The organism is Novosphingobium sediminis, from assembly GCF_007991615.1.
Classification (GTDB): Bacteria; Pseudomonadota; Alphaproteobacteria; order Sphingomonadales; family Sphingomonadaceae; genus Novosphingobium; species Novosphingobium sediminis.
In genome coordinates this window covers 1-57,671 of the sequence record NZ_BJYR01000024.1, presented here as the reverse complement: position 1 = coordinate 57,671, position 57,671 = coordinate 1, and the positions used below count along the sequence as shown (strand labels likewise).

Below are 57,671 nucleotides of genomic sequence, written 5' to 3'. Positions count from 1 at the left end.
GGTCGGTGCCCTCACCGGCCAGTTCGGTCACCACGTCGCCCACGTTGTCGACGACGTAGCTGTCATCCCCCAGCCCGCCGATCATCGTGTCCGCGCCCGCACCGCCGTTCAGCGTATCGTTGCCGCCGTTCCCCGTCAGCACGTTGGCTGCGCTGTTGCCGGTGATCACGTTGGCGTCGTTGTTGCCGGTGCCGTTGATCGCCGCCGATCCGGAAAGGGTCAGGTTCTCGACGTTGGCTGCCAGCGTCCAGGTGAGCGAGGAAGAGACACTGTCGGTCCCCTCGCCAGCCGCCTCGGTAGTCACGTCCCCAACGTTGTCGACAACGTAGCTGTCGTTGCCCAGCCCGCCGATCATCGTATCCGCGCCCGCACCGCCGTTCAGCGTGTCGTTGCCGCCATTCCCCGTCAGCACGTTGGCTGCGCTGTTGCCGGTGATCACGTTGGCATCGTTGTTGCCTGTGCCGTTGATCGCCGCGCTGCCCGAAAGCGTCAGGTTTTCGACATTGGCCGCCAGTGTCCAGTTGATCGAAGAAGAGACCGTGTCCGTCCCTTCACCCGCGGCTTCGATCGTCGTGTCGCCCGCGTTGTCGACGTAATAGGTATCGTTGCCCAGCCCGCCGACCATGCGATCAGCGCCTGCGCCGCCGTTGAGCACATCGGCCCCGCCGCCCCCTGTGAGCACGTTGTTCAGCGCATTGCCGGTGCCCGAGTGTGCCGCATTGTCAGTGAAGGTCAGGTTCTCGACGTTGTTGCCCAGCGTGTAGCTGGCCAGCGTCGTCTGCACCGTATCGGTGCCCTCCCCGGCCAGTTCGATCACCGCATCGCCCGTCACGTCGACAACATACGTGTCGTTGCCGATGCCGCCGATCATCGTGTCGCTGCCGGTGCCGCCATCGAGCAGGTCATTCCCGCCGAGGCCGGTAAGCGTATCGTTGCTGGCAAGGCCGATCAGGTGATCGTCGCGGGTGGTGCCGGTCAGCAGGTCCACACCGTCGGTGCCATTGATGACATTATAGGCACCGTAGTTGTAAACCTGCGCCTTGATGCCGGTGCCACTGGCGTCGCCGCCCAGCCCGCTGTCATCGCCCCACGCAATAACGAAGCCGTCGCCGGTCACGCTCGCGATCACCGGACGCTCCTGATAGCCCGTGGTCACCGAGTTGATCAGCATCTCGCCGCCCAGCTTGGTGCCGTCGCCATCAAAGACCTGCGCCTTTATGTCGCTGTTGGTGGGGCTGATGAAGTGCTGCCAGGTCACCACGAAGCCGCCGTTGGGCAGGCCCGCGATCGAGGGGAAGTCGCGCTCGCCAGCGCCAGCGCCGCTCACCACCAGCGATGCGCCAACCTTGGCGCCCGCCGCGCTGAACACTTGCGCGCGGATCAGCGTATCGGGATCGCCCACGGCCGGGCTCGAATCCTGCCACGCCACCACGAAGCCGCCGGTCGCAAGACCTGTCACCACCGGCAGCGCAGAATCGCTCTGCACTTCGGAATCGACCGTGATCTCACCGCCGACCTTGGCGCCCGCCGCGCTGAAGGTCTGCGCCTTCATCACCGTGCCAGCCGGAGCCGTATCCATCCACGTCACGACATAGCCGCCGCCCGAAAGGCTGGTCACGGTCGGCTGGGTCTGGTCGCCGCTCGTCTGGGTATTGACGAGGACTGCGCCGCCCACCGGCGCCCCCGCCGCGCTGTAAAGCTGCGAGAGGATCCCCGCGCCGCTCGCATCGCCTGCCGTCCCGGCATAATCCTGCCACGTGACGACAAAGCCGCCGCCGGACAGCCCGGTAATCGTCGGGTTGTGGTTGCCGGGCTGGTTGTTGCCGCCCTGCTGCGCCCATGTCGTGCCGTTCACGAGGAAAGCGGGCGTCACCACGGTGCCGCTGGCGCTGTAGACCTGCGCCTTGATCTTGTAGTCGGACTGGATGCCGGCCTCGGTCCAGGTCACCACGAACCCGCCGTTCGCGAGGTTGGTCACGGTCGGGAACGACTGGTCGGTGGCCGCACCGCTCGCCACTGCAAACTCGCTGCCCACCTTGGTGCCGGCAACGCTGTAAAGCTGCGCCTTGGCGATGCCGAGGCCACTCACGTCCGAATAATCGGTCCAAGTCGCCACAAAGCCGCCACCGGAAAGACCGGTGATCGAGGGCATTTCCTGAAAGCCCGTAACCTGCGTGTTGACCAGGAATTCGCCGCCGACCTTGACGATTTCAACCATTCTGCGTCCCCGCTCGCACCACGCCAAAACCCCTGCAGCGGCAGCGCTGCTCGCAAAGGCACGGTAGGTACAATCCAATCCGTTGCAGGACGGGTTAGCGGATAAGGGTTAAATTTCTCCCCAGCCGCCCGGCCATGACACGGCGGAGGCGGGACTGGAAAATGCCCGAAAATAGGCCAATCGGGGCACAACCTGGCCTTTCGCGAGCCCCGCAGACATGCTTTCTGGTAAAATCCGGCCTTCTACCTAGCCAGCATGGACAGGTGTGGCGGTTGGCGGAGCGGCCGGGATTGGTGGGGAGCGGACCAGCGGCTTTCACGTAATGGGCGCCTGAAATCTGCCTTTCAGCAACCGACCCCTAGGCGGACGCTCTTTGTGTTCTCAATAGAGGCCAGTATGATGGCCCTATGTTGACAGGCAGCGATGATTTTCTCGGCCGAGGGTGGGTACCACTTACGCTTCTAGCAATTGCTGGGAGCTTGGCGGTGATGATGCTGATCGGTTGGGTTGGGCCAGCATTTTTGACGGCCTCGGCGTTGGCGGCATTGTCTATCACCGCTCGCCTTACGTGGGACAAGCGTCGCCAACCCGGTTACCTTCGGGCGATGCTAGGGCTGATTGCTGTGCAGATGCTCATCATCATGGAGTTTGGCCCACACGTTCATAGAAACACGGGTGCGATGTTTATGTTCGGAGCGCTAGTCGAAGCCATTTTCATGACGACTCTACTTCGCTCCGTGCTTTAGCAATGGCAGCTGACCACCCATTTGCGGTCGTGGGCGGGACTGATGCACGATCCTGAATGCGGAATGGCGCCTTTTAAGCGACACTGACGTTCCCAAGAGTGCATCGTAACGGCATCAGTTCGGCGAATCCGGCCGTTCGAACGTGCCCACGCGGCCTGATACCGGCGGAAAATCACCACTGTTCGTCATTGCGAGCGTAGCGAAGCAATCCAGAGCGGTCCTGCGCGGCGCTGGATTGCTTCGCTACGCTCGCAATGACGAGCAGGCGGATTGTGGGCCTCGCGGTCTAGTCCACGCTATCCGGCAGCACCGGCTTCTTGTCCGGCGCGGCGGGCTGCACGAAGGTCGGCGGGGGCGATTTAGCCAGTGCGTCGAGCGCGATGCGCACGCCCGCTTCCAACTGCGGGTCACGCCCAAGCCGCATCTGCGCCGGATCCTGCACAACTTCCAGATCCGGCGGAATGCCGATGTTCTCGACTTCCCACTGCCCGCCTGTGCCATAGATTGCCCAGCGCGGCGCGGTGACCATGCCGCCGTCCATCAGCGACGGATAGCCGCCGATGCCGACCAGCCCGCCCCATGTGCGGGTGCCCACCAGCGTGCCCACGCCCGCCTTGCGGAACAGCCACGGCAGGGCATCCCCGCCAGAGCCTGACATCTCGTTGATGAGCATCACCTTCGGCCCGAAGATGGCCTGCGCCGGTTCGACCATCGGCTCTCCCTCGCGGGTTGAGTTGACCATCTGCGGGGTGCGCTTCAGCTGATCGACGATGTAATCGGCAATATCGCCGCCGTGGTTGAAGCGCTCGTCGATGATCATCCCCTGCTTGCCCACTTGCGCGAAGTAGTAGCGGTTGAAGTTCACGAAGCCGCCGCCCCCCGTATCGGGAAGGTAGACATAGCCGAGCTTCCCGCCCGAAAGCTTGTCGACCAGCTTGCGGTTGCCTTCCATCCAGCTGTGCAGCCGCAGCGGGATATCCCGCGCGATCGGCACCACCTTCACGTCGCGCGAACCCGTGCCATCGGCGTTCGGCCCCACCGTCAGGACCGTCTGCTTGCCGGCCAGCCCCTCGAAACCCTTGTAGACTTCGTTGGCCGGATCGACGGGGCGACCATTGATCGCGAGGAGATATTCGCCCGCCTTCACCTCCGCCCCCGGCTGCGCCAGCGGCGCCTGCAGGCCCGGGTTCCAGCTTTCGCCCTTGAGCACGGTGCGGAAGCGGTAGTGCCCGCCCACCTGTTCGAAATCGGCGCCGAGCAGGCCTGTCGAGACCGCGCCCTGCTTCGGCCCCTCGCCGCCGTTCACGAAGGTATGGCCAACGCCGATATGGCCTGTCATTTCCTCGAACAGCACGTTGAGTTCGCTGCGGCTGCCCAGCCCCGCAAGGAACGGTTCGTAGAGCTTCTCAGCCTTAGCCAGATCGAGCCCGTGCGCCTTGGGATCGTAGAGGAAGTCCCGCTCGATCCGCCAGACCTCTCGGTACATCTGCCGCCATTCGGCCATCGGATCGACGCTAATCGAAGCCGCGAACTTCACCGCCGCTGGCTTGTCACCATCCGAAGGCGCCCCGGTCGAGGCAAGGAAGCGCTGCCCGCGCTTGGCAAAGAGCAGTTTCTTGCCATCCGCCGAAATAGCAAGCGAACCAGCATCCGCGCCATCGACCAGCGTTGCCGACTTTCGCGCCTTGGTATCATAGCGCACGACCGCGACCGGCGTCGGCGCGTCGCTCTCGTCGATCAGGTCGTGGTCGGTCGCCACCACCGGCGCGGTGACGGCGAGAAGCGTCCCGGCTTCGGCGGCAAACAGCCCGACATAGTGCGCAACCGGCAGATCGAGCGCGACGATGCGCTGGTCGAGCCCGGCGAAATCGATCTGCACCGGCTTGGGCCCCGCAGCCGCATTGCTGTCCTTGCTGCCCTTGCCTTCAGCGGCCTTTGCCGGCTTGTCACCAGTCTTGGCATCCGCAGCAGCCTCCTCGTCGCTCTGCGGCGCGGTGGGCGCTGCCCCGTCCTTGCGCAGCACCGCCGCATAGACCGCACCATCGCTCGCACGCCCGAGGCTCGACATGTCTAGCCAGCCCGCGCCCAGCCCGCGGCTGGTATTGGCGATGAAGTAGAGCGCCTCGCCATTCGCATCGAAACGGGGCGAGACGGCATCGCTCATTCCGTCCGTCAGCGCCTGCGCGGTGCCGGTGGCGACCGTGTGGATCATCACGGTATGGAGGTGGTTGGTGCCCTGCACCGAATAGGCGATGTAACGGCTATCGGGCGACCACGCCGGATCGAAATTGAATTCCGGGCTGTCATAACGGTCGGTCGCGATCTTCGCGGGCTTCGGTGCCGCCGCCGTCAGATCGACCAGCCACAGGTTCAGACGCTTGTCGTGGAACACGATGCGCTTCGAATCCGGAGACCACAGCGGCGCATAGAAGTACGAACCCGGCGTGCCGAGATCGATCTTGCGCACGGCGCCGGTGCCGTCCGCCGCGCGGATATGGAGCGCGTATTCCCCGCTCTCGTCGCTGAAGTAGGCCACCGACTTGCCATCGGGCGAAGCCGCCGGATCGCGTTCGGCAATGCCCGGCGTCTGCGTCAGGTTGCGGGCATCGCCCTTGTCGGCGGGCACCGAGATGATCTCGCCGTGCGCCTCGACAACCATGCGCTTGCCCGATGGCGTCAGCGCTGCCGCCGCGATATCGCCCGCATCAAGGTCCTTGATGTGCGGGCGCAGCGAAGGCGCCTCCGCCCCGATCGTGATGGCCGGCCGCGAAACTGCGCCGGTGGCAAGATCATAGATCTCGATCTTGCCGAAATGGTCGATCACGATCCCGCCCGGTCCTGCCGCCGCAGACGCCATGTCGAACCCGCGATCGTTGCGGATGACCTGGCTCACCGTCCCGCTCTTCATCCCATAGCGATAGAGCGTGCGCGGCCCTTCGCGGTCCGACAGGAAGTAGACGTCGTCGCCCACAAACATCGGATTGCGATCGTTCGAATTCTCGCGCGGGATTTTGACGACCGAGCTGTCCTTGAGGTCCGCGATCCAGATCCGGTCGGTCTGTCCGCCGCGATACTGCTTCCACGCCGGCTGCCACTGATCGAACGGCGTATAGGCGATGCGGCTGCCATCCGCACTGAGCGAGCCCTCGTCGACCGAGGTGAGCGGCACCGGACTGGGATCACCGCCGCCGACAGGAACGAGATAAACGCGCTGCAGATCGCGCACCGTCTCGCGCGAGGAGCGGAACAGGATGCTCTTGCCATCGGCCGACCAGCCAAGAGCGACATCGGCCCCCGGATGCCAGGTCAACCGCCGCGGCACACCGCCTGCCGCCGGTACGACATAGACATCGCGATTGCCATCGAACCGCCCGGTAAACGCGATCATCGAGCCATCGGGCGAAAACACCGAGCGGCTGTTGTCGCCCTGCCCCGTAACCAGCACATGCGCGGTCCCGCCACTGCGCGGCACTGACCAGATCGCACCGGCATAGTCGAACGCGATCTCGGTGGCAGAAAGGCTGGGGTGCTGCAGCAGGCGCGGCGGTTCCCTCCCTTGCGCGGCAGGTGCCCCCACTATCGCGGCAAGCAGCGCTGTCGTGGCTAGCAGGGTGCGGCGCATGGGCAATCAACTCCGATCACGTTTTCACGAGCCGGGAGTGTTAACGCGGCCTGCGATGTTTACCTAATGCTTCGGCGACAAGAATTAAATCCGAAGCGGTGAGGCCCGGCACGCTCAATCCTCGAGCGGAACGCCCGGGAGCTGCTTTGCCGTGCGGATGGTCAGCGATGTCTTCACGCTCGCCACATTGGGCGCCGGCGTCAGCTTGCTGGTGAGGAATTCCTGGAAGCTCTGCAGATCGCGGCTGACGATCTTGAGAATGAAATCGATCTCGCCGTTGAGCATATGGCATTCGCGCACTTCGGGCAGCGTGCGCATGTGTTCCTCGAACTGGCGCAGCGATTCCTCGGCCTGGCTCTTCAGGCTGACAAGCGCGAACACGGTGATCGCAAAGCCCAGCTTCGAAGGGTCGAGCTCTGCATGATAGCCGCGGATCACGCCTGCTTCCTCGAGCGCACGCACCCGCCGCAGGCAAGGCGGCGCTGTCAGCCCGACACGCTGCGCAAGCTCGACATTCGTCACTCGCCCTTCATCCTGCAATTCGGCGAGCAGACGCCGATCGATCCCGTCGAGAGTTGCCATGTGCTCTGTCTATCCTGCGGTCGCTCGGATGGCCTGTGGTCGGATCGATTGGTTAACGAGGCCCCTTGTCATGCTGCCACAATAGCCTGCATGAAGGGAGCTGTCCGACCAATCTTGGTAACTTTCCACACCTTGTGGGGCTGCCATCGATAATTATGTTGTTTAATATCGCAATCGTCCCACAATGCAACGCAATCAACAGCCCCCTTCCCGTCCACCCGCATTTTGTTAGGGTCCCGGTAACCAGCGCGGGCGCGCATTTGCGCGTGCTGCGATGCTTGGAGAACGCATGATTGTCGACGATCGCCTCGAAACCGTGCTGCGCACCGTCGCGGCCGGACCGGGCGCGCTCGCCACGCAAATGCGCCAGTTGCTGGACCTGCTCGGCCGCACGCCTGCCGAACGCTGGACCGAACAGCACATCGCTGCGCTGAAGCGCCTCGATTCGCTGATCGCCGCGCTGGGTGAGCCATCGAGCGCAGCCCTTATCGCCGCATCAGCACTGCGTTCACCAATCCTTGTCGAGCATTTTGCCGAGGCCGGTCCCAAAGTGGCACTCGCTGCGATGACATCGGCACGCCTTGCAGAGCGCGACTGGCTTCGGCTTATTCCCGATCTTCCGGTGCAGGCGCGTGGTTTCCTGCGCCATCGCCGCGATCTTGGTCCCGTGGTGGAAAAGGTGCTCGCCCGGCTCGGCATCACCGATTTCGCGCTCCCGCTGCCGGCCGGCTTCGAGCAGCAACAGGAGCAGGAAACTGCGGCCCGTCGCCCCGAAGCGCACATCGTGTCGCTGCCGCAGATCGGCACGCCGTTGCCCGCTGGAGAAGCGCCACCCAACCCGGCAGGTGAAGGCATCGGCGCGATCATCGCGCGCATCGAAGCGTTCCGCCGCGCACGGGAGTTTCCCGCCGCCGCAACCGCAGCAGGAGGCAGCGCGCAAGGCGCAGGCCAGAGCCGGCTGCCCTTCGCGGATGAAACACCGCCAGCTCCGCCCACGATCACCGCGATCGATATCACGCTCGATGCGGATGGCACGGTGACGGCTGCTAGCATGGGCGGCAGCAGCATGGCCTTCGCCGCTGCATTTGTCGGGCTGCGCCCCTTCGCGGGCGATCCCGATGCCCCCGTCGTCTGCGATCCCGGCACGATCGGCGCGGCGCGGGCGCGCCTTCCGGTGATCGGCGGCCGGCTCGAACTCGAAGGCCCCGGTCCGGTTGAAGGGGCATGGCGCATCGATGCCGTCCCCGGCTTCGTGCCCGATACCGGTCATTTCCTCGGCTGGAACGCGCGCTTGCGCCGTCCGCCTGCCCCGCCCGTAGCGGCCACCCCGGGCGCCGCAGACGATGCCGCGAAACGCAGCACCGATCGCCTCCGCCAGATGCTGCATGAACTGCGCACGCCCATCAACGCGATCCAGGGCTTTGCCGAACTGATCCAGCAGCAGTTGCTCGGCCCCACCCCGCACCAATACCGCAGCCTTGCCGCCGGGATCGCGTCCGATGCGGCGCGCATGCTCGCGGGGTTCGAGGATGTGGAACGGCTCGCTCTGCTCGAAACCGCCCCCACCCAGGCCGACGCCACTGCTGAGGGCGAGACCGATCTGACCGCGCTGCTGACCCGCCTGATTGTCCAGCTCGATCCACTGCTCGCCCCGCGCGAAGTCGTGCTCGTCCACGATCTCCCGGATGGCCCACTGCCCGTCGCCATGTCGGCGGAAGAACTGGAACGCACACTCTGGCGCTTGCTCTCGCTTGTCGCGAGCAGCGCGACGCCGGGCGAGCGCTTGGAATTGTCGCTACGGGTCGGCGCAGGACCGAGGGGCTATGCCGTGCGCCTGAGGCTCCCGCTCCCCGCCTCGCTGCAGGCATCGGCTGACAGCGCGCCGATCATTTCCGACAGCCTCGCCAGTCCGGGCGGGATGCTGGGCAGTGCCTTCGCCTTGCGCTTGTGCGGAGCCGAACTTCGTGCGGGCGGCGGACTCATGGTGCGCGAAGAGGCAAATGTGGATGTAACTCTCCCGCTCTTGACCGCCGCACTTCGTACACCTAGCCAAAGGGAGTTAACCGGCGGTCAGACCGGTTAAGGGGACCTATTCGGGCGTGGCTCAGCCAAATATTCTCGATTTACCGGGTGCGAGGCAGCACGTGCGCTTCGCGGCGGGCTTCGGGCAGCGCTTCATCGTCACGGTCGATACGGAAGAGGAATTCGATTGGACGCAGCCGCTTGGCCGTACCGGTCACGGCCTCAGCCACGTCCCTCGGCTCGCCCGCTTCCAGCAGTTTTGCGAAGGGCTGGGCGTCGCCCCGGTCTACCTGATCGATTATCCGATCGCGACCGATCCGGCTGCGGTCGAAGCGCTGGGCGCGGCAGTTGCCGCAGGGCGCGCCGAGATCGGTGTCCAGCTGCATCCCTGGGTCAATCCGCCGCATGACGAGGACGTCAACATCTTCAACAGCTATGCCGGCAATCTCCCGCCGGAGCTTGAAGCGGCAAAGTTCAATACGTTGAGAGATGCTATCGAAAAGGCCTTCGGCAAGGCTCCGCTGATCTACCGGGCCGGGCGCTACGGCATCGGCCCCGCAAGCGCCGGGATCCTGTCGCGGGCCGGTCTTGCCATCGATACGTCCGTTCGCTCCCGCTTCGATTACAGCTCCACCGGCGGCCCCAATTTCCGCGATCACCCGGTCGCGCCGTGGTGGGTCGACAAGCCCGGCGGCCTCATGGAACTGCCGCTGACCACGGTATTCTGGGGCATGCTGCGCCAGCAGGGTCCGCTGCTCTATCCTTCGCTTTGGCGTATGCCCAAGCTGCGCGGCCTGCTGGCGCGCATGGCAATGCTCGAACGCATTCCGCTGACCCCGGAAGGCGTGAGCATCGAAGAAGCGATCAAAGGGATCGACATCGCGCTCGACGATGGCCTGCCGATCCTCGTGTTTTCCTTCCACAGCCCCTCGCTGCGCCCGGGGCTAACCCCCTATGTCCGCGACGAGGATGGACTCGATCAGCTCTACGATTGGTGGCGCGCGGTGTTCGCCTACCTCAAGCAGCGCCAGATCCGGCCTGCCAGCGTGGCTGACATAATGGCTGCGGTCCAGATCTGAGCCGCGCTTGCCATTCGTAATTCAGCGCACTAACCGTCGCGGCAAGGTGGGCCTGTAGCTCAGCGGTTAGAGCTGGCCGCTCATAACGGCTAGGTCGCGGGTTCGAATCCTGCCGGGCCCACCAACTTGCGCGCACCCGGCCATTGCGCCGGGCGCTCAGCGCAATCCGGTCAGCGCCGCCGCTGCGATTGCCGGGCTCTCGAGGCTCGCGACCGGCCATGCGCAGTAGTCTGCGGCATAGTAGGCGCTTGGCCGGTGGTTGCCGGAAATGCCCACACCGCCGAACGGAGCCGAGGATGCGGCGCCGTTGGTCGGCCGGTTCCAGTTGACCACGCCGGCGCGGCTGGCGGCCCAGAACCGGCGATAGAGCGCCTCGTCCCCGCCGATGAGGCTGGCGGCAAGGCCGAAACGTGTGGCGTTGGCGGCCTGCATCGCGGCGTCGAAGTGGTCGACACGGATCACCTGCAGCACAGGGCCAAAGATTTCCTCGTCGGGCACTGCAAGGCCGGTCACATCGATGATCGCAGGCGAAAGCAGCGGCGTGCCCTCGCGCAGGCGCTGCAGCGGGCGGATCACCTTGCCGCCCATCGCTACCAGCGCATCCCACGCCTTCTCGACGCGGGCCGCCGCATTCATGTCGACAACCGGCCCCATGAACGGCGCAGGCTCGTCAAACGGTCCGCCCGCGATGATCCGATCGGATATGGCCGCAACCGCATCGACCAGTGCGCCGCCATCCGGCCCCACGATCAGCCGCCGCGCACAGGTGCAGCGTTGGCCCGCTGAAAGGAACGCCGATTGCAGCACGAGCGAAGCTGCCGCATCCACCTCCGCATCGGCAATATCCCAAGCAATCAGCGGGTTGTTACCGCCCGTTTCGATTGCAAGAATACGGTCAGGCCGCGCGGCAAAGGCCTGGTGCAGCGCAAGGCCGGTGTTCGAGGAGCCAGTGAAGAGCAGCCCGTCGAGTTCCGGATGCGCCGCCAGCGCGCGGCCTGTATCGGCGCGGCCCTGCGTCACCATCAGCACACCTTCGGGAAGCCCGGCATCGACCCACAGGCCGGCCATAAACGCACCCGCAGCGGGGGTCAGTTCGGACGGCTTGAACACCACCGCGTTGCCCGCCAGCAGCGCCGGCACGATGTGCCCATTGGGCAGGTGCGCCGGGAAATTGTAGGGCCCAAGCACCGCCAGCACGCCATGCGGCTTGTGGCGCAGCGCCTGGGGCACACCCGCTGCCTCGCCGTGGCGTTCGCCCGCCCGCTCCGCCTGCGCCGTGATCGAAATGGCGACCTTTGCCGCGACTGTACCGACTTCGGTGCGCGCTTCCCACAACGGTTTGCCCGTCTCGCTTGCGATCACACGGGCAAATTCCTCGGCGTGGGCCTTGACCACCTCGGCGTAGCGTTCGGCAATGGCGATGCGTTCGGCCAGCGGACGAAGCGCCCAGGCCCCCTGCGCGGCACGGGCTGCGCTGACCGCCGCATCGACGTCCGCGTCCTCGCCCTGCCACAGCACAGCGCCGGTCATGGGGTCGGTGGAAGTCCAGGTGGTCATGCTCGCTCCTCTTGGCTCAGCGGGTCGGTATTACCCGCTAGCCAATTGGGCGCGCGCCACCCGAAGGTCAACCACCCGGCGTCAGTCCTCCTCGACCGCCGTGCTTGCGCTTTTGCCGCCAATCGCATGGCGGTGCACCCAGCGACCGTCGGCACTCTTTTCAAGCTCGATCCCGCAATACTTGCACGGCCCGACTTTCAGATGCCCTTCATACCGCACCGAACGCCGCGACGGCGAATGCCTACCCACCAGACAGCGCAACCGCTTCAGAAACTCCGCCATTCCTCGATCTGCTCCCAATCGCCCGCAAACTGGCCCCTCAGCGCAGCACGAGCCACCATGTCAGACCCATGTGCAAATACCTATGATCGAATTTGCCGGTATTCCGCCAATTTTCGATTGCGCCTTGCCGCACGGCCACCGCATGCTCTAGGGCGTGCGGCGTCGGGGAGTAGCGCAGCCTGGTAGCGCATCTGCTTTGGGAGCAGAGGGTCGCAGGTTCGAATCCTGTCTCCCCGACCACACATGCTCCGGAAAAACATCATTCTCGCGGTGCCACACTCCTGATTGTTCGCAGTCAGGTCTGCCGCCGTGCCCTCAATGCTTGATCGTGCCGCCGTCGCAGACCAGCGTCTGTCCTGTCATGAACCCGGCGCCTTCGCCTGCGAGGAACAGCACGGCATCGAGCACGTCCTGCGGCAGGGCGACCCGCGGGATCGCTTGCGAGGCGACCGTCTGGGCGACGACTTCGGGTGCCTGCGCCTCGACAACGGCAGTGCCTTCGGTACGGGTAAAGTTGGGCGCGATGCAGTTCGCCGTAATGCCAAAACGGCCGTATTCAGCGGCGATCGAGCGCGTCATGCCGATCACCGCGCCCTTGCTCGCGATGTAGTGGGCGAAGTTGGGCAAGCCCATGAAGAAAGTGTTCGAGACGATATTGATGACCCTGCCCCACCCGGCCTGCCGCATCGCGGGAAGCGCGCATTGGCAGGTGTTGAATACCGAAGTCAGGTTGGTTGCCATGACCCGGCTCCAATCCTCCGGAGAGATCGTTTCGAACGGCTGCATCGGATAGATGCCTGCGTTGTTCACCAGTATCTCGATCGGTCCCAGTGCTTCCTGCACTGTGCCGATCATCATCTCCACGCTGGCCCGGTCGCCCACGTCGCAGGCAATGCGGAGCAGATCGCTGCCCGCCTCAACCCCGGCGTAAGCGCGGTCGGCTCCGGCGACCCGGTAGCCGCGCCGCGCAAACTCGGCGGCAATCGCGGCTCCGATCCCCTGCCCGCTTCCCGTAACCAGGACGACCTTTCCCGCAGACCTTTCAGGCGAAGCCGGAAGCGCCACGGAGGCCGTCCTCAGAACCGGTAGCCCAGCCGCACGTACCAGTTGCGGCCATTGGCATAGTTGCGGCCCGCGTACTCGGGGACCGAGCCGAAGAAGCCGGTCACCCAGTAGGTCTTGTCGAACACGTTGTTGAGGCCTGCAGTCAGCGTCACGCGGTCCGCCATGGTCTTGAAGGTCACGCTGGTGTTGGCGACGGCATAGGCAGGCACGATCTCGGAATCGAGGTTGGCGACGCCGAGACCGTTGAACTGCTTGCCCACCCCGTCGACCGATCCGGTGAGCGAGAGGCTGCCCAGCTTGCCGATTGGCTGTTCATAGGTGAACCCGGCGCTGAAGCTGTAATCCGGCGCGGCCACCGGCTTCGCGCCCAGCCCCGGCGCAAAGCCATAGAAGTCCGGCGCGAAGATCGGATGGGTCGGGTCCGCTCGGGTGTACTTGGCATCGAGCAGGCCAAGGTTGCCGTAAATCTGCAAGGCACGGATCGGCGACCAGTTCACCTCAAGCTCGATGCCGTTGATCCGCTGGTCCGACAGCGCAACCGTCTGCGGCGAGATCAGGTCCGCGTGGTTCTTGAACTTGCTGCTGAAGGCGGTGAGGTTCGTGCGCAATGTGCGGCCAAACCATTCGGCCTTGATGCCCGCCTCGAAAGTCTTGACCGTCTCCGGCTCGAGGTAGTTCGAGGCCGGCCCCGGGCTCGTCGCGCGGTCGCCCTCGAGGTTCCCGGCCTTATAGCCTTCGGTGTAGGTTCCGTAGAGCAGGATGTCCGGCGTTGCCTGCCAGTTCAAACCGACGCGCGGGGTGAAGCGCGAGAAGTCCCGCGCCGGATTGACCGGGAAGCCGGGGTAGCGGGTCAGGTTGTCCTCGAAGCGGGAATCATAGCTGATCCGCTTCTTGTCCCAGGTTTGCCGCGCGCCGCCGATCAGCGAGAGGTTCTTCACCAGCTCCCAGCTCGCGTCAAAATAGATCGCATAGCTCTTCGAATCGAGATTGGTGTCTTGATACGAGCCGCCGAAGCGCTCGGTGTAGCCGGGGTACGCAACGGGCGAGAATTCGACCGGCACGCCGATGGTCGAGCCATACTGCAGCTGGTGCCACTGGTTGCTGAAGTAATAGAGCCCGGCGGTGTACTTGAACTTCTCTGCAATCGAGCCGGTCAGCTGGAACTCCTGGCTGAACTGCTTGTAGTCCTCATGCGTCTCGACCGTGCTGCCGATCGTCACGCCGAAAATCGTCGAGCGTGAGCTGCGTCCGCTCAGCTGCGTGACGTAGTCGCCGGTGTATTTCCGGTAGCCGGTGATCGACTTGAAGGTGCCGAGGCCGGTGTCGATGCTGCTTTTGAAGACGATGCCATAGCCATCATAATGCGAGCCCGGCCATTTGCGGAAACCGCCCTGCGCGGTCAGCGGCTCGAACGATCCGCGGTTGGGCCCATAAAGCGGGCGGAAGTTCGAGGTGCCGCTTTTCGAGAGGAGCTGCGCGAACGAGGTCGGATCATCCGGCACGATCGGCGTGGAAAGGTTGGTGCCGTCGTCCTGCTTGTAGCCATCGACGTTGAGTTCGAACTCGACACCTGAGGTCGGCTGCCACAGGCTCGAGAAGCGCGCGCCATAGTGCTTGGTGCGCGAAACGTCGTCGCTGAGAACCTTGTTGCTGTTGTCGACCAGCTTCATGAAGCCGTCGTTCTGGGTGAGATAGGCATCGAGCTTGATCGCAAGCTTGTCGGCAATCAGCGGCACCGAGACATAGCCCTTGATATCGCGCCGGTTGTTGCTGCCGGCAGCGCCAGTCAGCGAGGCCTGCACGCGGCCGAGGTCAGGCCGGCGCGGAATGAACTTGATCGCGCCGACTGTCGCGTTGCGGCCATAGAGCGTGCCCTGCGGCCCGCGCAGTACCTCGACCCGCTCGAAATCGATCTGGTCGATGTAGGCCGCCGCGGTCGATTGCAGGTAGATATCGTCGACAAACACGGCGACGGCGTTCTCTGCGTTCCAGTTGTTGTTCGCGCGGCCTGCACCGCGCAGGTAGAACTGCGGTGCCGAGAACGAGACGGTGTTTCGCGGCGCCTGGAAGTTGGGCACGACCGACGACATATCCATCACGCTCTGCACGTCGCGCCGCTGCAGTTGCGCGGCGGAAAGCGCGGAAATGGCGATCGGCACTTCCTGCAGCTTTTCCCGCCGCTTGCGCGCGGTGACGATGATTTCCTCGATCCCGCCCTGCGAGCTCTCCGCGCTGACCCCTGCGCCATTGGACGCGCCATCGGGCACCTGCTGGGCCATGGCAGGCACGGCTGGCACGAAGACCAGTCCGGCCACGGCAGCGCTGGCAAACAGAGGCCAATGGCGACGTTGCGACTTGGCGGTTGGATTGATCACGGCAGCGCTCTCCCTCGGTTGCTGTTCTCGATTCGGCATTCCTGATGGCGCAGGTGCAAGGGCGGCTCACCTTACTTTTGGATAGATTGCACCTTCGGACGAATTGCACTTCGAATTCCAGCTAGCCGCGCAGAGCCAGTCGAAGCGGGGCATTGCCTGCGCCGTGCTGATCCTGTCCGAAAGAAAGGTGGCTTTCGCACCGCCACAGCGTCTCATCGCCTCACAGGACGGCCCGATCCGGCTCACCGGTTTCCTCCGCCGCCGAAAACCTTTGAGGGAGATCGCTATGGAAGTCGCATTCTTCATTCCGCCGACCGTTGGTTCGCGGGAAGAACTGATGGAAGGCCTCGCGGGTCGCCGCACCGACCTTTACCAGCGCATGCTGAAGGACCTCACCGAGATCGCCCAGTTCATGGACGAATACGGCTACTTCGGCATGGGCTTCACCGAGCATCACCTTTCGGTCGAAGGCATGACGCTTTCGAACAGCCCCTCGATGCTCGGGCTCTATCTCGCCAACCAGACCAAGCACCTCAACTTCGGCGCGCTTGGCTATGTGCTGCCTGTCCATGATCCGCTGCGCGTCGCCGCCGAAGTCACGATGCTCGACCAGATGACGCAAGGCCGTGCCTTTGCCGGCTTTGCGCGCGGGGTGCAGACGCGCTGGATCAACACGATGGCGCAGCACCGCTACAGCCTTGCGGACAACATCACCGATCCCAAGCAGTACGACGATGATCGCAGGCGGCTGTTCTACGAACACCTCGAGATCATCCTCAAGGCGTGGGACAACGACACGTTCTCGCACAAGGGCGATTTCTGGACGATCCCGGCACCGAAAACGGCCTGGCCCGGCCAGCGCATGAGCCGCGAGATGGGTGGCCGAAGCCTTGATGCCGATGGCAACCTCGTCGAAGTCGGCGTTGCGCCCGCGATGTACAACCGCAAGCGCCCGATCATGTTCGAACCGTTCTCGGTCAGCCACAGTTCGATCGAGACCGCCGCATCCAACGGCCTCATCCCCATCGGCATCATGTGCGATCCCGAAATCGTCTCGCAGCAGATCGATGCCGCACAGCGCGGCTGGGAGAAGGCCGGTGTCAGCACGAAGCGCGGCGAGAAACTTGGCTTCGCGCGCTACATGATCGTCGGCGAAACCGACGAGGAAGCGATGGAGTTCGCCGAGCTCGCCATGTTCGAGTGGACCTATTTCTTCGCGCAGTTCGGATTCAACGCAGTGCTGGCAAAGCAGGGCGAGGACTGGCGGGACATCCCATCGACGATCCCCGAATTCATCAAGCGCGGCATCCTGTTCTGCGGCAGCCCCGATACCGTCAACCGCCAGCTCGAGGCGGCGCTCAAGACGATGCCGATCGAATATCTGTGGCTGTTCACGCCCAATGAACTGCTGCCGCAGAAGATGATGATGAAGCACCTCGATCTGATGACGCGCAAGGTGCTGCCCAACTTCACCGACAAGATCGGACCCAACATCCACCGCAAGGCGGCGGCCTGAGGGGAGCGGCGGGCATGGATTACGCAAGCCTTTGGGGCGATGTGCACCGCGCGGCGTTCGAGCAGGGTTATCTTGACGCCGGCGGAGTGCGGACCCGCTACATCCGCGCGGGCGATCGCTCGGCGCCCAAGCTGGTGTTCCTGCACGGAACGGGCGGCCATGCCGAAGCGTTCCTGCGCAATCTCGATGCCCATGCCGCACATTTCGATACGGTGCTGATCGACTATCTGGGCCACGGCTGGACCGACAAGCCGGACGTTGCCTACGAGATGCCGGACTACGCCGCGCATCTTGCCGCCACGCTCGATGCGCTGGGATTTGCCAGTGCATCGATCTGCGGGGAATCGATGGGCGGCTGGATCGCCGCATGGTTCGCGATCCATCATCCGGACCGGGTCGAGCGGCTCGTGCTCAACACGATGGGCGGCGCAACGATGAACTCGGCGGTGATGCAGACGGTCTATGACAAGACGCTTGCCGCCGTGGAGGAACCCGAGACACTCACCCGCCCCCGCCTCGAATGGCTGATGGCCGATCCCTCGGTGGTGACCGACGATCTCGTCGCCTGCCGCACCCGCATCTATGCCCAGCCGGGCATGAAGGAGACGATGCGCCGCATTCTCTGCCTGCAGCAGGAAGAACCGCGCCGCCGCAACCTGATGACGCCCGCGAACATGGGCCTGATAAAGGCCCCAACGCTGGTGATCTGGACAAGCAAGGATCCCACCGCCTCGGTCGAAACGGGGCGCGAGATTGCGAGCTGGATTCCCGGCTCCGAATTTGCCGTGATGCAGAACTGCGGCCACTGGCCCCAGTACGAAAAGCCCGAGGAATACAACGCGCTCTCGCTGGGCTTTCTGCTCGGCGGACGCAGCGAGGGCGCCGGCTGATGCCCGCACAGCTGATCTGCATGAGCCATGGCGGGCTGATGAACTTTCCCGATCTGCTGAGCGAGGACGAGGACGGCGACGTCTCCACCGCGATGGATGCGGCGCGTCAGGCCGTCGCGGACTTTGCGCCCGATCTCGTCATCAAGTTCGGCAATGATCACAACAGCGGCTTCTCGCTGCGACTGATGCCGGCCTTCCTCATCGCGCTGCGCGCGCGCACGCTGGGTGATTTCGGCACGACCGCAAAGCCGCTCAGCGTGCGCGAGGATATTGCCCGCGCACTTGTCAGCCACCTGCACGAGGCCGGGGTCGATATCGCGACCTCCTACGATGCGCTGTTCGATCATGGCATCGTGATGGCGCTGGACAAGTTGTTCGACGACGCGGCAACGGTTCCGGTAATCCCTGTCTTCACCAACTGCGGCGGCGATCTGCGCCCCCCGCTCAAGCGCTCGGAGGCGCTGGGGCGGGCGATCGGCGCGTATCTGCGCGACGAGCGGCCAGACCTCAAGGTGCTGTTCCTCGGCTCCGGCGGCCTCTCGCACGATCCGCCTCTGCCCACCTTCGTCACCGCCCCGCCGGAGGTGCAGCGCCGGATGATCGAGGGCACCAACTGGAGCGAGGAAGCGCTGGCCCAGCGCACGGCCAATGTGATTGCAGCCGGGCGTGAGCATGGCCGCGGCGAAGGGCCGCTCCAGTCGCTCAATCCGGCTTGGGATGGCTGGCTGCTCGATCGGTTTGCTTCCGGCGATCTTTCAGCGGTGACCGCGCAAAGCGATGCAGAAGTGATCGCGATGGGCGGACGTGGCGGCAGCGAGATCCGCAACTGGATCGCCGCCTGCGCCGCGCTCGATGAATACACGCGTGGGGCCACCCGCATCGAGCGACGCTATTACCGCGCATTGCCCAGCTGGATCACCGGGTTCGGGCTGATCCATGCCAGCGAACGCGCAACCGTATCGGCATGACGCCGCATCTCCCGCACACCGCGTTCCTGATCTATCGTTCGCAGCTTATGCCCGTTGTCCTCACACCCCTCGGAAGCCCCGAATGAGCGAGCGCGTCGATTGCGTGGTGATCGGTGCGGGCGTGGTCGGCCTCGCCTGCGCGGCTGCACTGGCCGCTGCGGGCCGAGAAGTGCTGGTGCTCGAAAAGGCCGCGCTCATCGGCAGCGAGACCAGCAGCCGCAATTCCGAAGTCATCCACGCGGGCATCTATTATCCGCCCGGCTCGCTCAAAGCCCGGCTCTGCCGTGCGGGCAAGGCACGGCTCTATGCCTATTGCGCCGCGCGCGGCGTGCCGCATCGGCAACTCGGCAAGATCATCGTCGCGGCGAGCGCTGCGCAGGAGGACCGGCTTGCCGCGATCCGTGCCAATGCCGCTGCGAACGAGGTGACCGATCTCGAATGGCTTTCCGCAGCTGACATCGCCCGGCTCGAACCTGAAGTGCGCGGCCACCGGGCCCTGTTCTCGCCCTCGACCGGCATCGTCGACAGCCATGCGCTGATGCTCGCGCTGGAAGGTGACCTCGGCACGAATGGCGGCATGGTCGTCCTGGGTGCGGAGGTGGATGGTGGGCGCTGCGAAGCCGATGGCATCCACCTTGCCATCGGCGGTGCCGAACCGATGGACCTTGTCGCACGGACGGTCATCAACTGCGCCGGCCTCCATGCTCCGGCCCTCGCCGCGCGGCTCAGCGGCTTGCCGTCCCAACACGTGCCGCAGGCCTTCTACGCCAAGGGACACTACTTCCGCCTCAGCGGCCGCGCGCCCTTTGTGCATCTGGTCTACCCGGTGCCCGAGGCGGGCGGCCTTGGCATCCACCTTACCCTTGACCTGGGCGGGCAAGCCAAGTTCGGCCCCGATGTCATGTGGATAGACGCGCCCGACTACAGCTTCGATGCGAGCCGGCTGGAGCGCTTCGTCGCCGCCATCCGCACCTATTACCCCGGCCTCGATGCCGAAAAGCTGCACCCGGACTATACCGGCATCCGCCCCAAGATTGTCGGTCCCGGCGTGCCCGATGCCGATTTCCGCATCGAGGACGTGCGCGTCCACGGCGTCCCCGGGCTCGTGAACCTTTTCGGCATCGAATCCCCGGGGCTCACCGCATCGCTCGCCATTGCAGACCTAGTCGCAGGCCTCGTTACGCGTTGAAGGCAAGCTTGAAGCCGGGCCGCGCCCAGCGTGTCCTGACCAGCTGGCCAGCGCCCGAAAGCGTGATCCATGCCGTCTGCATGTCATCGCCGCCAAAGGCGATGTTGGTCGTCGCGGGATCGCCCGTTTCCACCAGTTCAACCGATTGGCCATCCGGCGAAATTACCCGGACGCCCCCGGTCGCCAGCGCGGCCACGCAGACATTGCCGTTCGCTTCCACCGCCATCGAATCATAGAGTTCGAAGCCCGGCGCACCATAGAGCAGCGCCTCGGGATTGAGCAGTCCGGCCGGCACCTCGACCACGCCGGGCGCGGTCACCTTGTAGCGCCACACCCGCCCGGCCATCGTTTCCGAGACATAGAGCGTGCCGCCATCGGGCGATAGGCCGATGCCGTTGGCGTGGCTGGTGGGATAGACCTGCTCGGAAATGAACGAGCCATCGCACCGCGCGTAGTAGACCGCGCCGACATCCTCGTGGCGGGGATACCGCTTGCCGTTGTCGGTGAACCAGAACCCGCCGTGCTCATCGAACACGATGTCGTTCGGCCCCTTGAGCGGCTCACCGTTGCAATGCGTGTAGAGCGTCTCGACGGCGCCAGTTGCCAGATCGACGCGCTGGATGCTGCCGCCGGTGTAGTCCTGCGGTGTCAGCCCCGGCAGCAGCGCCCCGTTCACTTCGTGCCACTCGAAGCCGCCGTTGTTGCAGACATAAACCTTGCCGTCCGGCCCGATTGCCGCGCCATTGGGGCCGCCGCCGGTCTCTGCCACGACCTCGACCTTGCCGTCCGGCGTCGCCCGGCTCAGCGTGCCGCGCGCGATCTCCACGAACAGCACGCTGCCATCGGCCATGACGATCGGCCCTTCGGGAAACATCAGGCCACTGGCGATCACCTCAAAGTCCGTCATGCTCTCCTCCCCCATCGGTTGAAGCACCGCGCTACGACACGCCTTGGCCCAATCCACCCGCTGAAAGTTAGGTGCCCGCCTGCGAACCTGCGCTAGATTTGCGCGGAGTGGGCATTGGGAGAGGCCGGCATGGGCGAGCAGCTGAAGAACAAGGTCGTGATCGTGACAGGCGCAGGCAGCGGGATCGGCCTTGCCGCCGCGCAGCACTTTGCCGCCGAGGGCGCGAAAGTCGTCGCAGCGGGCCGCACCCTCGCTTCTGTAGAGCAGGTCGCGCACGAGGTCGGCGCGGCAGGCGGCACCTGCATTCCCTGCCGCGTCGATGTCGCTACGGGCGCCGACTGCGAAGCCATGGTGGCGCTGGCGGTTGCAGAGTTCGGGCGGCTTGATGGCGCCTTCAACAACGCCGGGGTCGATGGCCCGCTTGTGCCCGCCGCAGACTATCCGGAGGATGCGTTCGACGCGGTCATCGCTGCCAATCTCAAGGGTGTGTGGAACTGCATGCGCTTCCAGATCCCCGCTATGCTGGCGGGCGGCGGCGGCGCCATCGTTAACAATGCGTCCAGCCTTGCCGAACTGGGTCAGTACAACATGGTCGCCTATTGCGGCGCCAAGGCAGGCGTGCTCGGCCTGACGCGCGGGGCCGCGCTTGATTACGGCGCGCGGGGCATCCGGGTGAACGCGCTTTCCCCCGGCGTGATTGAAACTCCGATGATGACCAGCCAGATGGCCGCCTTCGATGGCCTGCGCGAGATGCTGCTGGCCCGCCATCCGATCGGACGGCTCGGCGCCCCCATCGAACTCGCCAAGGCCGCCGCGTGGATGCTCTCCGATGAGGCGAGCTTCATGCTGGGCGCCAACATGTCCGTCGATGGCGGCTACTCGGCCATCTGAAGCCTCCAGCCCTGCAGGAGTTCTGCGTGAATCATCCCGCCCTGTTCACCCCCGTAACGCTCGGCACGCACCAGTTGCCGAGCCGCATCGTCATGGCCCCGATGACCCGGCTGCGCGCGCCAGACGCCATGCCCAATGCCGTGATGGCCGAATACTACGCGCAGCGCGCGGGTGCGGGCCTCATCGTGACCGAATGCGTGATGATCTCGGATACGAGCGCGGCCTACATGGGGGCCCCAGGTCTCTACGCCGATCGCTTCATCGATGGCTGGAAAGGCGTGACCGATGCCGTCCATGCGCGCGGTGGCAGGATCTTTGCCCAGCTCTGGCATTCGGGCCGCGTCGCCCATGTCTCGCTGATGCCGGATGGACAGGCCCCGTTGGCGCCCAGCGCGATTGCCGGCGTCGGCGAACTGCACACCCCCGCTGGCAAGCAGCCGCTCTCCATGCCGCGCGAGCTTGCGATAGAGGAAGTCGCCGGGCTCGCCCGCGCGTTCGGCAAGGCAGCCGACCGCGCGCGCCGTGCCGGGTTCGATGGGGTCGAGATCCACGGAGCATTCGGCTACCTCGTCGATCAGTTCCTGCGCGATGGCAGCAACCAGCGCGCCGATGCCTATGGCGGCCCTGCCCGCCATCGCGCACGCTTCCTGCTCGAAGTCGTCGCCGCCGCGCAGCAGGCCTTCGGCCCTGATGTCGGGGTAAAGCTCTCTCCCGCCAGCCGCGCCCACGGCATGACCGACAGCCGCTCGGCCGAAACCTTCGCCGAAGTGCTTGGGCTGCTTGGCGATGCCGATCTTGCCTACCTCCACATGATGGAGCCGTTGGCCGGCGACGATCAGCCCGACTTGCTGCTCGCCAGCCCCTCAGCCTTTGCGCGCAGGCACTATGTCGGCACGCTGATCGCCAACGGCGGTTTTTCGGGCGAAACGGCAGCACACCTCATCGAGCAGGGCGGCGCCGATCTCGTCTCATTCGGCCAGCCGTTCATCGCCAACCCTGATTTTCCGGCCCGCCTGCAGACCGGCGCTTCGCTCGCCATGCCCGATTACGGCAGTGTCTACGGCATTCCCGGCCAGCCGCTCGAAAAAGGCTACACCGACTATCTGGAGGCCGCAGCAGGCTAGCGGATCAGGCCCAGTTGGCGCGCCTTGAAGGTGGCCTCGGAGCGACGATTGACCCCCAGCTTGGCGTAGATCTGCTGGAGATACCACTTCACGGTACCCAGCGTCAGGCCGGTCTCCTCCGCGATCTGGCTGTTCATCATGCCCATCGAGATCATCAGCAGCAGTTCGGATTCGCGGTCGTTCAGCGAATCGTACTGCCCACCGAGTTCATCGATATCGACCGCCGGAATGCTCGGCGCACTGTTGCCGCTCATCAGTTGCTGCAACTGGGAGAGGTAGGGCACGATTTCGCTGTCCGCCCCTCCTGCCGTCAGCCGCATCTGCTGCAATTGCGCGCGGACCGCCTCGTTGCTGTCGAGGAACGTTCGTCTGAGGCCGCCCTTGGCACCGAATTGCAAGGCTGTCCGCAAGGTGCGGTGCGCGGACTTTGGCTCACCCATCACGATCTGGACTTGCGCAAGGAGGATGCCGAACCGCGCGCCGAGCCGGATGCACCCGCGATCCGCCAGAAAGCGCAGCCACCGCCCGAGCAGCGATTCCGCCGCCGAAAGGTTGTTCTCGATCTGGGCCACGATCGCTGCGGCAAAGGCGCGGGCCGCTGCCGCCGTCGTCATGTTGCGCGCCGGTGCGAAGCGTTCGATGTCGCCGGTCAGGTTGTTCAGCGCCCCGATCCGGCGCACATCGGCAACCTCGCCCGCCGAAGCGAGCAATTGGATGCGCTGCGCGACCAGAAACGCGCTGAGCCGGTCAAAGTCGCGCGCGACGCCGATTTCCTCGCCCTCATCAAGCACGCGCAGCGCAGCGCCGACCGAGTCCAGCGCGGCGATGCGCACCCGCGTCTGGTATCCCGCAACGAGCTGGTCGACGAGCCCGGTCTGCCCGGCAAGCGGCAGGAACTCGTCGGTGAGCGCCCGTGCCGCTTCGACATCGTCGCTTTCATAGAGCACCTCGGAAAGGTGCAGCGCCGGCATAGCCGTGGTTGGATTGGTCCGTCCGACAATCTCGAGCGCGGTATCGAACGCCCCCTGGAAGATGCTGCGCGAACGCTCCAGATTGCCGACCTGGAGATAGCCCGCACCGATAATGCAATCATGCCAGATGGAACCCCAGCGGTTGCCATAATCGACGAACACCGCCCGCGCCCGGCTCGCAGCCGCCAGCGAGCGGCAATCGAACTGCTCGCGCTGCGCGTAGATCAGCGAGGTCTGCGTCACCGCATCGTCGAAGGCGGTGTAGTTGCCTTCCATCTCTAGCCACTGCCGGGCCAGCGCCTCGGCAGGCACCATCTCGTCGCGCAGGATCGCCAACTGCATCTCGCAGTAGACCTGCTTGCGCAGCACTTCATCGACATCAAGCCCGGCAGCCCGCCATTTCGCCATGCGCGTGCCGTTCATGAGGTTCGCACGGACGCTTTGCAGGATGCGGCGGGCCTCGCTGAAGTGCCACGAGAGCGTCAGCGAGTAGACCTGATCGAGTTGCAGCGCGGGATAGTTGTCGAGCAATTCCTGCGGCAGGCTGGAACCATAGCGCACCAGCGTCGCCCCGCGCCCGGATTCGACCAGCGCGCGCGAAACCCGCGCGAGGATACTCGCGGCAATCTCGGGGTTCTCGGTGGCGAAGGCATGGCGCGCCGCGCGGCCCGGAAAGCCCTTCTGCTCGAACCATTCTGCTGCCGCGCGGTGCAGTTCGGCCTCGCGCCCCGGCGCGGCGCGTGCGCCGATCGTCATCATCGCATCGCTGAACAGGCGGTGGAAACGAAACCAGCCGGACTGGCCCACCCGGCTGATGAAGAGCTGACGCGCCTCAAGCTCGTCGATCATGCGCATGCTATCGCCGCGTGCCAGCACCGCGTCGCACAGTTCGGCGGAGAACTCCCCGATGATCGCCATGTCGCGAACGAAGTCGGCAATGTCAGTCGGCAAGCGCGCCAGCACTTCGTCGCGCAGGAACTCCTCGACACCGAGGCTGGTTGCGGAGGTCATCTGCGGCAGGCGTACCCGCTGGTCCTGCCGGAACGACAGTGCCGCGAGCTTGAGCCCGACGACCCAGCCCTCCGTCCGTTCGTAGACCTGATCGACGAACGCCTCGTCGAACGGCTCGCTGGAAGTCTGCATCAGGAAGCGGCGCACCTCCTCGCGGTCGAACTGGAAATCCCGCGCGGAAAGCTCGGCACTCTCACCCAGCGCCCTGAGTTTGGTTAGGCGAATGCTCGGCTTGCTGCGCGAACTGATGACGAGGTGGAGGCAGCAGCTGCCCGAATTGGCGAGCAGGCTGATGACCTGCAGCACGTCGGGATGCGAGACTTCATGCAGATCGTCGATAATCAGCACGACCGGCTGGCCCGTCGCCTCGATCGCATTGATGATCGCGGTGGAGGTGATGCGCAGGTCCACGTCCATCCGGTGCTCGATCACACCGTGCAGCGCGCCGCGCAGTTCCGGGATGTTATGATCGATCGTGGCGACGAGATGATGCGCGAACATGCCCGGATCGTTGTCGAGATCGTCGACCGTGAGCCATGCCGCCGCGATCCCGCGCTCGCGCAGCTTGAGGTACCATTCGCCAAGCGCCGTCGATTTGCCGTAACCCGCCGGTGCCGTCACCACCGTCAGGGTAACGTCCAGCGCCCGCTCGAACTTGGCCACCAGAGGCTGGCGGGCAATGATATCGCTCAGCCGCAGGCGGGGCGGTGCGATGCGGGTCGCGAGCAAGGCGCTCGGGCCGCTCCAGGCAGGCGCGCCTCCGCGCTGCTTTGCCGGATTCTGCGATCTGGCCAAGGCCGTCATTTCCCCCGTGGACCGCATGTTTCTGCAGCCTCCATCTAGCCGAGTATACGTGCCCGGCCGGTTTGTTGTCAGCACTCATTACCGAGAGGAGGCGCAGCCGTTGCCAGCCGAAAGTAAGGTGAGGCCCGGGCAGGCAGAGTTTTGTCATTGGCATGAAAGAACCTGCCAGCCCGCCCGCTTCCACGGATCTTCCGGCCCAGCTCCGCACGGCGATGCGGCGGCTCGCAGCTTCGGTGCCGGTGACGTGATCCTCTCCGGATCGCTCGGCCGGTGCACCGCGAACTTCGTCTAGCGGTAAGCGCCACGCGCCGCAGTCCGCACCGGTGCGCCTGCGCTTGACTTGAAACCAGCACTGCCCAATAAACCGGATAATTATCGGATCAATGAGGGGTTGGCATGGCGGCGCAGCAGGAACTCAGCGGCCCCGCGCCCAGCCGCATTTCGCTTGGAGCCTGCCTGCTCATCGGTGCCGCAGGGCTCCTCGTCCTAGGCGTACAGCCGCTGCTTTATGGCGGCTATGTCCACGAAGGCCGGATTGGAGAGGCCAGTCTCGGCCTCCTTGCGGCCATCGAGATCGCGGCAATCGCGCTGGGCAGCGCCGGCGGGATTGCGCTGCTCGCCCGCGTGCCGGCGCGCATGGTCGCGCTGATCGGCATCGTCGTGACCATTGCGGCGAACCTGCTGCCCGCCGCCGTTCCGCTCCTGCTCGCGCGAGCGATCTCGGGGGGAGCCGGCGGCTTGCTTGTCGGTGTCGCGGCGGGTGCGATTGCTCGGTCGAAGGGCCTAAACGCAGCCGCCGCCGCGTTCCTTTTCCTCCAGGCAGCGAGCCAGTACGCCATCCTGCAATGGTTCGCGAGTGCCGCGGCCCCCGGATCGGCAGCCGATGTCCAACACGCCCTCGCGGTGATTGCCGGGTGCGCCGCGCTGACCCTGCCGCTTGTCCCGATGCGGATCGCACCTGCGGCCCACGCCGAAACCGGTGCAACAAAGGGCGCGATACCACTTTCGGGCTGGACCGGCCTTCTGGCGTCGGCGCTGCTGGTCGGCGCAGTCGTCGGGATCTGGGCCTACATGGGCCTGTGGCTGGAAGCGCGTGGCATCGCGCCCGAACGCATCGCACCGATGTTGACTGCATCGATGGTCGGCCAGATGGTCGGCGCGCTGGTCGCCATAGCCGTCGGGGAACGCGGCCATGCCGGGCTGCGGGCCGTCGTGACCGGCCTCGGCCTCATCCTCATCGTCGCGCTGCTATTCCTGCGCGGGGCCGATGGCATGATGGGCTGGAGCCTCGTCGTCGGCTACGGTTTTGTCTGGATGGTCCTCACGCCTGCGCTCACCGGCTTCCTGCTGGAAGCAGACCCGACCCGCCGCAGCCTACCCTTCGCAGCCTCGGCACAGCTCCTCGGCGCAGCGATCCTGCCGACCGTGGCGGGCCAGCTGATCGAAGTTCAGGGTATCGATACGGTGCTGATCGCCTGCTCCGCCGCAGTCATCCTCGGCCTCGCCATGATCGGCGCGGCGCTCGGTCTCCGGCCCCGCGCCTACGCTGGAACGTAAGGCTCCACCGGCAGCCCCTCGAACCGCGCCTTCAGCTGAAGCCCGAGGTACTGCGAGTAACTACGCGCCATCGCGAGGTTTCCGGCCATGAACCACAGCCCCGGCTCCGCCGTCGGCTTCCACAGGTTCTTCATCTCGCCTTCCCACGGGCCTTCATCACCGGGGAAGCCCGAGCCATAACCCCAGGTCTTGCCGATACGCTCCGCCACCTCGGGATTGATGAGGCGCGAGACCCACTGCTTCATGTCGCCAAAACCGGTTGCGTAGATGATGCGGTCCGCCCGCTCGTGGCTGCCATCCGAAAGCACGAGGCCCTTCTCGTCGATACGCTCGATGGTAACGCCGGAGCGCACCTTGATCCGCCCGTCCGCAACCATCTCCGAAGCGCCGACATCGACGTAGTAGCCAGACGACGTGCGCTGGAACTTCATCGCGATGCCGGTGCCGTCCGGCCCGAAATCGACCTGGAAGCCCGCATCGGTCAACCGCTGGTAGAACGGCGCTTCCGATACCCGCAGCGCATCCCACGTCGCCTTGTTCACCTTTTCGGCAAGCCGCAACGGCACCGACGCGCCGAGAAGGTCAGCCTTGTCCGTGGTGAGCCCGGAATCAAAGGCCTTCTGAGAATAGGCTCCTGCCAGCAGCGTTTCCATGTTCGACTGCCGCACGATCAGCGTCGAGGAGCGCTGGATCATCACCGGCTCGGCGCCGTGGCTGACGAGATCGGCGCAGATATCGTGCGCGGAATTGTTCGCGCCGACCACGATCACGCGCTGGCCTTCCAGCCCCTCCCCGCCCGGATGCGCGCTCGAATGGCACTGGTGCCCCTTGAACGTCTCCTGCCCCGGGAAGGTCGGTGTGATCGGGAAGCCGGCATTGCCCACCGCCATCACCACGTGTTCGGGTCTAAGCGTCACCGGCTTGCCATCGCGCACCAGCGAAACCTGCCACTTGCCGGTGGCCGCATCGCGCGAAATGCCCTTGCATTCGGTGCTGGTCCAGATGCCCAGCTCCATGATCCCGGCGTAGTATTCCAGCCAGTCGCCCATCTTCTGCTTGGGCGTGTAGACCGGCCAGTGATCGGGAAACGGCACGTAGGGCATGTGATCGTACCACACCGGATCGTGCAGCAGCAGCGACTTGTAGCGCGAACGCCACTGGTCGCCCACGCGCGGGTATTTGTCGATCAGCAAGCACGGCACGCCCAGCATCTTGAGCCGCGCGCCGAGCGCGAGGCCGCCCTGCCCGGCACCGATCACCAGCACGTAGGGCGGATTGCTCTCGCTCCACTGCTCCACATCGTCATGCCGCACGTCTTCCCAGGTGCGCTTGCCCGTTTCGTCGACCACGCCGGAGTTCCGGCGCCCGCGAAGAGGCTCCTCGAAGCCTTTGAGTTCCTTGAGCGCGGTGAGCAGCGTGAAGCACTGTTCGCCCATCAGCCGCACATAGCCTTCGCCGCGCCCCAGCGTGGTTTCGAAGGTGATGAAGCCCTCGGTCGCGCCTTCCGGCACGTCGCTGGAAAACTGGCCGATGCCCGATGCGGCCCCCCGCGCATTGGCGAACGTGGTGATCGCGTCCGCCCCCTCATGCGTCGCCAGCGTCCAGCCAAGCGCCAGATAGTCGCGCCACATACCCTCGGGCAGGAACAGGCCCGCCACGGCCGCGCCGTCCCCCGCCTTCAGCGCCGCGCCGAACTTCTCGAGCCAGCCATGTACGTCAAGCATCAGGAATTTCTGCCTTTTCTTGTTCCGGTGCGCCGATCAGAAATGCGCGACCAATTGGACCCCGAAGGTACGCGGATCGTTGTAGTTGATCTGGTCCTGCGTGATGACTGGCGCAATTGAGGATATGTAGCGCGAAGAGTTGAGGTTCTTCACCCACAGCGCCGCCTCCCAGATCTTCGAGGGCGCCTGATAGGCGAGCCGCGCATTGATCCGCCCGTTGCCCTTCACTTCGGTGCTCGGCGCATTGTCCGGGAACAGCGCGATCGAGGACACATAGGTGCCGTCCACGCGCGCCTTGATCGCCGCGCCAGTGCTGAGCGGCACCGTCAAATTGATCCCGCCCGAGAAGGCGAACTTGGGGGCATTGACCAGCCGGTTGCCGTTGTAGCTGACCCCGCCGAGCGCCGCGAACTTCTTGTATTCACTGTGCATGAAGGTCGCCGCGCCGAATAAGTCGAGATTGCGGGTTGGCCGCACCGTCAGCTCCGCCTCAAGGCCATAGATCTCGGCATTGCCCGCGTTGAGCTTGCGCTGCACCGGGATCGGCCCCGTAAGATCGAACACGAAGACCTGCAGATCGCGGTAGTCATAGTAGAACGCCGAGGTGTTGAACCGCACCTTGCGGTCGAGGAGTTCGGTCTTCAGCCCCACTTCGTAAGCGTAGAGCTTCTCCGAATTGAACGGCACCAACTGCAGCGGATCGGTCGAGGCGCCGCCGGCAAACCCGCCGCTGTTGTAGCCCTTGGAGAACGAGGCATAGACCAGCGTATCACCCGTCTTGTAGTTCAGCGCCGCCCCCCACGAGAGGTCGCGGAACGACTTGGTGCCATTGAAATCGAGCAGCGGCAGGGTGATGTTCGAGTAGGCCTTGACCGGCACGATACCACCAACCGCGTCGAACAGGCTGTGGTAATCCATGTTGATCCGGTCGTTCGACCAGCGCAGGCCCACGGTCGCCGTAAGCTTGTCCGTCAGCTTGTAGTCCGCCTGCCCGAACAGCGCCACGCTGCGGGTGCGCTGGGTATAGGGATAGCGCAGCAGGCCGAGCGAATTGACCGGATCAAATGTGCCGAGCAAGTCATTGGGATCTCGCAAGGATCGCAGCAGATCGAAGCTGCTGTCGGTCGCCAGTTTATCGTGGAAATAGTACCCGCCGATGATCCAGTTGAGCTTGCGGTCGCCGGTCGATTGCAGCCGCAGTTCCTCGCTCCACTGGCGCGGGCGGTCTTCGTAATAGGCTACCACGAAATCATTGGGGCTGGCGTCGGTGTCTTCCAGCGTCGCGCGGTTGACCTGCTCGTAGGCGGTGATCGAGGTAAGCTGCACGCCGCCGAAATCGATCTGGCCGAGCAGCGAGGCGCCGAACACGCCGATGCGCTCCTTGCCCTCAACGTTGTAGTCGCCCGCATAGACGTTGTTGTCGGTATCCGCGTAGCCGAACGCGTCAGTCGGCGTGCCATCGGGCAGGAACGACGGGTTGCCGAAGAAATCGACGCCCTGCCCGCGGTGCTGAAACTGCCGCGCGCCGCCGGTGTTGTTGCCGCCATGGACCGAGAGGCGCAGCAGCACGTTCGGCGCGGGCGTAAAGTCCGCGATCCCGCGCACAGCCCAGAGGTTGATATCGTTGACGCCGTGGCCGGTCACCCGGTTGTAGGTCGTCCCGTCGCGCCGGTTGTAGAAGCCCGAAACGCGGACCTTCAGAAGATCCTTGGCGATCGGACCGCCGATCCCGGCTTCGATCTGCACCTCGTTGAACCGGCCATAGAGCGCCGAGACATCCCCGCTCAGTTCGTCCGTCGGCTTGCGGCTGGCAAAGCGGATCGCACCCGCCGTTGTGTTGCGGCCATAGAGCGTGCCCTGCGGCCCTTTCAGCACTTCGATCCCCTCGGAATCGAACACGTTGAAAAGCTTGCCCGCATTCGCGCCAATGAACACATCATCGACGTAGACGCCTACCGCGCCGGTGGTGTTCGAATTGAAATCACCGATGCCTACGCCGCGAATGAACAGCGATGTGGTGGAGGCCGCGGTGCCCGCCTGCATCGAAAGGCTCGGCACCAGCAGCGTCAGATCGCGCGGATCGCGGATGCCGGTTTCGGTGAGCGAATCCCCGCTGATCGCCGCGATGGCGATCGGCACGTCCTGCACGTTCTGCGCGCGGCGCTGCGCAGTGACGACGATTTCCGCGATGCCGCCGCCGTCTTTCGCGGGCGGTGCAGCCTCCTCGGCCCACGCAGGCGCCGAGAGCGCCATCGCGCTCCCCGCAAGGAACATTCCAAGACACCGCTTCCGATTGGCTTGCTGCATGGTGATCTCCCCGCTTCGGCACCGCGGCGCTGGCGCGCGGCTTTCTTCCCCTTGAAACGGAAGCTGCCGTGCAGGAGCCGGAGGCGTCAAGCTGAATCTGATATAAATTCGGATTTTTATCCGAAACTGGGTTGAACCGTTTGCACCGCGTGCTAGTCTTGCAGCATGGTCACGATCATTCCCCGGCCCGCGGCGTCCAGCACTGCCGATGCAATCCGCCGCCCGCGCCAGAAGCGCAGCCAGCAGCGTTTCGAAGCGATCCTCGATTCCGCTGACCGCCTACTGGAGACGATGGAGCCGGAGGCGATCAGCATCTACACGCTCGCCGAGGAAGCCAGGCTGTCCGCCCCCTCGATCTACCATTTCTTCCCGGATGCGGGGCAAGTCTTCGTCGCGCTCGCCGAACGCTACACGCGCCAGTTCGTCGATCTGCTCGACCTGCCCCTGCCGCCCGGCATTACCTCTTGGCAGCAGTACATGGCCGCCCGCTACGGCCACGGGCGCGATCACTACAACGCCCATGGCGCCGCGCGCCGCCTGCTGCTTGGCTCGGGCCTATCCGCCACGATCCGCGCCCGCGATCTCGAGAACGACAGCGTGCTCGCCCAGCGCAGCATGGCCGAGCTCTGCCAGCTATTCGACATCTCCCCCAGCGCGGACCTCATTGATCGCCTGATCGAAGTGGTCGTGATCAACGACGCGATCTGGACCCTGTCGGTTCACCGCCATGGCGTGATTACCGATGCTTATGAAGAGCAGGCCCGCCGCGCGCGCGAGGCCTATTGCCGCACTTTCCTGCCCGAATACCTGCCGCTGCGCGCGGCTTCCGATCAAGCCGCCTGAACCAGAATAGGGAGAGCCCGATGACCACCAACGCCGCCGACCAAGCCCTGCGTGAGCGCGCCATGAAAGTCGTGCCCGGCGGCATGTACGGCCACGAGGCGACCACGCTGCTCCCCGCCAGCTATCCGCAATTCTTCGAGCGCGGCGAAGGCGCCTATATTTGGGACGTCGATGGCAATCGCTACCTCGATTTCATGTGCGCTTACGGCCCCAACCTGCTGGGCTACAACAACGGCCAAGTGAACGACGTGGCCGTCGCACAGCTCGCCAAGGGTGATACGCTGACCGGCCCTAGTGCGCATTTTGTCGACCTAGCCGAAGCGCTTGTCGGCATGGTCAGCCACGCCGATTGGGCGATGTTCTGCAAGAACGGCACCGACGCCACGACGATGGCGATGACCACCGCCCGCGCCCAGACGGGCAAGCGCCGCATCCTCGTAGCGGAAGGCGCCTACCACGGTGCCGCCCCGTGGTGCACGCCGATGCCCGCCGGGATCGTGCCCGAAGAGCGCGCGTTCATTTCCAAGTACCAGTACAACGACGTCGCCAGCCTCGAAGCGACCGTTGCCGAAGCGGGTGACGACCTCGCCGCAATCTTCGCCTCGCCGTTCAAGCACGATGCCTTCATCGATCAGGCCCTGCCCGATCCCGCTTATGCCAAGCGCGCCCGCGAGCTCTGCGACGAAACCGGCGCCATGCTGATCGTCGACGATGTGCGCGCGGGCTTCCGCCTCATCCGCGATTGCAGCTGGGAACTCGTTGGCGTGCGGCCCGACATGAGCTGCTGGGGCAAGTCCTTCGCCAACGGCCACCCGATCTCCGCCCTCCTCGGCAACGACCGCTGCCGCGAGGGCGCTAGCCACATCTACGTCACCGGCTCGTTCTGGTTCGCCGCCGTGCCGATGGCCGCAGGCGTCGAAACGCTGCGGATCCTGCGCGAAAGCGACTACCTCGAGAACTCGGTCCGCCTCGGCACGATGTGGCGCGAAGGCCTCGATGCGCTCGCCGCCAAACACGGCTTCGCTTTGCGCCAGACCGGCCCTGTCCAGATGCCGCAAATCCTCTTCGACAACGATCCCGACTATCGCACCGGCTTCGCGTGGGGCGAGGCGATGCTGAAGCGCGGGGTCTACGTCCACCCCTGGCACAACATGTTCTTCTGCGCGGTGATGACCGAGGCCGACATCCAGTTCGCTCTCGCCGCCGCTGACGATGCCTTTGCATCGGTCAGGGCGCAGATCGGCAGCATCGAGCCGCATCCGGTGGTCCTGATGTTCCTCACCGCCATGGCCGGCACACACTGACCGACCGGTCCTCCCCATTTTTCCCCTGAGCTTGTCGAAGGGGCAAATGGGGAGGTGGCAGCCCCGCTCATCCTGAGCCTGTCGAAGGAAGGGCTGACGGAGGGGTCTTCTCGCGCTAGCAAAGTCGCATGCCCAGCTGGATTGCCAAGTTCTACCGCGCCGCCGCCATCTATGGCTTCGTCGTCCTGACGCCTGCCTACTTCGCGCCCTGGCCAGCCGAACAGCCGCATATCTACCTCGGCTTCATCGGCCTCGCGCTTGTCTTTCAGGCGGTGTTCTGGATCATCGCGTCGGACCCGGTGCGCTATCGGCCGCTGATGGCCGCCTCGGTGTTCGAGAAGCTCGTCTTCGGCTTGCCCACCCTGCTGCTCTTTGCGCAACACCGCGTTGGCGCACTCGATGCCTGTTTTGGCGTCATCGACCTGCTGCTCGGGCTCGGCTTCTTCCTTGCATGGAGAGCAACGCCAAAAACCTGATTCAAGGCTTGGCAAACACGGCCTCTTGCGTCTTATAGCGGCCCAAATCCAACCTGCTGCGAGAGGAAGCGCCCATGAGCCAGACCACCTACCCGGTTCCCGAGAGCTGGGCCAAGGGCGCCCTGATCGACGACGCGCGCTATCAGGCGATGTATGCGCAGTCGCTGGAGCAGCCGGAAGAGTTCTGGCGGACCGAGGCCAAGCGCCTCGACTGGATCAAGCCCTTCACCAAGGTCAGCACCACCAGCTTCCACGAGGCGGACTTCGGCATCCGCTGGTTCGAGGACGGTACGCTCAACCTCGCCGCCAACTGCCTCGACCGCCACCTTGCTGAGCGCGGCGACCAGATCGCCATCCTGTGGGAACCGGACAGCCCGGAAACGCCCGACCGCCGGATCACCTACCGCGAACTGCACGAGAGCGTCTGCCGTTTCGCCAACCTCCTCAAGTCGCGCGGCGCCACCCGCGGCTCGCGCGTCACGATCTACCTGCCGATGGTGCCCGAAGCCGCCGTCGCCATGCTCGCCTGCGCGCGGATCGGCGCAATCCACTCGATCGTCTTCGCCGGTTTCTCGCCCGATGCGCTCGCCGGCCGCATCACCGATTGCGACAGCCGCCTCGTCATCACCGCCGATGAAGGCCTGCGCGGCGGCAAGAAGGTGCCGCTGAAAGCCAATGTCGATGAAGCGCTCACCCACTGCCCGGGCGTCGATACGGTCATTGTCCTCAAGCACACCGGCGCCGATGTGCCCCACGTTGCGGACCGCGATGTCGATTGGGCCAGCGGCATCGCGGCGCAGTCCGCCGATTGTCAGCCTGAGGAAATGAGCGCGGAAGATCCGCTGTTCATCCTCTACACGTCAGGCTCCACCGGCAAGCCCAAGGGCGTGCTCCACACCACCGGCGGCTATTCCGTGTGGGCCTCGATGACGCACGAGTACGTCTTCGATTACCGTCCCGGCCAGATCTACTGGTGCGCGGCGGATGTGGGCTGGGTCACCGGGCACAGCTACGTCGTCTACGGCCCGCTGCTCAACGGCGCGACGACCGTGATGTTTGAAGGCGTGCCCAACTTCCCCGACCCCAGCCGCTTCTGGCAGGTGGTCGACAAGTTCGGCGTCGAGATCTTCTACGGCGCCCCGACCGCGCTGCGCGCCCTTATGCGCGAGGGCGACGAGTGGGTAAAGAAGACCAGCCGCCAGTCGCTGCGCCTCCTTGGCTCGGTCGGTGAACCCATCAATCCTGAAGCCTGGGAGTGGTATCACAAGGTCGTCGGCGAAGGCCGCTGCCCGATCGTCGACACCTGGTGGCAGACCGAAACCGGCGGCGCGATGATCACCCCGCTTCCGGGCGCGACCGCATTGAAGCCCGGCTCGGCAACCCGCCCGATGTTCGGCGTGAAGCCCGCCCTGCTCACCGGCGAGGGCCAGCTGCTCGAAGGCGCGGCGGACGGCTGCCTTGTCATCGAACAGAGCTGGCCCGGCCAGATGCGCACCGTCTGGGGTGATCACGAGCGCTTCTTCCAGACCTATTTCACTACGTTCCCCGGCCACTACTTCACCGGTGACGGCTGCCGCCGCGACGAGGACGGCTACTACTGGATCACCGGCCGCATCGACGACGTCATCAACGTCTCGGGCCACCGCATGGGCACCGCCGAGATCGAGAGCGCGCTCGTCGCTCACAGCAAGGTGGCAGAAGCCGCGGTTGTCGGCATGCCGCACGAGATCAAGGGCCAGGGCATCTACGCCTTCGTGACGACCAACGCCGATGTCGAGCCGGACGAGGCGCTGCGCAAGGAACTGATCCAGTGGGTTCGCCACGAGATTGGTCCGATCGCCACGCCCGACGTGATCCAGTTCGCGCCCGGCCTGCCCAAGACCCGCTCCGGCAAGATCATGCGCCGCATCCTCAGAAAAATCGGCGAGAACGACGTCGGCAATCTTGGTGACACATCGACGCTGGCCGATCCGTCTGTCGTGGACAACCTGCTGGCCAACCGCCCCAACGCCTGACGCATACAAGGGCCGGAGCGCAAACGATCCGGCCCAAGAGGCCCGTCTCAGGCCACAGCTTGTGCTGCGCTTGGCACACCGCCGCACGAGTCAACGCTCGTGCGTTTGTCCAGAAAATGCAGGGAAAAACAATTCAGGACACCCGGCGCGGTGCAATTTTACGCATCCTCTCCCAAGGCCGCGCCGGGTGAACGACTTGTTATGCACCTACCGAATTACCGCATTGAAGAAGCAGAGTCATCATGAAATTGCGCACACCCTGCTCTTTGCGCACAATTTAGAGCCGCGCGGCCGCTAGCCCTGCCGCCGCAATTCCTTCACGATTGCTGCGGCGATGCTGCGCCCTTTCCCTGATCCCGGCGAAGGACGATCTTATCCGCATTGATTCCATCCCGTTCGGCGATGGCCAAATACACCCGCCTTGCCCTTGCCGCCCTTGCGTTTGCCGCAACCGGCCTTGCCGTTCCTGCTCCGGCTGCAGCGCAATCGGTGGTGGAATTCGGCGCATCCTACACCGCTGACGTACTCACCGCCGCGTCCGGGAGCCCAGTCCGCGGCACCGACCTGGTCGGCCGCGCCGATGCATGGCTCGATTTCAAAGGTCCCGTCGTCGGCCTCGACGCGTTGTCCGCGCACCTCGATCTCATCGCCGTCCATGGCCCGGATTTTTCCGGCAATCGCATCGGCGCCTACCAGACGGTAAGCAGCCTCGAAGCCGATACCCTGCCCCACGTCTACGAAGCGTGGGCGCAGTGGAAGCCGAACGACTTCGTCTCTGCCAAGGCCGGCCTCATAGATCTCAACGCCGAATTTGATATCCAGAACACCGGTGCGATCTTCGTCAACAGCGCCTTCGGGATCGGCCCCGATATCTCGCAAAGCGGCCTCGCCGGTCCCTCGATCTTCCCGATGACAAGTTCGGCATTCGTGCTGCGGTTGCAGTATGGGCGCAAGGCGCTCGCGCTCGGTGCATTCGATGCGGTGGCCGGCGCCCGCGATGATCCGCGCAAGGCTGCCGTGCGCTTTCCCGGCACGACCGGCGCACTGCTGATCGCGGAGACGCGTCTGCCCATCGGCACATGGCTGCTGCAGGCGGGCGGATGGCATTATACGACGCGGTTCGATGCGCTCGATCCGGCCAAGCCGCCAGCGGTCTCGCGCGGAGCCTACGCCATGCTCGAGGGCGCACTGACCCGCAAACTCAGCGCATGGATCCGCTTCGGCATTGCCGATGCACGCGCCAATCCGGTTGCCGCCTATCTTGGCGGCGGTGCGGTTGCCACGCTGGGCAATTGGCGGGTCGGCGTCGCAGCAGCACATGCCCGGCTTGGTGAGGCGGCGCAGCAAACCCTGTTCGCGCCAGAGCGCGCGCGCCTTGGCGAAACGGTCCTCGAATTCACCGCGCAGCGCCAGCTAGCGCCATGGCTCAACATCCAGCCCGATCTGCAATACGTGATCCATCCCGGTTGGGATCACACCGCGCGCAACACGCTCGTGCTCGGTATGCGCTTCAGCCTCGCCATCCCGGAGTAGGCGCCCCGCGCGAAAGGCATACTCTCCGCCTCGCGACATTTTCATCGTTGCAAACAGCCTCCCGTCGGTGAAGGTCTGCCCCACACCATTCCCAGCGCCGAGGTCGTTGAAGTCATGCCGCAGTACCCGTTCCAGCTTGTCGATGTTTTCGGTGAAAGCCCGTTCACGGGCAATCCGCTGGCGGTGATCGCCCTCGACGCCGACCGGGATACCGCGCAGCTCCAGGCCATCACCCGCTGGCTGAACCTCTCCGAAACAGCCTTCCTCCTGCCGCCGACCACGGATGCGGCCGACTACCGTGTGCGCATCTTCACGCTCGACCGCGAGCTGCCGTTCGCCGGGCACCCCACGCTCGGCTCGGCCCATGCTTGGCTTACGCTGGGCGGAAAGCCGCGCCATGAAGGCAAAGTCGTGCAGCAATGCGGCGCAGGCCTGATCGACGTGCGGCGCGGAGCCGATGGCCTTGCCTTCGCCGCACCGCCGCTGCTGCGTTCAGGCCCCGTCGCTGCGGACAAGCTGGCGGAGGCCTGCGGTGTGCTTGGAATCGCCACCAGCGATGTCGTCGCCGCCGAATGGATCGACAACGGCCCCGGCTGGCTCGGCATCCAGCTCAAGGATGCGGCGTCGGTGATCGCGGTCGAACCGGCGCGCTCGCATGCAAATCGCATCGATATCGGCCTTGTCGGCCTGCATCCCGCAGGCAGCCCCTTCGCCTACGAAGTGCGCGCGATCTTCAGCGATCCCTATGGCGGGCTGATCGAAGACCCGGTCACGGGCAGCCTCAACGCCTCGGCCGCCGAATGGATGCTGCGCCTCGGCCACGTTTCAGCGCCCTACACCGCGACGCAGGGCACCCGCCTCGGCCGCTCGGGCCGCGTCCGCATTGAGCACGAAGCGGGCGGCCCAATCTGGGTCGGCGGCGCGACGGCGACCCTGTTTGCGGGGACGACGGGCGAGGCCGCCTTCCCCGACTGATCAGCGCGCGGCTGGCTTGCCCGTCCGCATTTCAAGGCCAAGTGCCCAGCGCCGCTGGAACCCGCGCCAGAAGTTCGGCTGGTCTGCCGAGGCAGGCTTGCCGCCCACGTTCTGGAACGGCGCGAGCGGCCATTGTCCGTCACCGGCGAGCGGCGGCGTCACGTCGAGATAGGCCTGCTTCGCCGCTTCTCCCTTGAGGTGGAGATCGAGGAACGCGGTGATGAAGTGCTGGTTGATCGCGTTGATCCGCTCCGCGCGCCATACCGGCTCGGCGAAGTATTCGCGCGTGGAGAAGTCCGCGTCGGCTTCGGGCGGCGGCGGGTTGCCTCCAACATTGTGCCGCGCGTTCTGGTAAAGCAGGAAGTTGCGCTGGTTGCTTGCCATGTGATCGAAGATCCACGTCACGCCGCCCGGCGCATCGACGATATCATCGTGATCGCCGTCGATCATCAGCACTGGCTTGGCAAACGCCGCAAGTGTCGCCTCCGACCAGACCCGAACCGGCGGGCTGCCGCCAAATGGCGCCAGCGCGACCACGGCCTTGATCCGCGCGGCAATCGCCTTGCCAGCCGCTTGGCTTTCCAGCAACTGGTCGCGCGCAGGTGCCGGCAGCTGCGCAAACACCGGGCTCGTCGGCGCATAATCGAGGCCCGCCGCGCCCAGCACGCCGAACCCGCCCATCGAATAGCCGACAAGGCCGATCTGGCCCGCATCGATTTCCTGCCCCAGCGCGTCTCCGGTCTTGCCGGCGCGGCGCGTGAGATCGTCGATCACCATGCGCACATCGCGTGCGCGGTGGACCAGCACATTGCCGAAGGAGACCGGAAAGTCCGCCGGGTTCACCACGCGCTGATCGGCATGGTCGATGGCGACGACAACATAGCCCTTGGTGGCAAGGTTCTCGGTCAGCCAGGTCATGAATGTGTCCCAGCCGTTGTAGCCGTGTGAGACGATCACCAACGGAAAGCGCTTGCCCTTGAGCGGGGCGGCGGATTCGACCGCAAGGCTGGGAATGACGAAGGGGCCGCCGGTGCCATCGGGCTTTGGCAGAACATGCGAAAAGCTCGCCCGCGCGGCGCCAGGTGCCGCGTCTGCCGGATACCAGACCCGCGCCTTGATCGTTCGGGTGGTTCGGACGAGGCCGGTGGCTGAAAGCACCACACTGTCCGGCGCATCGACCGCCATGGCCTGCGTGCCGATTGCATAAGTGCCGAGCGCCGCCAGTTCCGGCGCATCCAGCGGCGGCACCGCATAAGGTTGCCGCACCGGCTCGGCATGCGCCGTTCCCGCCAGCAGAAGTCCTGAAACTACAAGGCGCCAGAGAGCTTTCATCGCATTCCTTCCCGCAAGATCACTGTAACTTGACTGCCTGCGCGAAAAAAAACGCGCCCATGCAGGTAAACCGCATGGGCGCGCCTTCACGTCCGGAGGGGTTGGACGATCAGAAGTTCAGGCGGACGCCGGCGGCATAGCGCGCACCGGTATCGACATAGTCGAGCACCTGATTGTTGAAGCGACCGGTGGTGATGTTCTTCGCATTGGTCACGTTGGTGCCCTCGGCGAAGACCTGCGCGAACTTCTTGATGTCGTAGCTCACGCGCACGTCGACCTGGCTGTACGGACGGCGGAAGACCGGGTCGCCGCCCTGGCCGGGCGTGACGAGGTATTCAAGGAACCGGCCGCGGCGGTTGTAGGCGACGCGGGCGGCAAAGCCGTCCTTTTCGTAGAAGCCGGTCAGGTTGTAGCTGTTGCCGAGACCTTCGACCGCAACCGACTGGTCAAACCGGGTTACGTCGAATGCCGCGCTGCTGTCCACGAACGTGGCGTTGGCCGACAGACCCAAGCCATCGAGCGGCGCGGGCAGATAGTCGAAGGTGTGCGTCACGTTGAGTTCGACACCGCGCACCGAAACGTTCTCGGAGTTGCGCGGACGGCGCACGTTGAACGTCGCGGTGGTCGGACCGGTGATACCACCACCGATCGGCAGGCCGCTGGCGTTGGCGATCGTGAAGTTCTCGGCCGAACGGGTCTGCACGATGAAGTTGTCGATGCTCTTGTAGTAACCGGCAACCGACAGCGTCGTGGTCGACGTCGGGTACCATTCCAGCGAGACATCGAAGTTGTTCGCCGTGTAGGGCCGCAGGTTCGGGTTACCGCCGCTCGCGTCGAGGCTTGCAGGACGGGTCACGTCGAAGTTGGTGCGCGGCGCGAGGTCGCGAATCTGCGGGCGGGTGAGCGTGCGCGACGCAGAGACGCGCACGATCCACTTGTCCGTCAGGTTCACCTTCACGTTGATGTTCGGCAGGAAGTAATCGTAGCTCGACCGCTGCGCCGTCGAGACCGGGACACCGCCGTTCGCGAACACCGCCTGGTAGATCGTCGGATCGTTCGGAACCGCAAGCAGATCGGTCAGCGCCAGCTGGCGGCCGCTCGCGGTGATTTCGGTGTGCACGTAGCGCGCACCGAGGTTGACCGTCCACGGCATCGCACCAAGGTTACCCTTGAGATCGGCTTCGAGGTAGCCAGCGAACACCTTCTCCGACACCGCGAACGAGTTCGGCTGGACCGTGGCGGCAAAGCCGTTGGTCGCTGCCAGCAGCGCTGCGGTCGTCCCTGCGGGCAAGCCGCGCGCCTGATCGCGCGCTGCAGCCTGGGCGGGGCTTTCAAGGAACTTGAAGTAGGCGTCGGCGTCGTAGCCGAGGATGTTGGTCGGCACGCTGCCGGTGCCGCTCGGTGCACGCAGCGTGAGCTTGCTCAGCAGCGCTGCCGAAGCCGGCTCATTGTAGCCGCAATAGAGGCACAGCGTATTGGGATCGGTCGCAATGCTCTGGCTGTTCTTGCTGCGGTTGGTGTTGACGAAGCCCAGACGGATCGCATCGAGCGCGCCGCCATCAGACTTCCACTCGGTGTCGAGCTTGTACTCGAGCACGCGTTCGGCCTCGCTGTTGCCCTGGCGCAGCGCGATGTGCGAACGGCCCAGCGCAGCATTGGTGAGGTCAGCCGTGTAGCCGGTGGTCGAGGGGAAGCCGTTACCCGTCGCCTGCTGGAAGCTGTAGGTGCTGGGGATGCCGATCACGGTGAAGTAGTTGCGACCGCCTGCCGAATCCTTGGCGCGCGACCACGAAACGTCGGCCTTGACCGTCAGCTGGCTGTTCGGCTTCCATTCGACGTTGCCGCCAAGCGCGTACGTCTTCACGTAGCGATTGTTCGACGTCTGGATGAGGTCCGCGTTGCCATTGGTGGTGAGCGAAGTGACCGTGCGGTTCGAATCGATCGCCGCCGCCGTGTAGCTCGAAGGCTCGAACCAGCTGCCGAGCGCCTGAACGCGCGAATCGACGTTGAACTGGTTGTAGAGGCCGTCGACCGTGAAGGTCAGCTGGTCGTTCGGACGATACTGCGCCGTGCCGGTAAAGCCGATGCGCTCACGCGACTGATCGTCCTGGCCAACGTCCTGGTTGCGCGGAGCAAACACGTTGGTGATGGCGTTGGCACCGGTCCCGACCGTGGTACCGGGGATATAGCCGCGGTTCTGGGTGTAACGGGTCTGCGCATCGCGCTTCTGGTACGAAACCGAGGCGAGCAGGCCGAACTTGCCGTCAGCGAACGTGTCGCTGATGAGGCCGAAACCCTGCGGCGTCACCTTGTCGCTGTTGCGTTCGTACTGGCCCTTGGCCGAGACAACCGCCTTGAAGCCGCCCAGATCGAGCGGACGCGGGGTCTTGATGTTGAGCGTCGCGCCGATGCCGCCGTCCTGGAGACGAGCCTGCGAGCTCTTGTAGACTTCAGCGCCGCTTATCAGTTCGGCAGCGAGAAGGTCGAAGGAGAATTCGCGGCCCTGGTTGTCGCTGGCGAAGGTGCGGCCGTTGACGAGGACGGTGTTGAACGCCGGACCAAAGCCGCGGACGGTGACGAAACGGCCTTCGCCGTTGCTGCGGTCGATCGACACGCCCGGGATGCGCTGCAGCGATTCCGCGACGTTCGTGTCGGGGAACTTGCCGAGGTCTTCCGAGCTGATCGCATCGACGATCGCCAGCGAGTTCTTCTTGATGCCGGCCGCGCTGCGAAGGCTGCTGCGAATACCGGTGACGACGATCGCTTCGGGCTCCGAAACGCCAGCAGCAGCAGAATCCTGCGCGAATGCGGGGGCGGCGCCGCCAACGATGGCCAGTGCGCTGCAGCAGGCGAGGGCCTGGCTGCGCAGGCGCGACATAGCAGTTAAATTATTGAATTGAGACATAAACTGGCTCTCCCTTGCTGCCGCCCGCCATGTCAGATCGGGACGTGCTAAGTGCTTCGACGCGAGGTACCCCGCGCCGTTGGGGTTTGACTGATATGTTTTATCAGATAAATCAAATGAAAGTTTTTTGGGCAGCTGGATTGCCTAGGCAGTGGTGCTTATTTGCTGCACCTCACACGGCAGCGGACGATCTGGGCGAGACTTGCCAAGGCGTGCAAGGCAGCGGAAATAAGGGTTTAGGGAGCAGGACATGAACGACAGGGTTCGGCAGATAGTGATCGTCGGCGGAGGCTCGGCCGGCTGGATTGCCGCAGCCCGCATTGCTGCAGCACACCGCCCGGATGGTGACAACGGGGTCTCGGTCACGCTCATCGAATCAGAGACCATCGGCACGATCGGCGTTGGCGAAGGAACCTGGCCGACGATGCGCAACACACTGCGCAAGATCGGTATTTCGGAAACCGAATTCTTCCGTTCGTGCGATGCCGCCTTCAAGCAGGGCGCACGCTTCACCGGCTGGGTCACGGGCAAACCGGGCGATAGCTACTACCACCCGCTCAATCCGCCGCAGGCCGCCACCCAGATCAATCTTTCGGCGCATTGGCTGCGGCGGCAGGATGGTGCCGGCACTGATTTCGCACATGCCGTCGATTTCCAGTCCGCGCTCTGCGATGCGGGCCTCGCGCCAAAATCGATCAGCACGGCGGAGTACGTTGGCCTAGCAAATTATGCCTATCACCTCGATGCGGTGAAGTTTGCTGCACTGCTCAAGAAGCACTGCATCGAGAAACTGGGCGTGCGCCATGTGATCGACGACGTGACCGGCGTGAAACTCGACGATGCGGGCTTTGTAACCGGCGTCGAAGCGCGCGAAACGGGGCTGCTCTCCGGCGATTTCTTTATTGATTGCACCGGCTTTGCCGCACTGCTGATCGGCCAGACTTACGGGGTGCCCTTTGTCGATTGCGGCGACGTGCTGCTCGCCGACAATGCGGTCGCGCTGCAGGTGCCCTACGAGCACGAGGATGATCCCGTCGCCAGCCAGACCAATTCAACCGCACAGGACGCCGGCTGGATCTGGGATATCGGCCTGCCTACCCGGCGCGGCACCGGCTATGTCTACTCGAGCCGCCACACCAGCCACGACGAGGCCGAAGCCACCTTGCGCGCCTATCTCGGCCCCGTAGCCGAAGGACTCAATACGCGCCGCATCCCCATCCGCTCGGGCCACCGTCAGCGCTTCTGGGAGAAGAACTGCGTTGCGGTCGGCCTCGCCAACGGCTTCCTTGAGCCGCTTGAAGCGTCCGCGCTGATGCTGATCGAGACCGCGGTCGATTTCATCGTCGATCGCCTGCCGCAGAGCCGCGCGGTCATGGCCCCGCTCGCCCGCCAGTTCAACGCCGCGTTCGAGCATCACTGGGCGCGCATCATCGATTTCCTCAAGCTCCACTATGTCCTGACCAAGCGCGAGGACACCGCCTTCTGGCGCGACAACCGTGATCCCGCGACGGTGCCCGACCGCCTCCTCGAGCAACTGGAACTGTGGCGCCACCTCCCGCCCGGGCCGCAGGATTTCCCGCATCAGCCCGAAGTGTTCTCGTGGCCGAGCTACCAGTACGTACTCCACGGCATGGGCTTTGAATGCAATCTTGCGGCAGGCAGCCAGGTCACCGCCGAAGCCGCGCTCGCGCAGCGCTGCTTCATGGCGACGCAGCGGCAGCAGGAGCAGGCTCTGGCCGCGCTGCCGTCGCACCGCGCGCTGCTTGATGCCGTGCGCGTCCATGGGTTTCAGGCGGTATGAGCGGCGCAGAAACCCTCGCCGCCGTCCGCCGCGAGCGCCATGGCAGCGTGACAATCGGCCACGGCACCGATCTTGCCGCAGCCGCCATGCTTGGCCATGTGCCGCTTGGCTTCAGCGAAATCCCGCTCGCGGTTTGCGACTATCCGATCGTATTCATCAAGGACGGCGCAACCGGAGCCTTCCGGCTCGTCGCGCTGCTGGGCTTTGCCGCAAATCGCAACCTCTTCGTGATCGGCGGCAGCTGGGCGGCGACCTACCTGCCCCTCAACGTGCTGCGCCTGCCCTTCTATCTCGGTGCGCCAGACGGCGGTGAGCTGGAACTATGCATCGATGAAGGCAGCAGTCTGATCGGCGGCACCCCCGGCAACGCGCTGTTCGAGGCAAGCGGCTCTGAAACCGCCTTCCTCGCTGGCCGCCGCACGCTCCTCAACACCATGCTCGCAGATGCCGAAAAGACCGCACGGTTCGTGAGCACTGTCACCGCCGCGCGCCTCGTCACCCCGATGACGATCACGCTGCACCATGCGGACCAGCGCCAGCAGGATATCGCCGGCGCCTACACCATCGATCCGCTCGCGCTGGAATCGCTGGACGGCGAAACGTTGCAAAAGCTCCACCGCGATGGCCATCTCGGCGCGATCTACGCGGTGATGCACAGCCTTGGCCAACTCACCCGGCTAGAACAACTCCACAATGCCCACGGCGAGCACCCGATTGCGCGCAGCGCGGTGCAGCTTCATTTGTAATCCGGTCCATGTCGCACATAAGGTTGCTCTTGCAGCTTGCTCTTGCCGCGCCGTAGGCGTAGCAGCTCGTGATATTATAAATGCGACAATTTACCGCATAACGAGGATGCCATGGCAGGACGATCCACCGTAACGAGCTTCACCGCGTCCGCACCGGCAATCTGCGTCGCCCGACGGATGGCTGCAGCGTGAGCGCCGCCGCCACTCCGGTCGTGCCGGTTTCCATCGGCAGCAGCGCACAGCTCCTCGCTTTCGCGCTCGTCATCCTGCTCGTCGGCAGCCTCACGTGGTGGCGCACCCGCGCCAGCCACGCGCACAGCGCCAATGAAGATCGCGAGTTCTTCCTCGCCGGCGGCAGTCTCACCTGGGTCTACGTTGCCGGCTCGATCACCATCACCAATCTCGGCACCGAGCAGCTTGTCGGCGCCAACGGCAACCAGATGCTGCTCCTCGCGTGGTGGGAACTCGCCGCCGTGTTCGGCCTGCTCATCCTCGCCTTCGTGTTCGTGCCGATTTATTACCGCTACCAGTGCGTCACGACGACAGAACTGCTCGAACGGCGTTACAACGACGATCGCATCCGTACGATGATCTCGACGCTGTTCCTCTTCGGCAACCTGTTCATCTCGATGCCCAGCGCACTCTATACCGGCGCGCTGTTCCTGCGCAGCGTGTTCGGAATCGATCTGCCGCTGGTTATGGTCGGATTCTGCATCGCCGCCTTGGGCGCGGGTTATGGCGTACTCGGCGGCCTTCGCGCCGTCGCGATTTCCGAGACGTTCAGCGGCGCGAGCCTGCTGTTCATCTGCCTCGTGCTCGTGTTCCTTTCCCTGCAGGCGATTGGTTTCGATTTCTCAGGTATCCCGGCCGAACGGCTGACCCTGATTGGCGGCAATGATTCGCCGATCCCCTGGCACACGCTGCTGACGGGCATGCTGTTCATCCAGATCTTCTATTGGTCGACCAATCAGGCGATCACCCAGCGCGCGATGGCTTCGCCTTCGGTGCGTGAGGCGCAGAAGGGCGTGCTCGCCGCCGCCGCCATCCGGCTGATGATCGTTCCGGCGATTGTCGTCCTTCCCGGCATCGTCGCCTACAAGCTCTATGGCAATGTCCACGATGCGGCGTTCGGCAAGCTCGTCGGCAATATCCTGCCCGGCTGGCTCGCGGGCACGTTTGCCGCGATCCTCGTCACCAGCGTCGCCACGCACTTCGTCGCGATCCTCAATTCCTCGGCGGCGCTCTACATCTGCGACATCCACCAGAAGTACGTGAACCCGAAGGCAAGCGTGCGCACGCTCAACATCGTCACCTCAGGCGTGATGATCGTGATCGCCGTGGCGCTGATCCCGATTTACGCCAACGCCGTCAGCATCATCAATCTGCTCCAGCAATTGAACGGCTTGTTCTCGATGCCGATCCTCTCGGCCTTCATCGTCGGCCTGCTGTTCCGCGATGTTGACGCCCGCGCGGCGATCGGTGCGGTGCTGTTCGGTATCTCGCTCTACGCGTATTTCACCTTCGTCCAGGCGCCGTTCGGCCTGCACTACATCCATCTGATGTTCGTGACGCTGTGGTCCTCGATCGGCTTCTCGCTGGCAGTGAACCGGCTGGTCTTCGGCAAGCGCGCGTCGCTCATCCGCTTTTGGCAGCGCGAGGAACCCAAGGCGCCCGACGTCACCTACATCTGAGGTCAGGTGGTCACGGTCGCCTCGGCCTCGCCGATCAGTTCCAGCACATCACCGATCAGGCGGCGCATCGCGCAGCGCGCGCCCTCGCAGTCGCGCCGCAGGATGGCGTCGTAGACCGCGCGGTGATCCTCGATGCTGGCCGAGCGGCCCTTGATGCGGTTGGTGAAGTGGATCGACGTAGCCAACGCGCTCGCGACCATTTCGCGGAACTGCTTGTAGAACGGATTGCGAGAACCTTCGAGCACGGCCACATGAAACGCGATGTCCGCCGCCAGCGTGTTGTCCGCGCCTGCTTCAGCCGCCACCATCCGGGCGAGGCCCGCACCGATGGCCGCGCGTTCCTGATCGGTCGCCTGCACCGCAGCCAGCGCTGCCGCTTCGGGTTCGATCGCCACGCGAAGCTGGTTGAAATGACGCAGCAGTTCGATCGAGAACTTCCGCTCCAGCAACCAGTGCAGCACATCGCTGTCAAACAGGTTCCACGAAGACTGCGGCTGGACGATCGTCCCTTGTCGCGGCCGCGCGCTGAGCAGGCCCTTTGCCGTCAACATCTTGACCGCTTCGCGGGTTACAGCGCGGCTAACGCCATGCTTGCGGGCAAGCTCTGCCTCTGTGGGAAACGCGACATTGTCATACTCGCCGATGACGATGGCCCGCCCGATTACATCGAGCATGCCATAGGTCAGATTGCGGCCAAGGCTGGTGCGCATTTCAGAGGGGAAGATGTCGGTCGAGATGATGCTGACTTTCCTGTTCACCAAGCGGGGTAAGGATTACGCATTTAGAGCGCATAATTCAATTCCTCCTGATATCAAAGTCAGATAGATATGATAATTGAGTAAACATGGAAGCGGAATCGACTTTGGAAGCCACTACTCTCGCCGTTGATTGGGGTTCGACCAATCGCCGCGTTTTCGTGCTCGCGGCTGATGGAACCGTGCTGGAAACGGCGCAGGACGACCGCGGGATCCTCGCGATGGATGGCAGCGGTTTCGCTGCCGAAGCGGCTTCCATGCGCGGGCGCTGGGGTGATCTGCCGATGCTGTGTGCCGGCATGGTCGGCTCGAATCGAGGCTGGGTCGATGCGGGGTATGTTTCAGCGCCCGCCAGCCTTGCTGCCATTGCAGCGGCGGTTCACTGGGTGGAACCGGGCCACACCGCCATCGTGCCCGGCGTCTCGCGCGACGGAAACGGCCGCGCCGATATCATGCGCGGTGAGGAAGTGCAGCTGCTCGGTGCCGCTGCTGCCGGTCTTGTCGCCGCCGATTCCTGGCTCTGCCAACCGGGCACCCATGCCAAGTGGGCGCGGCTCAAGGGCGGCGATCTTGTCGATTTCACCACGGCGATGACGGGCGAGATCTTCGCACAGCTCGGCCGCAGCGGCCTTCTGGCGGACGGACTCGATGGCACCGTGCAGGATGGCGCGGACTTTCGCGCCGGCGTGCAGGCCGCGCGTGGCGGTGATCTGCTCGCCCGCCTGTTCGGTGCCCGCGCCTCGCTTGTCCTCGGCAAGCGCGACCGCACCGATCAGGCCTCCTACGTCAGCGGTCTGCTGATCGGCAGCGATTGCGCCGCGCGGCTGGACAGCGATTTCGCCGATGCCCGCGCCGATGGCGTGGACGTGCTCGCCTCCCCCGCGCTGGGGAACCTCTATCTCGCCGCACTCGATGAACTCGGTTGCGCGGCCCGGTTGGTCGATAGCCATGCGGCTTTCCTCGCCGGAATCACCCAGATCTGGAGTCTGCTCAAATGACCACTGCCGATGCCTTCAACGCCGCTTTCGCGGCCATGCCACTCGTCGCCATCCTGCGCGGCCTGACACCCGAAACGGCAGACGATATCGGCGATGTGCTGGTCGAGGCCGGCTTCACCCTGATCGAAGTCCCGCTCAATTCCCCCCGCCCGCTCGAAAGCATCGCCCGCCTCGCCAAGCGGCTCGAAGGGCGCGCCCTTGTCGGCGCCGGCACCGTGCTTGATGTGGCCTCGGTCACGGCGGTGGCCGAAGCAGGCGGCACGCTGATCGTCTCGCCAAACACCAACCCCGCCGTGATTTCCGCCGCCGCAGCGCGTGGTTTGATCGCTGTCCCCGGCTTCCAGACGCCCAGCGAAGCCTTCGCCGCGCTCGAAGCCGGTGCCCGCGCGCTCAAGCTCTTCCCTGCCGAAGCCGCCAGCCCGGCCGTGCTCAAGGCCATCCGTACGGTCTTGCCTGCAGGCACTGCAGTGCTCCCCGTCGGCGGCATATCGCCCACGACGATGGCGTCCTGGCACGCGGTCGGCGCGGGCGGGTTCGGCATCGGCTCGGCGCTCTACAGCCCCGGTGTGACGCCTGAGGTTCTGGCCGAGCGCGCCGCGGCGTTCATCGCGGCATACCGGGCACTCTAACGCTTGAGGTGCAGGATCACCGCCGTGCCCGGATGGAGGCGCGGCGGCTGGAACCCCGCCTGCATCAGCGCAGCCCCACGGAACCGGCCGCCATCCTTCAGCGGCCATTGCGCCTTGAGACGCGGCGGCCACACTACGCCAAGCTCGTAGTCCGCCGCCAGATCGAGCCCCGTCAGCCGCAGCGGCTCGGCGAAATACCCGCGCTGCTCGGTCAGCATCGTGTAGGAAACCAGCGCCTCGCTGCCATCCTCGGCAACAAGGGCAAAGGCGTTCACGCCCTCTGCGGCATCGATCCGGTGCAGCGCGCCGGTGTGGATCAGCGCCCGGTGGGCCTTGTGCAGCGCGACCCCGGCAGCGAGATCGGCGGTCTCCTGCGCATCAAGCTCGCGAAGATCCGTCTCGATCCCCATATGCCCGAACAGCGCCGTCGCCACCCGCAGCGGCATTGAAAGCGTCCGCCCGGTGATGTGGCAATGCGTCGGCCCGACATGCGCGCCCATGAGTTCCGCAGGGAAGAAGTGCGAAAAGCCGCGCTGGATCGAAAGCCGGTCGAGAGCATCGTTGCTGTCGCTGGTCCAGACCCGGTCGGTCCGCGCAAGCACGCCGAAGTCCGCACGTCCGCCGCCCGAGGCGCAGCTTTCGATCTCAACTGCCGGGAACGCCACCCGCAGCCGATCGAGCACTTCGTACAAGCCCAGCACATGCGCGGTCGCCCCCGCGCGGCCATCGGCACCGCCGGGTTGGCTGAGATCGCGGTTCATGTCCCACTTGAGGTAGGCGATCGGATATTCTTCAAGCAGCGCAGCCACATCACGGTACATCCGTTCGCGCACTTCCGGCCGCCCGAAGTCGAGCACGAGTTGGTGGCGGAACGGGATCTGCGGCGCGGGCGGCGTAGCCAGCACCCATTCGGGATGCGCGCGAAACAGGTCGCTGTCCGGATTGACCATTTCGGGCTCGACCCAGAGCCCGAATTCCATGCCGAGCCCACGGACCTTGTCGATCAGCGGCCCGAGCCCATCGGGATAGACCGCCGGGCTAACCTGCCAATCACCCAGCCCGGCGCGGTCATGCCGGCGGCTGCCGAACCAGCCATCATCGAGCACGAAGCGTTCCACGCCGACCGCTGCCGCGCGTTCGGCAAGCGCCATCAGGGTTGCCGGATCGTGGTTGAAATAGACCGCCTCCCAGCTGTTGTAGTGCACCGGGCGCGGCTTTACGCGCAGGCGCTGATGTTCTGGCCGCGCGCGCAGGAAGGCATGGAACTGGCGCGAAACCGCCCCCAGCCCCGCATCCGAAACTGTGGCATAAACCGCCGGCGTGGTCACGCTTTCCCCCGGCGCGAGCGTGATCTCACCCGGCAGGTAGAGCGCTTCCATCGCCACAGACCGCCGCCCGTCCGCCAGCGTCTCCACCGCAAGCCGGTGATTGCCGCTCCAGCCCAGATGAAAGCCATAGGCCAAGCCGCGAGTCTCGTTGGCATCCCGCTCGGTCGCCAGCAGCCCCGGAAAGGCATCGTGACTGGTGCGTCCGCGCCGGTTCTCGCGCAGCCATGTGCCCATCGACAGCGCATGTCGCTGCAACTGGAATTCGCCCGACCAGCGCCCTTCGAACCCGATGACATCGCCGACAAACCCCGGCAAGGGCATGACCGGCGCGGCCAGATGATCTACCTGCAGCCCCTGCGCGCCCGCATTCGTCAGCCGCGACGACGCCACCAGCACATCGCCGGAAAGCTGCAATGCGTGCACGAGTTCAAGGCCATGCGCATCATCGCGGCTGGTAAAGGTGAGGCGGTCCGAGGCCTGCTCCACATCCACCAGCAGCGCAAAGCTCGCCCAGTCCTGCCCGCCGCGATGGGCGGCAAGCCCCGGTCGGCCCGGAAAGCCCTGCCCCGCCTGCGGCGTCAGTGCCAGCGGCGCTTCATAGGCTGGCGAAGCATTCGCCTCCGCCCGTGCCGCCAGCGCGGAAAGCTCTTCCAACGCCAGATCGTCCGGCAGCCGCGGCCCCCAGTAGCGCATGGCTGGAACCTCCGCGCAGACCTCCACCACCAGCGTGACGTTTGCGCCATCAAGGCGATAAGCGGCGGAAAAGGGTGCGGTCATGGCGAGCTTTCGATGGCAAAAGTATATTTATATGATAATTGAACGGTGCCGGGTTACCGCTGACCAGCGCTGACCTGCAACCCATTTCTGAAGCCCTCAAAACTTCGAAGGATCGTCCCTCCATGCTTGGCGTCTGCTATTATCCCGAACACTGGCCTGAAGCGTGGTGGGAGGAGGACGCCCGCCGCATGGCCGCGCTTGGCCTTACCTACGTGCGCATCGCCGAGTTCGCGTGGAGCAGGATCGAGCCCGATCCCGGCCGCTTCGAATGGGATTGGCTGGACCGCGCGATCGAGACGCTGGGCAAGGCGGGGCTCAAGGTCGTCATGTGCACGCCCACGGCAACTCCGCCGAAGTGGCTGATCGATCTCTATCCGGAGATCCTCCCCGTCGATCCCGAAACCGGCCGCACGCGCGGCTTCGGCTCGCGCCGCCACACCGATTTCTCCAGCCCCGTCTGGCACCGCGAGGCGATGCGCATCAGCACCGCCGTTGCAGAGCGCTACGGCGAGAACCCCTATGTCGCCGGCTGGCAGACCGACAACGAACTGTGCTGCCACGATACCGCAATCAGCGCTTCTCCTGCCGCACACGCCGGCTTCCGCACCTGGTGCCGCGAGCAGTACGGCGACATCGCCGCGCTGAATGCGGCGTGGGGCAACGTATTCTGGTCGATGGAATACCGCAGCTTCGACGAGATCGAGATGCCGGTCGGCGCGGTCACCGAAACCAGCCCTGCCCACCGCATGGCGTGGCGCCGCTATTCGTCGGACATGGTGGTGCGCTTCCATGCCGACATGATCGCGATCATCCGCGCCCATGCGCCGGGCCGCTGGGTGACGCACAACTTCATCCCGATGCCCGAAACCGGCGTCGACAACCACGCCCTCGCCGCCGATCTCGATTTCGCGGCCTATGACAACTACCCGCTCGGCCGCGCCGATCTGGCGCTCGCCAAATCCACGGCTGATGAATTCGCGCCGCTGATGCGCACAGGCCACCCGGATTTTCAAGGCATCCTGTTCGATCAGACGCGCGGCCTTACGGGTCGTCCGTTCTGGGTGATGGAACAGCAGCCCGGCCCGGTGAATTGGGCCAACCACAACCCCCGCCCCGCCCCCGGCATGGTGCGGCTGTGGTCGTGGGAAGCCTTTGCCCATGGCGCGGCGGTGGTCAGCTTCTTCCGCTGGCGGCAGGCGCCCTATGCGCAGGAACAGATGCACGCCGGATTGCTTCGTCCCGATTGCACCCACGCCGAAGCATGGCCCGAGGTCGAGCAGCTGCACGCCGAACTCAGCGCGATCGATCTCCCCGCCCCCACCAAGGCACCGGTCGCCATTATCGTCGATCACGAATCCGATTGGCTCGGCCAGATCGAGCAGCAGGGCCGCGGCTACAACTACCAGAAGATCCTCACGGCGTGGTACGGCACCACCCGCCGCCTCGGCCTCGATGTCGATTTCGTCGCGCCGGGCGCGGATCTTGCCGGTTATGCGATGGTGCTCGTGCCTGCGCTTGCCCTGCCCACGGTGGAAGCGGCTGCGCGGCTGCAGGCGGCGGACGGTCTTGTGCTCATCGGCCCGCGATCGGGCGCCAAGACCCACGACGTAACCATCCCCGAAGGCCTCGCGCCCGGCCGCCTGCGTCCGCTCATGCCGATCCGGGTGCTTGCGGTCGAGACGCTGCGGCCCGATTGCCCGGGCTCAATCGCCATCGGCAACGCATCCTACGCCAGCGGTCTCTGGCGCGAGACGATTGAGCCGGGCGAATGCACCGTGCTCGGCCGCTACGAGGATGGCGCCCCCGCCGTGGTCCGCCATGGCAAGGTCCACTACCTCGCCACGCTGGTCGAAGATGCCGCGCTTGATGCCATCGTTGCGGCGATGGCCACCGAAGCCGGTGTGGAAACCACGCCGCTCAATGGCATGCTGCGCATCCGGCGGCGGGGCAACCTGACGTTTGCGATCAACTATGGCGCGGAGCCTGCCGAAGCACCCGCCCCCGAAGGCGCGGAGTTCCTGCTCGGCACCCGCACCGTGGCCCCGCGCGATCTCTCGATCTGGCGCGCGGCCTGATCCTGTTCAAAAGGCGAACGGATCGGTCTCGGTCCGTTCGCCGAGCAGGAACGCATCGGCCACCAGCGCCATCGGACGCAGGTCGCAATCGCTTCTCCCGGCGGCAACCAGTTCGGCGAACCTGCGATAAAGTGCCGGATATTCACCGATTCCATCCGTGCGCTGCTCCTCGCCATCGATCCACAGCCGCGCCCCACCTTCCGTCAGCATGAGCGTGCCCCGGTCGGTTTCGACCGTGATGTCCCAGCTCTGCGGCCAGGTCGGGCGGAAATCGAAATCGGCCGAGACGGGCGCAGCCTCACCAAGCACCATCGCCAGCCCCGCCGCGATCGGTGCACCGCGACCCGCCGGAAACACCAGCTTCGCGCTTTCGAGCCGCAGCGCTCCGGGCAAGATCGAGGTCACAATCGAAAGCGCATTGATGCCCGGATCAAACACGCCCAGCCCGCCGGCCTCCAGAATCCACTCCTGTCCGGGATGCCAGACGCGAATATCCTCGCGCCACACGATGGCCGCTTGCTTGATCTGCTTGTCTGCCAGCCATGCCCGCGCCGCATCAACCCCCGCCGCGTGGCGCGAATGCCATGTCGCAAACAGGCTGCGCCCTGAGCCCGCCGCCGCCTGCGCCTGAAGCTGATGCACTTCCGCCAGAGTCGCCCCCGGCGGCTTTTCCAGCATGACATGCAGTCCGGCAGCCAGCGCCTGCGCGGCGATCCGGTGCCGGCCGACCGGCGGCGTGCACAGCGAGACCGCATCAACAGGCAATCCGCTTTCGATCAGCGCAGCGATATCGTTGAAGTTCGGCACGCCTTCGACGCGTCCGCTGCGGCTCACGGCCGCCACCAGTTCGAAGGCATTGTCGGCGGCAATGGCCGGCAAATGCTGATCGCGCGCGATCTTGCCGATGCCGACCAGCGCCAGCTTGATGCGTTCAGCCATGGGAATCTCCGGTTGGGAATATTTTATCTGATATATATGCTATAATCGAGAAATTGGCTATCGCACAGCAGATGATGTTGCTTCATCATTGCTGGTGCGGACGGAGCACGATCCTGGCGGATAGCGGCACGAGACCGCTTCTCGCCGGGCCGTGGGGTGGCCGTATGGTGTGGGATAGCAGGAATGATCGCCGTTTACCGGCATTCCTGGCGCAAGTCCGGGTGAGGCCGATGAGCGGCCTTTCCCTGGCCATGCGCAGTGAGCAGAACCGAGTTGGGGTAGAATTGGCATGACAGAACAGAACACTGAAATCGGCGCCACCCGTCTGCGGTCGCGCTCCTGGTTCGATAATCCAGGCAACCCCGATATGACCGCACTCTATCTCGAGCGTTACCTCAGCTTCGGCCTTTCCGTGGCGGAACTGCAATCCGATCGGCCGATTATCGGCATCGCCCAGACCGGCAGCGATCTCGCACCCTGCAACCGCCACCATCTCGTGCTGGCAGACCGCGTACGGGACGGTATCCGCGACGCGGGCGGCATCCCCATCGAGTTTCCGATCCACCCCATCCAGGAAACCGGCAAGCGCCCGACGGCTGCGCTTGATCGCAACCTCTCCTATCTCTCGCTGGTCGAAGTGCTCTATGGCTACCCCCTCGACGGGACTGTCCTCACCGTCGGCTGCGACAAGACGACACCGGCCTGCCTGATGGCCGCGGCCACCGTCAACATTCCCGCCATCGCGCTGTCGGTAGGCCCGATGCTGAACGGCTGGTTCAAGGGCGAACGTACTGGCTCGGGCACGATCATCTGGAAGGCGCGCGAATTGCTCGCAGCGGGTGAGATCGACTACCGCGGCTTTATCGAGCTGATCGCGTCCTCCGCCCCCTCGACCGGCTATTGCAACACGATGGGCACGGCGACGACGATGAACTCGCTCACCGAAGCCCTCGGCATGGCGCTGCCCGGTTCGGCAGCGATCCCCGCGCCCTATCGCGATCGCCAGCAAGCCGCCTACGAGAGCGGCCTCGCCATTGTCGAAATGGTCAAGGCCGACCGCAAACCGTCAGACATAATGACGCGCGCCGCATTCCTCAACGCAATCCGCGTCAACAGCGCCATCGGCGGATCGACCAATGCTCCGATCCACCTCAACGCCATTGCGCGCCACATGGGCGTCGAACTCACGCTCGATGATTGGCAGGACCATGGCGCGGGCGTGCCGCTGCTGGTCAACCTGCAGCCGGCCGGTGAATACCTCGGCGAGGACTATTACCGCGCCGGCGGCGTGCCGGCCGTTGTCGGTGAACTGCTACGCGCCGGATTGCTGGATGGCGACGCCCTGTTCTGCAACGGCAAGACCCTCGCCGAAAACTACGCCCATGCGACCATCGAGGACACCCGGGTCATCAAGCCCTTGACCGAGCCCTTGCTCGACAATGCTGGGCTGACCGTCCTGAGCGGCAATCTGTTCGAATCTGCGGTGATGAAGTCGAGCGTCATTTCCGACTCGTTCCGCGCCCGCTATCTCTCGAACCCTGACGACCCGGAAGCGTTCGAAGGCCGCGCGATCGTGTTCGATGGTCCGGAAGAGTACCACGCGCGCATCGACGATCCCACGCTGGAGATCGATGAGAACTGCCTGCTCGTGATCCGCGGCGTTGGCCCGATCGGCTATCCGGGCGGCGCTGAAGTCGTCAACATGCGCGCCCCGGCAGCGCTGATCCGCGCGGGCGTCGATGCGCTCCCCTGCATCGGCGATGGCCGCCAGTCCGGCACATCCGGCAGCCCCTCGATCCTCAACGCAGCGCCCGAAGCCGCGGTTGGCGGCGGGCTTGCCCTGCTCCAGACCGGTGACCGGATCCGCATCGATCTCAAGCGCCGAACCGCAAACATGCTGGTTCCCGAGGAAGAACTGCAGCGCCGCCGCGAAGCGCTCGGCGTGGGCGTGGACGTGCCTGCCCCGCAAACGCCGTGGCAAGAGCTTCATCGCAAGATCACCGGCCAGTATCCGGGCGGTGCGGTGATCGAATCCGCCGTGCAGTATCAGCGCATCGCGCAGGAACGCGGCCTCCCCCGCGACAGCCACTAAGCCATGACGCCAGAATTGCCCGCCGTCCGTGCGATCCCACGCGACACGCGCGATATCCTGGGCGAAGGCCTGCTGTGGAGTGCGCGGGAGAACGCGCTGTTCTGGACGGATATCCTCGGCCGCAAATTGTGGCGGATGAGCCTGGCTGATGAAAGCATCCGCCACTTGGATATGCCGGAAGCCATCGGCTGGATCATCGAGCGGGCAGTCGGCGGCTTCGTCGTCGGCCTGACATCGGGCTTCTACCGCCTCGATCTTGACCCGTTCAGACTGGAATTCATCGCCAACCCGCAGCCCGAGCGCCCCGGCAACCGTCTCAATGATGCGAAGGCCGACGCGCGAGGGCGCATCTGGGCCGGCTCAATGCCCTTTGCCGATCAACCAGCAACGAACTGGCCAGCCAGCGGCGCACTCTATTGCCTCGACGCCTCGGGCGGGATCACCCGGCATGACGATGGCATCACGATCGCCAATGGCCCGGCTTTCAGCCCTGACGGCGCGGTGCTCTATCACACGGACAGCCGCCTCGGTCAGGTCTCGAAGTTTGCCCTCCATGCCGACGGCACACTCGGCCCACGCGAACCGCACCTGCAGTTCGATACCGCGCAAGGGTCGCCGGACGGCATGACCTGCGACCGCGAAGGCGGCCTGTGGATTGCCTTCTACGCCGGCGCAAAGGTGGCCCGCTTCAATCCTGATGGCAGCCTCGACCGCGAGATCGTGCTGCCGACACCGCAGATCACCAACGTGTGCTTCGCAGGGGAGGATCTGTCGCGCATGTTCGTCACGTCCGCTGGCGATGGCCTTCCTGACGATCCCCTTGCCGGAGCCCTGTTCGAGATCGATGCAGGGGCCACTGGGGTGATGGCACACCAGTACCTGGGGTAATCGCGGCATTTGTTGTGCTACCGGCTGGCCCGGTGATCAGCGTCTGATCGACGTCAGTGCACCGCTGTGGCCCGCTTGAACAGATCTCGGCCCGCCGGCTCGACTGGCGGTTTAAGCAGAAGCTCTACCGCAGGCATATGCAGCGAACGCCCAAACCCTAAG

At 65.0% G+C, this 57,671-nt stretch carries 40 protein-coding genes and 2 tRNA genes (1 of these 42 running past the window's edge); 26 read left to right on the top strand and 16 right to left on the bottom strand.

Annotated features, from left to right (window positions below):
* Nucleotides 1–2,218: the 5' portion of a beta strand repeat-containing protein gene (locus tag NSE01_RS21785; RefSeq protein WP_147160943.1), read on the bottom strand. 2,132 nt of this gene lie to the left of the window's left edge; only the first 2,218 of its 4,350 coding nucleotides appear in the window; the start codon lies at nt 2,216–2,218; its stop codon lies beyond the left edge, outside the window.
* A gap of 485 nt (nt 2,219–2,703) precedes the next feature.
* Between NSE01_RS21785 and NSE01_RS17505 the strand changes: the two genes are divergently transcribed.
* A complete protein-coding gene (locus tag NSE01_RS17505; protein WP_147160942.1) occupies nt 2,704–2,964 on the top strand; it encodes a hypothetical protein in 261 nt (86 codons plus the stop codon).
* 286 nt (nt 2,965–3,250) lie between these two features.
* Here the strand turns inward: NSE01_RS17505 and NSE01_RS17500 are convergent, their stop codons facing one another.
* On the bottom strand, nt 3,251–6,586 hold the full coding sequence (locus NSE01_RS17500) for a S41 family peptidase (RefSeq protein ID WP_147160941.1): 3,336 nt from the start codon (nt 6,584–6,586) through the stop codon (nt 3,251–3,253).
* A 114-nt stretch (nt 6,587–6,700) separates the two neighbouring features.
* The gene (locus NSE01_RS17495; protein WP_147160940.1) at nt 6,701–7,168 is read right to left on the bottom strand and encodes an Lrp/AsnC family transcriptional regulator; all 468 of its coding nucleotides are present in this window, start codon (nt 7,166–7,168) and stop codon (nt 6,701–6,703) included.
* A 289-nt stretch (nt 7,169–7,457) separates the two neighbouring features.
* Between NSE01_RS17495 and NSE01_RS17490 the strand changes: the two genes are divergently transcribed.
* The 3 genes from NSE01_RS17490 to NSE01_RS17480 all read left to right on the top strand — a co-directional run bounded on the left by NSE01_RS17490 (nt 7,458) and on the right by NSE01_RS17480 (nt 10,393).
* Complete coding sequence (locus NSE01_RS17490) at nt 7,458–9,251, top strand: histidine kinase dimerization/phospho-acceptor domain-containing protein (RefSeq protein ID WP_170233890.1); 1,794 nt, start codon at nt 7,458–7,460, stop codon at nt 9,249–9,251.
* A 16-nt stretch (nt 9,252–9,267) separates the two neighbouring features.
* Nucleotides 9,268–10,269, top strand: coding sequence for a polysaccharide deacetylase family protein (locus tag NSE01_RS17485; protein WP_147160938.1), 1,002 nt, complete (start codon nt 9,268–9,270; stop codon nt 10,267–10,269).
* A gap of 48 nt (nt 10,270–10,317) precedes the next feature.
* Nucleotides 10,318–10,393 (top strand) — tRNA-Ile (locus NSE01_RS17480).
* Between the two features lie 32 nt (nt 10,394–10,425).
* Here the strand turns inward: NSE01_RS17480 and astD are convergent.
* Nucleotides 10,426–11,826: a succinylglutamate-semialdehyde dehydrogenase gene (astD, locus tag NSE01_RS17475; RefSeq protein WP_147160937.1), complete on the bottom strand. Its 1,401-nt coding sequence runs from the start codon at nt 11,824–11,826 to the stop codon at nt 10,426–10,428.
* Nucleotides 11,827–11,907: 81 nt separating this feature from the next.
* Entirely contained in the window at nt 11,908–12,108 is a 201-nt protein-coding gene (locus NSE01_RS17470) for a hypothetical protein (protein WP_147160936.1), read from the bottom strand.
* Nucleotides 12,109–12,271: 163 nt separating this feature from the next.
* Here NSE01_RS17470 and NSE01_RS17465 point away from each other — a divergent pair.
* A tRNA-Pro gene (locus NSE01_RS17465) sits at nt 12,272–12,348 on the top strand.
* A 75-nt stretch (nt 12,349–12,423) separates the two neighbouring features.
* Here the strand turns inward: NSE01_RS17465 and NSE01_RS17460 are convergent.
* Both NSE01_RS17460 and NSE01_RS17455 read right to left on the bottom strand, forming a co-directional pair.
* Complete coding sequence (locus NSE01_RS17460; RefSeq protein ID WP_170233889.1) at nt 12,424–13,173, bottom strand: SDR family NAD(P)-dependent oxidoreductase; 750 nt, start codon at nt 13,171–13,173, stop codon at nt 12,424–12,426.
* A gap of 11 nt (nt 13,174–13,184) precedes the next feature.
* Nucleotides 13,185–15,548 (bottom strand): TonB-dependent receptor, encoded by a 2,364-nt coding sequence (locus tag NSE01_RS17455; RefSeq protein WP_170233888.1) that lies wholly within the window; start codon nt 15,546–15,548, stop codon nt 13,185–13,187.
* Between the two features lie 286 nt (nt 15,549–15,834).
* Between NSE01_RS17455 and NSE01_RS17450 the strand changes: the two genes are divergently transcribed.
* From NSE01_RS17450 to NSE01_RS17435, 4 genes are all read left to right on the top strand, one after another.
* The gene (locus NSE01_RS17450) at nt 15,835–17,064 is read left to right on the top strand and encodes an LLM class flavin-dependent oxidoreductase (RefSeq protein ID WP_147160933.1); all 1,230 of its coding nucleotides are present in this window, start codon (nt 15,835–15,837) and stop codon (nt 17,062–17,064) included.
* Between the two features lie 14 nt (nt 17,065–17,078).
* On the top strand, nt 17,079–17,954 hold the full coding sequence (locus NSE01_RS17445; RefSeq protein WP_147160932.1) for an alpha/beta fold hydrolase: 876 nt from the start codon (nt 17,079–17,081) through the stop codon (nt 17,952–17,954).
* Nucleotides 17,954–18,922: a 3-carboxyethylcatechol 2,3-dioxygenase gene (locus NSE01_RS17440; protein WP_147160931.1), complete on the top strand. Its 969-nt coding sequence runs from the start codon at nt 17,954–17,956 to the stop codon at nt 18,920–18,922. The genes NSE01_RS17445 and NSE01_RS17440 overlap by 1 nt, the downstream gene beginning before the upstream one ends.
* An 82-nt stretch (nt 18,923–19,004) precedes the next feature.
* Nucleotides 19,005–20,111: an NAD(P)/FAD-dependent oxidoreductase gene (locus NSE01_RS17435; protein ID WP_147160930.1), complete on the top strand. Its 1,107-nt coding sequence runs from the start codon at nt 19,005–19,007 to the stop codon at nt 20,109–20,111.
* On the opposite strand, the gene NSE01_RS17430 is transcribed toward NSE01_RS17435, so the two are convergent.
* Nucleotides 20,101–21,018, bottom strand: a complete 918-nt coding sequence (locus NSE01_RS17430) for an SMP-30/gluconolactonase/LRE family protein (RefSeq protein ID WP_147160929.1) — start codon at nt 21,016–21,018, stop codon at nt 20,101–20,103. The genes NSE01_RS17435 and NSE01_RS17430 overlap by 11 nt on opposite strands.
* A gap of 129 nt (nt 21,019–21,147) precedes the next feature.
* Here NSE01_RS17430 and NSE01_RS17425 point away from each other — a divergent pair, with 129 nt between their 5' ends.
* Nucleotides 21,148–21,909, top strand: a complete 762-nt coding sequence (locus NSE01_RS17425) for an SDR family NAD(P)-dependent oxidoreductase (RefSeq protein WP_147160928.1) — start codon at nt 21,148–21,150, stop codon at nt 21,907–21,909.
* Between the two features lie 26 nt (nt 21,910–21,935).
* A complete protein-coding gene (locus NSE01_RS17420; RefSeq protein ID WP_147160927.1) occupies nt 21,936–23,033 on the top strand; it encodes an alkene reductase in 1,098 nt (365 codons plus the stop codon).
* Here the strand turns inward: NSE01_RS17420 and NSE01_RS17415 are convergent.
* The gene (locus NSE01_RS17415; RefSeq protein WP_170233887.1) at nt 23,030–25,810 is read right to left on the bottom strand and encodes a helix-turn-helix transcriptional regulator; all 2,781 of its coding nucleotides are present in this window, start codon (nt 25,808–25,810) and stop codon (nt 23,030–23,032) included. The two genes, NSE01_RS17420 and NSE01_RS17415, sit on opposite strands and share 4 nt — an antisense overlap.
* 405 nt (nt 25,811–26,215) lie before the next feature.
* Here NSE01_RS17415 and NSE01_RS17410 point away from each other — a divergent pair, with 405 nt between their 5' ends.
* A complete protein-coding gene (locus NSE01_RS17410) occupies nt 26,216–27,376 on the top strand; it encodes an MFS transporter (RefSeq protein WP_147160925.1) in 1,161 nt (386 codons plus the stop codon).
* Here the strand turns inward: NSE01_RS17410 and NSE01_RS17405 are convergent.
* Nucleotides 27,361–29,100 (bottom strand): NAD(P)-binding domain-containing protein, encoded by a 1,740-nt coding sequence (locus NSE01_RS17405; protein ID WP_147160924.1) that lies wholly within the window; start codon nt 29,098–29,100, stop codon nt 27,361–27,363. The two genes, NSE01_RS17410 and NSE01_RS17405, sit on opposite strands and share 16 nt — an antisense overlap.
* A gap of 36 nt (nt 29,101–29,136) precedes the next feature.
* Entirely contained in the window at nt 29,137–31,353 is a 2,217-nt protein-coding gene (locus NSE01_RS17400) for a TonB-dependent receptor (protein WP_246135271.1), read from the bottom strand.
* 219 nt (nt 31,354–31,572) lie between these two features.
* Between NSE01_RS17400 and NSE01_RS17395 the strand changes: the two genes are divergently transcribed.
* From NSE01_RS17395 to NSE01_RS17370, 6 genes are all read left to right on the top strand, one after another.
* Nucleotides 31,573–32,250 carry a TetR/AcrR family transcriptional regulator gene (locus tag NSE01_RS17395; protein WP_147160922.1) on the top strand — a complete coding sequence of 226 codons (678 nt, stop codon included), beginning with the start codon at nt 31,573–31,575 and terminating at the stop codon, nt 32,248–32,250.
* 20 nt (nt 32,251–32,270) lie between these two features.
* Nucleotides 32,271–33,554 (top strand): aminotransferase class III-fold pyridoxal phosphate-dependent enzyme, encoded by a 1,284-nt coding sequence (locus tag NSE01_RS17390; RefSeq protein WP_147160921.1) that lies wholly within the window; start codon nt 32,271–32,273, stop codon nt 33,552–33,554.
* 128 nt (nt 33,555–33,682) lie between these two features.
* The gene (locus NSE01_RS17385; protein ID WP_147160920.1) at nt 33,683–34,030 is read left to right on the top strand and encodes a hypothetical protein; all 348 of its coding nucleotides are present in this window, start codon (nt 33,683–33,685) and stop codon (nt 34,028–34,030) included.
* Nucleotides 34,031–34,104: 74 nt separating this feature from the next.
* On the top strand, nt 34,105–36,045 hold the full coding sequence (acs, locus tag NSE01_RS17380; RefSeq protein WP_147160919.1) for an acetate--CoA ligase: 1,941 nt from the start codon (nt 34,105–34,107) through the stop codon (nt 36,043–36,045).
* 402 nt (nt 36,046–36,447) lie between these two features.
* Nucleotides 36,448–37,578 carry a carbohydrate porin gene (locus tag NSE01_RS17375; protein ID WP_147160918.1) on the top strand — a complete coding sequence of 377 codons (1,131 nt, stop codon included), beginning with the start codon at nt 36,448–36,450 and terminating at the stop codon, nt 37,576–37,578.
* Nucleotides 37,579–37,692: 114 nt separating this feature from the next.
* Nucleotides 37,693–38,553 carry a PhzF family phenazine biosynthesis protein gene (locus NSE01_RS17370; RefSeq protein ID WP_147160917.1) on the top strand — a complete coding sequence of 287 codons (861 nt, stop codon included), beginning with the start codon at nt 37,693–37,695 and terminating at the stop codon, nt 38,551–38,553.
* Here NSE01_RS17370 and NSE01_RS17365 read toward each other — a convergent pair whose 3' ends face one another.
* Both NSE01_RS17365 and NSE01_RS17360 read right to left on the bottom strand, forming a co-directional pair.
* Entirely contained in the window at nt 38,554–39,885 is a 1,332-nt protein-coding gene (locus NSE01_RS17365) for an alpha/beta hydrolase family protein (protein ID WP_147160916.1), read from the bottom strand.
* Nucleotides 39,886–39,994: 109 nt separating this feature from the next.
* The gene (locus tag NSE01_RS17360) at nt 39,995–42,763 is read right to left on the bottom strand and encodes a TonB-dependent receptor (protein ID WP_170233886.1); all 2,769 of its coding nucleotides are present in this window, start codon (nt 42,761–42,763) and stop codon (nt 39,995–39,997) included.
* Nucleotides 42,764–43,040: 277 nt separating this feature from the next.
* Between NSE01_RS17360 and NSE01_RS17355 the strand changes: the two genes are divergently transcribed.
* From NSE01_RS17355 to NSE01_RS17345, 3 genes are all read left to right on the top strand, one after another.
* Entirely contained in the window at nt 43,041–44,591 is a 1,551-nt protein-coding gene (locus tag NSE01_RS17355; protein ID WP_147160914.1) for a tryptophan halogenase family protein, read from the top strand.
* A complete protein-coding gene (locus tag NSE01_RS17350; protein WP_147160913.1) occupies nt 44,588–45,337 on the top strand; it encodes a SapC family protein in 750 nt (249 codons plus the stop codon). Before NSE01_RS17355 ends, NSE01_RS17350 begins: the two co-directional genes overlap by 4 nt.
* A 188-nt stretch (nt 45,338–45,525) precedes the next feature.
* Nucleotides 45,526–47,028, top strand: a complete 1,503-nt coding sequence (locus NSE01_RS17345) for an SLC5 family protein (protein ID WP_246135270.1) — start codon at nt 45,526–45,528, stop codon at nt 47,026–47,028.
* Nucleotides 47,029–47,030: 2 nt separating this feature from the next.
* Here NSE01_RS17345 and NSE01_RS17340 read toward each other — a convergent pair whose 3' ends face one another.
* Nucleotides 47,031–47,738, bottom strand: a complete 708-nt coding sequence (locus NSE01_RS17340; RefSeq protein WP_174812063.1) for a FadR/GntR family transcriptional regulator — start codon at nt 47,736–47,738, stop codon at nt 47,031–47,033.
* A gap of 152 nt (nt 47,739–47,890) precedes the next feature.
* Here NSE01_RS17340 and NSE01_RS17335 point away from each other — a divergent pair, with 152 nt between their 5' ends.
* Nucleotides 47,891–48,781 (top strand): 2-dehydro-3-deoxygalactonokinase, encoded by an 891-nt coding sequence (locus NSE01_RS17335; RefSeq protein WP_246135269.1) that lies wholly within the window; start codon nt 47,891–47,893, stop codon nt 48,779–48,781.
* Nucleotides 48,778–49,410, top strand: coding sequence for a 2-dehydro-3-deoxy-6-phosphogalactonate aldolase (locus tag NSE01_RS17330; protein WP_147160911.1), 633 nt, complete (start codon nt 48,778–48,780; stop codon nt 49,408–49,410). Before NSE01_RS17335 ends, NSE01_RS17330 begins: the two co-directional genes overlap by 4 nt.
* On the opposite strand, the gene NSE01_RS17325 is transcribed toward NSE01_RS17330, so the two are convergent.
* Nucleotides 49,407–51,515, bottom strand: coding sequence for an alpha-galactosidase (locus NSE01_RS17325; RefSeq protein WP_147160910.1), 2,109 nt, complete (start codon nt 51,513–51,515; stop codon nt 49,407–49,409). The two genes, NSE01_RS17330 and NSE01_RS17325, sit on opposite strands and share 4 nt — an antisense overlap.
* A gap of 122 nt (nt 51,516–51,637) precedes the next feature.
* Between NSE01_RS17325 and NSE01_RS17320 the strand changes: the two genes are divergently transcribed.
* Entirely contained in the window at nt 51,638–53,590 is a 1,953-nt protein-coding gene (locus NSE01_RS17320; RefSeq protein ID WP_147160909.1) for a beta-galactosidase, read from the top strand.
* Nucleotides 53,591–53,596: 6 nt separating this feature from the next.
* On the opposite strand, the gene NSE01_RS17315 is transcribed toward NSE01_RS17320, so the two are convergent.
* Nucleotides 53,597–54,529 (bottom strand): Gfo/Idh/MocA family protein, encoded by a 933-nt coding sequence (locus NSE01_RS17315; protein ID WP_147160908.1) that lies wholly within the window; start codon nt 54,527–54,529, stop codon nt 53,597–53,599.
* A 289-nt stretch (nt 54,530–54,818) separates the two neighbouring features.
* Between NSE01_RS17315 and NSE01_RS17310 the strand changes: the two genes are divergently transcribed.
* Nucleotides 54,819–56,621 carry an IlvD/Edd family dehydratase gene (locus NSE01_RS17310; protein WP_147160907.1) on the top strand — a complete coding sequence of 601 codons (1,803 nt, stop codon included), beginning with the start codon at nt 54,819–54,821 and terminating at the stop codon, nt 56,619–56,621.
* 3 nt (nt 56,622–56,624) lie between these two features.
* The gene (locus tag NSE01_RS17305; RefSeq protein WP_246135268.1) at nt 56,625–57,509 is read left to right on the top strand and encodes an SMP-30/gluconolactonase/LRE family protein; all 885 of its coding nucleotides are present in this window, start codon (nt 56,625–56,627) and stop codon (nt 57,507–57,509) included.
* The last annotated feature ends 162 nt before the right edge of the window (nt 57,510–57,671 follow it).

Bases quoted from the DNA above. Each gene is read 5' to 3' on its own strand.
- NSE01_RS17500 (WP_147160941.1), bottom strand. From the start codon at position 6,586: ATGCGCCGCACCCTGCTAGCCACGACAGCGCTGCTTGCCGCGATAGTG.
- NSE01_RS17495 (WP_147160940.1), bottom strand. From the start codon at position 7,168: ATGGCAACTCTCGACGGGATCGATCGGCGTCTGCTCGCCGAATTGCAG.
- NSE01_RS17490 (WP_170233890.1), top strand. From the start codon at position 7,458: ATGATTGTCGACGATCGCCTCGAAACCGTGCTGCGCACCGTCGCGGCC.
- astD (WP_147160937.1), bottom strand. From the start codon at position 11,826: ATGACCACCTGGACTTCCACCGACCCCATGACCGGCGCTGTGCTGTGG.
- NSE01_RS17470 (WP_147160936.1), bottom strand. From the start codon at position 12,108: ATGGCGGAGTTTCTGAAGCGGTTGCGCTGTCTGGTGGGTAGGCATTCG.
- NSE01_RS17450 (WP_147160933.1), top strand. From the start codon at position 15,835: ATGGAAGTCGCATTCTTCATTCCGCCGACCGTTGGTTCGCGGGAAGAA.
- NSE01_RS17445 (WP_147160932.1), top strand. From the start codon at position 17,079: ATGGATTACGCAAGCCTTTGGGGCGATGTGCACCGCGCGGCGTTCGAG.
- NSE01_RS17440 (WP_147160931.1), top strand. From the start codon at position 17,954: ATGCCCGCACAGCTGATCTGCATGAGCCATGGCGGGCTGATGAACTTT.
- NSE01_RS17435 (WP_147160930.1), top strand. From the start codon at position 19,005: ATGAGCGAGCGCGTCGATTGCGTGGTGATCGGTGCGGGCGTGGTCGGC.
- NSE01_RS17430 (WP_147160929.1), bottom strand. From the start codon at position 21,018: ATGACGGACTTTGAGGTGATCGCCAGTGGCCTGATGTTTCCCGAAGGG.
- NSE01_RS17425 (WP_147160928.1), top strand. From the start codon at position 21,148: ATGGGCGAGCAGCTGAAGAACAAGGTCGTGATCGTGACAGGCGCAGGC.
- NSE01_RS17410 (WP_147160925.1), top strand. From the start codon at position 26,216: ATGGCGGCGCAGCAGGAACTCAGCGGCCCCGCGCCCAGCCGCATTTCG.
- NSE01_RS17405 (WP_147160924.1), bottom strand. From the start codon at position 29,100: ATGCTTGACGTACATGGCTGGCTCGAGAAGTTCGGCGCGGCGCTGAAG.
- NSE01_RS17400 (WP_246135271.1), bottom strand. From the start codon at position 31,353: ATGGCGCTCTCGGCGCCTGCGTGGGCCGAGGAGGCTGCACCGCCCGCG.
- NSE01_RS17395 (WP_147160922.1), top strand. From the start codon at position 31,573: ATGGTCACGATCATTCCCCGGCCCGCGGCGTCCAGCACTGCCGATGCA.
- NSE01_RS17390 (WP_147160921.1), top strand. From the start codon at position 32,271: ATGACCACCAACGCCGCCGACCAAGCCCTGCGTGAGCGCGCCATGAAA.
- NSE01_RS17385 (WP_147160920.1), top strand. From the start codon at position 33,683: ATGCCCAGCTGGATTGCCAAGTTCTACCGCGCCGCCGCCATCTATGGC.
- acs (WP_147160919.1), top strand. From the start codon at position 34,105: ATGAGCCAGACCACCTACCCGGTTCCCGAGAGCTGGGCCAAGGGCGCC.
- NSE01_RS17375 (WP_147160918.1), top strand. From the start codon at position 36,448: ATGGCCAAATACACCCGCCTTGCCCTTGCCGCCCTTGCGTTTGCCGCA.
- NSE01_RS17370 (WP_147160917.1), top strand. From the start codon at position 37,693: ATGCCGCAGTACCCGTTCCAGCTTGTCGATGTTTTCGGTGAAAGCCCG.
- NSE01_RS17365 (WP_147160916.1), bottom strand. From the start codon at position 39,885: ATGAAAGCTCTCTGGCGCCTTGTAGTTTCAGGACTTCTGCTGGCGGGA.
- NSE01_RS17360 (WP_170233886.1), bottom strand. From the start codon at position 42,763: ATGTCGCGCCTGCGCAGCCAGGCCCTCGCCTGCTGCAGCGCACTGGCC.
- NSE01_RS17355 (WP_147160914.1), top strand. From the start codon at position 43,041: ATGAACGACAGGGTTCGGCAGATAGTGATCGTCGGCGGAGGCTCGGCC.
- NSE01_RS17350 (WP_147160913.1), top strand. From the start codon at position 44,588: ATGAGCGGCGCAGAAACCCTCGCCGCCGTCCGCCGCGAGCGCCATGGC.
- NSE01_RS17340 (WP_174812063.1), bottom strand. From the start codon at position 47,738: ATGCGCACCAGCCTTGGCCGCAATCTGACCTATGGCATGCTCGATGTA.
- NSE01_RS17330 (WP_147160911.1), top strand. From the start codon at position 48,778: ATGACCACTGCCGATGCCTTCAACGCCGCTTTCGCGGCCATGCCACTC.
- NSE01_RS17325 (WP_147160910.1), bottom strand. From the start codon at position 51,515: ATGACCGCACCCTTTTCCGCCGCTTATCGCCTTGATGGCGCAAACGTC.
- NSE01_RS17320 (WP_147160909.1), top strand. From the start codon at position 51,638: ATGCTTGGCGTCTGCTATTATCCCGAACACTGGCCTGAAGCGTGGTGG.
- NSE01_RS17315 (WP_147160908.1), bottom strand. From the start codon at position 54,529: ATGGCTGAACGCATCAAGCTGGCGCTGGTCGGCATCGGCAAGATCGCG.
- NSE01_RS17310 (WP_147160907.1), top strand. From the start codon at position 54,819: ATGACAGAACAGAACACTGAAATCGGCGCCACCCGTCTGCGGTCGCGC.
- NSE01_RS17305 (WP_246135268.1), top strand. From the start codon at position 56,625: ATGACGCCAGAATTGCCCGCCGTCCGTGCGATCCCACGCGACACGCGC.